Source organism: Stakelama flava (genome assembly GCF_019351405.1).
Lineage (GTDB): Bacteria > Pseudomonadota > Alphaproteobacteria > Sphingomonadales > Sphingomonadaceae > Sphingomonas > Sphingomonas flava_A.
Window position 1 is genome coordinate 1 of record NZ_JAHWZX010000004.1, and the last position, 56,724, is coordinate 56,724.

Annotated in this window: 54 protein-coding genes and 1 tRNA gene (1 of these 55 only partly in view); 32 read left to right on the forward strand and 23 right to left on the reverse strand. The window is 63.7% G+C overall.

The genetic code is table 11. From position 1 onward, the window contains the following. Positions 1-146 precede the first annotated feature (146 nt). Positions 147-1,175 (reverse strand): glycosyltransferase, encoded by a 1,029-nt coding sequence (locus KY084_RS05305; protein WP_219237415.1) that lies wholly within the window; start codon positions 1,173-1,175, stop codon positions 147-149. A 366-nt stretch (positions 1,176-1,541) separates the two neighbouring features. Between KY084_RS05305 and KY084_RS05310 the strand changes: the two genes are divergently transcribed. Continuing rightward, entirely contained in the window at positions 1,542-1,880 is a 339-nt protein-coding gene (locus tag KY084_RS05310; RefSeq protein WP_219237416.1) for a hypothetical protein, read from the forward strand. On the opposite strand, the gene KY084_RS05315 is transcribed toward KY084_RS05310, so the two are convergent. The 4 genes from KY084_RS05315 to KY084_RS05330 form a co-directional block, all read right to left on the reverse strand. Next, a complete protein-coding gene (locus tag KY084_RS05315) occupies positions 1,877-2,239 on the reverse strand; it encodes a hypothetical protein (RefSeq protein ID WP_219237417.1) in 363 nt (120 codons plus the stop codon). The two genes, KY084_RS05310 and KY084_RS05315, sit on opposite strands and share 4 nt — an antisense overlap. Positions 2,240-2,457: 218 nt before the next feature. Then, positions 2,458-3,336 (reverse strand): UTP--glucose-1-phosphate uridylyltransferase GalU, encoded by an 879-nt coding sequence (gene galU / locus KY084_RS05320; RefSeq protein ID WP_343227958.1) that lies wholly within the window; start codon positions 3,334-3,336, stop codon positions 2,458-2,460. Between the two features lie 42 nt (positions 3,337-3,378). After that, positions 3,379-4,734: a UDP-glucose dehydrogenase family protein gene (locus KY084_RS05325; RefSeq protein ID WP_219237418.1), complete on the reverse strand. Its 1,356-nt coding sequence runs from the start codon at positions 4,732-4,734 to the stop codon at positions 3,379-3,381. A gap of 265 nt (positions 4,735-4,999) precedes the next feature. Then, on the reverse strand, positions 5,000-5,740 hold the full coding sequence (locus tag KY084_RS05330; RefSeq protein ID WP_219237419.1) for a FadR/GntR family transcriptional regulator: 741 nt from the start codon (positions 5,738-5,740) through the stop codon (positions 5,000-5,002). Positions 5,741-5,909: 169 nt separating this feature from the next. On the opposite strand from KY084_RS05330, the gene KY084_RS05335 reads away from it, so the two are divergent. Together KY084_RS05335 and KY084_RS05340 are read left to right on the forward strand one after the other, a co-directional pair. Then, positions 5,910-6,788, forward strand: a complete 879-nt coding sequence (locus tag KY084_RS05335; protein WP_219237420.1) for a 2-dehydro-3-deoxygalactonokinase — start codon at positions 5,910-5,912, stop codon at positions 6,786-6,788. Then, positions 6,785-7,429 carry a 2-dehydro-3-deoxy-6-phosphogalactonate aldolase gene (locus KY084_RS05340; RefSeq protein WP_219237421.1) on the forward strand — a complete coding sequence of 215 codons (645 nt, stop codon included), beginning with the start codon at positions 6,785-6,787 and terminating at the stop codon, positions 7,427-7,429. The genes KY084_RS05335 and KY084_RS05340 overlap by 4 nt, the downstream gene beginning before the upstream one ends. A 9-nt stretch (positions 7,430-7,438) precedes the next feature. Here KY084_RS05340 and KY084_RS05345 read toward each other — a convergent pair whose 3' ends face one another. The 6 genes from KY084_RS05345 to KY084_RS05370 are packed head-to-tail and all read right to left on the reverse strand — an operon-like array spanning position 7,439 to position 13,360. Next, entirely contained in the window at positions 7,439-8,305 is an 867-nt protein-coding gene (locus KY084_RS05345; protein WP_219237422.1) for an RDD family protein, read from the reverse strand. Next, positions 8,298-9,302 carry a stage II sporulation protein M gene (locus KY084_RS05350; RefSeq protein ID WP_219237423.1) on the reverse strand — a complete coding sequence of 335 codons (1,005 nt, stop codon included), beginning with the start codon at positions 9,300-9,302 and terminating at the stop codon, positions 8,298-8,300. Before KY084_RS05350 ends, KY084_RS05345 begins: the two co-directional genes overlap by 8 nt. Beyond that, on the reverse strand, positions 9,299-10,546 hold the full coding sequence (locus KY084_RS05355) for a DUF58 domain-containing protein (RefSeq protein WP_219237424.1): 1,248 nt from the start codon (positions 10,544-10,546) through the stop codon (positions 9,299-9,301). The genes KY084_RS05350 and KY084_RS05355 overlap by 4 nt, the downstream gene beginning before the upstream one ends. After that, positions 10,543-11,493 (reverse strand): AAA family ATPase, encoded by a 951-nt coding sequence (locus KY084_RS05360; protein WP_219237425.1) that lies wholly within the window; start codon positions 11,491-11,493, stop codon positions 10,543-10,545. Before KY084_RS05360 ends, KY084_RS05355 begins: the two co-directional genes overlap by 4 nt. Then, positions 11,490-12,698, reverse strand: coding sequence for a hypothetical protein (locus KY084_RS05365; RefSeq protein ID WP_219237426.1), 1,209 nt, complete (start codon positions 12,696-12,698; stop codon positions 11,490-11,492). Before KY084_RS05365 ends, KY084_RS05360 begins: the two co-directional genes overlap by 4 nt. Beyond that, on the reverse strand, positions 12,695-13,360 hold the full coding sequence (locus KY084_RS05370) for a hypothetical protein (RefSeq protein ID WP_219237427.1): 666 nt from the start codon (positions 13,358-13,360) through the stop codon (positions 12,695-12,697). Before KY084_RS05370 ends, KY084_RS05365 begins: the two co-directional genes overlap by 4 nt. Positions 13,361-13,566: 206 nt before the next feature. On the opposite strand from KY084_RS05370, the gene KY084_RS05375 reads away from it, so the two are divergent. From KY084_RS05375 to KY084_RS05395, 5 genes are read left to right on the forward strand one after another with little or no spacing between them, the layout of a single operon-like run. Next, the gene (locus KY084_RS05375; protein WP_219237428.1) at positions 13,567-14,217 is read left to right on the forward strand and encodes a TetR/AcrR family transcriptional regulator; all 651 of its coding nucleotides are present in this window, start codon (positions 13,567-13,569) and stop codon (positions 14,215-14,217) included. A gap of 17 nt (positions 14,218-14,234) precedes the next feature. Then, positions 14,235-14,567 carry a hypothetical protein gene (locus KY084_RS05380; protein ID WP_219237429.1) on the forward strand — a complete coding sequence of 111 codons (333 nt, stop codon included), beginning with the start codon at positions 14,235-14,237 and terminating at the stop codon, positions 14,565-14,567. A gap of 53 nt (positions 14,568-14,620) precedes the next feature. Further along, the gene (locus tag KY084_RS05385) at positions 14,621-15,196 is read left to right on the forward strand and encodes a hypothetical protein (RefSeq protein WP_219237430.1); all 576 of its coding nucleotides are present in this window, start codon (positions 14,621-14,623) and stop codon (positions 15,194-15,196) included. Between the two features lie 2 nt (positions 15,197-15,198). Beyond that, the gene (locus tag KY084_RS05390) at positions 15,199-15,663 is read left to right on the forward strand and encodes a hypothetical protein (RefSeq protein WP_219237431.1); all 465 of its coding nucleotides are present in this window, start codon (positions 15,199-15,201) and stop codon (positions 15,661-15,663) included. Beyond that, entirely contained in the window at positions 15,651-16,100 is a 450-nt protein-coding gene (locus KY084_RS05395; protein ID WP_219237432.1) for a hypothetical protein, read from the forward strand. Before KY084_RS05390 ends, KY084_RS05395 begins: the two co-directional genes overlap by 13 nt. Here the strand turns inward: KY084_RS05395 and gspD are convergent. The 5 genes from gspD to gspG are packed head-to-tail and all read right to left on the reverse strand — an operon-like array spanning position 16,094 to position 20,294. Next, positions 16,094-18,154, reverse strand: coding sequence for a type II secretion system secretin GspD (gene gspD, locus KY084_RS05400; protein WP_343227959.1), 2,061 nt, complete (start codon positions 18,152-18,154; stop codon positions 16,094-16,096). The genes KY084_RS05395 and gspD overlap by 7 nt on opposite strands. A gap of 11 nt (positions 18,155-18,165) precedes the next feature. Further along, complete coding sequence (locus KY084_RS05405) at positions 18,166-18,966, reverse strand: type II secretion system protein N (RefSeq protein WP_219237433.1); 801 nt, start codon at positions 18,964-18,966, stop codon at positions 18,166-18,168. Then, a complete protein-coding gene (gene gspI, locus KY084_RS05410) occupies positions 18,963-19,325 on the reverse strand; it encodes a type II secretion system minor pseudopilin GspI (RefSeq protein ID WP_219237434.1) in 363 nt (120 codons plus the stop codon). Before gspI ends, KY084_RS05405 begins: the two co-directional genes overlap by 4 nt. After that, positions 19,322-19,801, reverse strand: a complete 480-nt coding sequence (locus tag KY084_RS05415; RefSeq protein WP_425516718.1) for a prepilin-type N-terminal cleavage/methylation domain-containing protein — start codon at positions 19,799-19,801, stop codon at positions 19,322-19,324. Before KY084_RS05415 ends, gspI begins: the two co-directional genes overlap by 4 nt. Before the next feature lie 4 nt (positions 19,802-19,805). After that, complete coding sequence (gene gspG / locus KY084_RS05420; RefSeq protein ID WP_219237436.1) at positions 19,806-20,294, reverse strand: type II secretion system major pseudopilin GspG; 489 nt, start codon at positions 20,292-20,294, stop codon at positions 19,806-19,808. Between the two features lie 9 nt (positions 20,295-20,303). On the opposite strand from gspG, the gene gspL reads away from it, so the two are divergent. Genes gspL through KY084_RS05440 form a run of 4 tightly spaced genes read left to right on the forward strand, consistent with a single transcriptional unit; the run spans position 20,304 to position 24,620 of the window. Further along, positions 20,304-21,413, forward strand: a complete 1,110-nt coding sequence (gene gspL, locus KY084_RS05425) for a type II secretion system protein GspL (protein WP_281421886.1) — start codon at positions 20,304-20,306, stop codon at positions 21,411-21,413. Further along, positions 21,410-21,907: a type II secretion system protein GspM gene (gspM, locus tag KY084_RS05430; RefSeq protein WP_219237438.1), complete on the forward strand. Its 498-nt coding sequence runs from the start codon at positions 21,410-21,412 to the stop codon at positions 21,905-21,907. Before gspL ends, gspM begins: the two co-directional genes overlap by 4 nt. A 5-nt stretch (positions 21,908-21,912) precedes the next feature. Continuing rightward, positions 21,913-23,394 carry a GspE/PulE family protein gene (locus tag KY084_RS05435; protein ID WP_246586934.1) on the forward strand — a complete coding sequence of 494 codons (1,482 nt, stop codon included), beginning with the start codon at positions 21,913-21,915 and terminating at the stop codon, positions 23,392-23,394. Next, positions 23,394-24,620 (forward strand): type II secretion system F family protein, encoded by a 1,227-nt coding sequence (locus KY084_RS05440; protein ID WP_219237439.1) that lies wholly within the window; start codon positions 23,394-23,396, stop codon positions 24,618-24,620. Before KY084_RS05435 ends, KY084_RS05440 begins: the two co-directional genes overlap by 1 nt. A 98-nt stretch (positions 24,621-24,718) precedes the next feature. Here KY084_RS05440 and KY084_RS05445 read toward each other — a convergent pair whose 3' ends face one another. Then, positions 24,719-25,330: a type II secretion system protein N gene (locus tag KY084_RS05445; RefSeq protein WP_246586917.1), complete on the reverse strand. Its 612-nt coding sequence runs from the start codon at positions 25,328-25,330 to the stop codon at positions 24,719-24,721. A 98-nt stretch (positions 25,331-25,428) separates the two neighbouring features. On the opposite strand from KY084_RS05445, the gene KY084_RS05450 reads away from it, so the two are divergent. From KY084_RS05450 to KY084_RS05485, 8 genes are all read left to right on the forward strand, one after another. Beyond that, positions 25,429-26,463, forward strand: coding sequence for a penicillin-binding protein activator (locus KY084_RS05450; protein ID WP_219237440.1), 1,035 nt, complete (start codon positions 25,429-25,431; stop codon positions 26,461-26,463). Continuing rightward, entirely contained in the window at positions 26,460-26,996 is a 537-nt protein-coding gene (locus KY084_RS05455; protein ID WP_219237441.1) for a prepilin-type N-terminal cleavage/methylation domain-containing protein, read from the forward strand. Before KY084_RS05450 ends, KY084_RS05455 begins: the two co-directional genes overlap by 4 nt. A gap of 29 nt (positions 26,997-27,025) precedes the next feature. Beyond that, a complete protein-coding gene (locus KY084_RS05460) occupies positions 27,026-27,880 on the forward strand; it encodes a type II secretion system minor pseudopilin (RefSeq protein ID WP_219237442.1) in 855 nt (284 codons plus the stop codon). 47 nt (positions 27,881-27,927) lie between these two features. After that, positions 27,928-28,692 (forward strand): tryptophan 2,3-dioxygenase, encoded by a 765-nt coding sequence (locus KY084_RS05465; RefSeq protein ID WP_219237443.1) that lies wholly within the window; start codon positions 27,928-27,930, stop codon positions 28,690-28,692. Continuing rightward, on the forward strand, positions 28,689-29,834 hold the full coding sequence (locus tag KY084_RS05470) for an aminotransferase class V-fold PLP-dependent enzyme (RefSeq protein ID WP_219237444.1): 1,146 nt from the start codon (positions 28,689-28,691) through the stop codon (positions 29,832-29,834). Before KY084_RS05465 ends, KY084_RS05470 begins: the two co-directional genes overlap by 4 nt. Before the next feature lie 95 nt (positions 29,835-29,929). Next, entirely contained in the window at positions 29,930-32,434 is a 2,505-nt protein-coding gene (locus KY084_RS05475) for a DegT/DnrJ/EryC1/StrS family aminotransferase (protein ID WP_219237445.1), read from the forward strand. Beyond that, the gene (locus KY084_RS05480) at positions 32,431-33,522 is read left to right on the forward strand and encodes a glycosyltransferase family 2 protein (protein WP_219237446.1); all 1,092 of its coding nucleotides are present in this window, start codon (positions 32,431-32,433) and stop codon (positions 33,520-33,522) included. The genes KY084_RS05475 and KY084_RS05480 overlap by 4 nt, the downstream gene beginning before the upstream one ends. 239 nt (positions 33,523-33,761) lie before the next feature. Continuing rightward, the gene (locus KY084_RS05485) at positions 33,762-34,466 is read left to right on the forward strand and encodes a ZIP family metal transporter (RefSeq protein WP_219237447.1); all 705 of its coding nucleotides are present in this window, start codon (positions 33,762-33,764) and stop codon (positions 34,464-34,466) included. A 125-nt stretch (positions 34,467-34,591) separates the two neighbouring features. Here KY084_RS05485 and KY084_RS05490 read toward each other — a convergent pair whose 3' ends face one another. Further along, positions 34,592-36,709, reverse strand: coding sequence for a TonB-dependent receptor (locus KY084_RS05490; RefSeq protein WP_219237667.1), 2,118 nt, complete (start codon positions 36,707-36,709; stop codon positions 34,592-34,594). Between the two features lie 162 nt (positions 36,710-36,871). Between KY084_RS05490 and KY084_RS05495 the strand changes: the two genes are divergently transcribed. The 4 genes from KY084_RS05495 to KY084_RS05510 all read left to right on the forward strand — a co-directional run bounded on the left by KY084_RS05495 (position 36,872) and on the right by KY084_RS05510 (position 41,955). Beyond that, a complete protein-coding gene (locus KY084_RS05495; RefSeq protein WP_219237448.1) occupies positions 36,872-37,885 on the forward strand; it encodes an NAD-dependent epimerase/dehydratase family protein in 1,014 nt (337 codons plus the stop codon). Positions 37,886-37,992: 107 nt separating this feature from the next. After that, on the forward strand, positions 37,993-38,751 hold the full coding sequence (locus KY084_RS05500; RefSeq protein ID WP_219237449.1) for an MBL fold metallo-hydrolase: 759 nt from the start codon (positions 37,993-37,995) through the stop codon (positions 38,749-38,751). A 42-nt stretch (positions 38,752-38,793) separates the two neighbouring features. Continuing rightward, positions 38,794-40,257 (forward strand): dihydrolipoyl dehydrogenase, encoded by a 1,464-nt coding sequence (locus KY084_RS05505; RefSeq protein WP_219237450.1) that lies wholly within the window; start codon positions 38,794-38,796, stop codon positions 40,255-40,257. Between the two features lie 312 nt (positions 40,258-40,569). Continuing rightward, positions 40,570-41,955, forward strand: coding sequence for a methyl-accepting chemotaxis protein (locus KY084_RS05510; protein ID WP_219237451.1), 1,386 nt, complete (start codon positions 40,570-40,572; stop codon positions 41,953-41,955). A 130-nt stretch (positions 41,956-42,085) separates the two neighbouring features. Here the strand turns inward: KY084_RS05510 and KY084_RS05515 are convergent. After that, positions 42,086-42,162: transfer RNA gene (locus KY084_RS05515), tRNA-Pro, on the reverse strand. A gap of 101 nt (positions 42,163-42,263) precedes the next feature. Further along, positions 42,264-43,565 (reverse strand): FAD-dependent oxidoreductase, encoded by a 1,302-nt coding sequence (locus KY084_RS05520; RefSeq protein WP_219237452.1) that lies wholly within the window; start codon positions 43,563-43,565, stop codon positions 42,264-42,266. A gap of 164 nt (positions 43,566-43,729) precedes the next feature. Between KY084_RS05520 and lepA the strand changes: the two genes are divergently transcribed. Then, positions 43,730-45,526, forward strand: a complete 1,797-nt coding sequence (gene lepA, locus KY084_RS05525; protein ID WP_219237453.1) for a translation elongation factor 4 — start codon at positions 43,730-43,732, stop codon at positions 45,524-45,526. A gap of 75 nt (positions 45,527-45,601) precedes the next feature. Here the strand turns inward: lepA and KY084_RS16680 are convergent, their stop codons facing one another. Beyond that, complete coding sequence (locus KY084_RS16680) at positions 45,602-49,108, reverse strand: autotransporter domain-containing protein (RefSeq protein ID WP_219237454.1); 3,507 nt, start codon at positions 49,106-49,108, stop codon at positions 45,602-45,604. A gap of 512 nt (positions 49,109-49,620) precedes the next feature. Between KY084_RS16680 and KY084_RS05535 the strand changes: the two genes are divergently transcribed. Continuing rightward, positions 49,621-49,932 carry a phasin family protein gene (locus tag KY084_RS05535; protein ID WP_219237455.1) on the forward strand — a complete coding sequence of 104 codons (312 nt, stop codon included), beginning with the start codon at positions 49,621-49,623 and terminating at the stop codon, positions 49,930-49,932. Positions 49,933-49,957: 25 nt separating this feature from the next. Here the strand turns inward: KY084_RS05535 and KY084_RS05540 are convergent, their stop codons facing one another. Next, positions 49,958-51,289, reverse strand: coding sequence for an alginate export family protein (locus tag KY084_RS05540; protein ID WP_219237456.1), 1,332 nt, complete (start codon positions 51,287-51,289; stop codon positions 49,958-49,960). 61 nt (positions 51,290-51,350) lie between these two features. Between KY084_RS05540 and modA the strand changes: the two genes are divergently transcribed. The 5 genes from modA (at position 51,351) to KY084_RS05565 (ending at position 55,947) form a co-directional block, all read left to right on the forward strand. Continuing rightward, positions 51,351-52,115: a molybdate ABC transporter substrate-binding protein gene (gene modA, locus KY084_RS05545; RefSeq protein ID WP_219237457.1), complete on the forward strand. Its 765-nt coding sequence runs from the start codon at positions 51,351-51,353 to the stop codon at positions 52,113-52,115. Continuing rightward, positions 52,115-52,804: a molybdate ABC transporter permease subunit gene (gene modB, locus KY084_RS05550; RefSeq protein WP_219237458.1), complete on the forward strand. Its 690-nt coding sequence runs from the start codon at positions 52,115-52,117 to the stop codon at positions 52,802-52,804. Before modA ends, modB begins: the two co-directional genes overlap by 1 nt. Beyond that, entirely contained in the window at positions 52,794-53,402 is a 609-nt protein-coding gene (locus KY084_RS05555) for an ATP-binding cassette domain-containing protein (protein WP_219237459.1), read from the forward strand. The genes modB and KY084_RS05555 overlap by 11 nt, the downstream gene beginning before the upstream one ends. A 95-nt stretch (positions 53,403-53,497) precedes the next feature. Beyond that, positions 53,498-55,717, forward strand: a complete 2,220-nt coding sequence (locus tag KY084_RS05560) for a glycoside hydrolase family 3 N-terminal domain-containing protein (RefSeq protein ID WP_219237460.1) — start codon at positions 53,498-53,500, stop codon at positions 55,715-55,717. A 38-nt stretch (positions 55,718-55,755) separates the two neighbouring features. Then, on the forward strand, positions 55,756-55,947 hold the full coding sequence (locus KY084_RS05565) for a hypothetical protein (RefSeq protein ID WP_219237461.1): 192 nt from the start codon (positions 55,756-55,758) through the stop codon (positions 55,945-55,947). Between the two features lie 10 nt (positions 55,948-55,957). Here KY084_RS05565 and KY084_RS05570 read toward each other — a convergent pair whose 3' ends face one another. Continuing rightward, complete coding sequence (locus KY084_RS05570; protein ID WP_219237462.1) at positions 55,958-56,407, reverse strand: hypothetical protein; 450 nt, start codon at positions 56,405-56,407, stop codon at positions 55,958-55,960. A 198-nt stretch (positions 56,408-56,605) separates the two neighbouring features. Between KY084_RS05570 and KY084_RS05575 the strand changes: the two genes are divergently transcribed. Then, positions 56,606-56,724: the 5' portion of a hypothetical protein gene (locus tag KY084_RS05575; RefSeq protein WP_219237463.1), read on the forward strand. The gene runs 67 nt beyond the window's last position; the window shows 119 of its 186 coding nt (coding positions 1-119); its start codon is at positions 56,606-56,608; its stop codon lies off the right edge, out of view.

The window sequence follows — 56,724 nt, forward strand, 5'->3', positions numbered from 1 at the left end:
TCGCCCACAAGCTCGCTCAGCGCCAGATCGAACCCGCCTACATCATCGCCTGGTCGTGTTGGCGACGATCGCATCAAGCCGCAGCCAGACGGGCCCATCTAAAATCTAAAGTGCAACTGTAATGCTAGCAAGTTTCAACGCGACAATCACCTGTTCTGTACAGGCTGCCACGTTTGATATCGTTTCCCGCGCCAGGCGTCGGTGATGCCCAGCATCGTCGCCAGGATGGCCTTTGCCATTTCCGAGAATTTCGAAAGGCCCGGCACCAGCGAATAGAAAAGTGTCGCCGCGCCCAGAATGATTAGGATGAGCGCGCCGCCGAACCATGCCGCGCCGAACAGATCGCCGATACCGATCAACGCGAATATGGTCGCGATGGTCGCGCTTGCCGCGCCATACCAGCGAAGCCAGCGATGACTGTAATATTTATATTTGTTTTTCCACGACATTCTGGCGAGCTGCGGCGCGACGTGAAGATGACTGGAATAGGCGCGGCATGCGATCCGTCGTTTGCGGCGAAATTCATCGCTGCTGGAGGCGGCGAGTCGTTCATAGGCGCAAACATCCGACGCGCTGATCAGCCGCAGCCCCGAAAATACGGTCGACATCGATACGATGAAATCGTCGAGAAGATGGGCGGGGACTTCCGGATAATAGGCCCGCCGGGTCGCGAAAATCGATCCGTCGGCCCCCATGGTCGACCCTGAACGCGCTTCCTCTTTCTTGATTCGCTCTTCAAGCCGCCAATAGACCGAATTCACCGTTGCAGTGGCGCTGTCCGAAGGGTTTACGTAGATCAGCGTGCCGCAGACCCCGCCGACATCGGGGCAGGCGAAGTGATCGAGCAGCGCGGGAACCGCGTCCGGGTCAAGCAGGACGTTGGCGTCGGTGAAGATCACGATATCGGTCGAAATCATGCCTACCAGCTTTCGCATTCCCATCGCCTTGCCGGTGCGTTTCGTCGCGCCGACAACGTCGATCAGGTCGCCATGTTCGCGCAGCATCTCAAGCGTGCGATCGGTGCTCAGATCGACATAGGCCTTGAACTGAAGTTCGGGCGTTCTGGCCTTCAGTTCGCGCAGATTGGCGATCTTTTCCGCCATGCTGGCTTCTTCGTTATAGGCGCAGAAGACCAGCGTCGCTGACAGGGGCGAACCGGTTCCGGTCTTTCGCAATGGTGCAGTGCGAAACAGCCGAAGCGACAAGGGGTAGGTCAGATAAGGATGTTGGAACAGTAAGACAAACAAGGCCGCAAGACATATCCAGACCATCAAAACCTCGTTCGGAAGAAAGCGTCCGTTCGCATGTGCGAAATCGATTAGCAGCGAAACGGCGGTTGATACCATATGCGATGTGTGGTTCCCCGTGGGACAATATAGATGCAAATGGCAAGCTGTTCGCGACGGGACGGATGCATGCGCCGATGGGGCGGGGAGGCGAATGCCGGATGGATATGAGGTCACCGCGTTCGTCGCCGCCGGTTGCCATGGGACGATTCGGTTGCGGCAACGCTGCTTGTCGTACTCATCTACGCTCAGCTTATGGCGTTTGGCGGGGATTCGCCCCTGCTGGCGTCGATATTCGCATTCGCGCAAATTCTGGGCGCGATCGTCATCATCCTTTTGACCCGACCGATGTCGGGGGTGTGGAAAGGAGTGGCGCCGGGCGCGGCTATCGCTGCGCTGGCGCTATGCTGGACGCTGCTTCCCGCCTGGTTTTCCACTATCAGCGACAGCATGGCCGCCGACGAAGCAGGCCGAGCCGACAAGGGCGAGGACGATCATCATGGTGACCAACCAGCTGCCGCGCGCGTAAAAGGGGCTTGCCGCAACCGAGATGCGCCTTTTCCGGACCAAGTGCCCCGTCGTATCGTCGGCTAGTTACGGAAATAGGCGGCATATCTTTGGCGCTGACGGCGTTTCTTCACCTCGTCCGCGACAATCAGTGCGCCGGCGACGCCCAGTGCGGACACCGCGATGAGAACACATGCCGCCCCGAGGTTGCGGTGGACCAGAATGTTGAACAACGCGGATCCCAACGCGACCAGCGTCTGGATGATGAAAACCGCACGCCGGATTTCCAGTCCCGCCCAGCGTTTCGGCAACGCGGCCGACACAATCAGAAACAACGCGACGATCAGTGCCGGCAGTTCGATCCAATCGACGCCGCGCGCCGCCAGCATATGCGACAGGCCCGCCGTAATGAGGGCCGTGAAGAGCGCGAACAAACGAGACACCATCAATCCATGCTCCGTGTTTGCACGCGCCGCGTGGAGGCGGGGGAGCGGCGCGCTGACCGGTCGATACGAAGGGGCGTCCAGTTTAAAGACAATTCGGGATACCGCTCAATGATCGAACCGCTCATTCCAATCGATGCGGCGAGACGACCGGCAATCCAGCGAGGCGGTTTCAACGGGATGCCGTTTGTCGCGCCTCGCCTGCCGTCCGGTCCTGCCGCTCAGGCTCTGCCCAGCCGTTCGCGAGCGAAGGCGCGCAGGTCTTCGCCGATCGCGTCATTGTCGAGGCCGAGGCTGAAATTCGCCATGATGAAGCCTGTTTTGTCGCCGCAATCGAAGCGTTCGCCGTCAAAGGTGAAGCCATGGAACGGCTGTTTGTCGATCATCTTGGCCATCGCGTCGGTCAACTGGATTTCACCGCCCGCGCCCTTGTCCTGATCGTTCAGGATGGTCATCACTTCGGGCTGAAGGATATAGCGGCCCGGGATCATCAGGTTGGACGGCGCGGTGCCCGGTTCCGGCTTTTCGACCAGCGCCTTCACCTCGGTCACGCGGCCGCGCTGTTCGCCAGGTGTGATGACGCCATATTTGTGCGTATCGGCTTCCGGCACTTCCAGCGCGCCGATCACATTGCCGCCCAGTTCGTAATAGGCGTCGGTCATCTGCTTCAGGAAGCCGGGCGTGCCGACCATCAGTTCGTCGGGCAGCAACACGGCAAAGGGTTCGTCGCCGACGATATGGCGGGCGCACCAGACCGCATGGCCCAGGCCAAGCGGTTCCTGCTGCCGGACATACATCGGTGATCCGGGCGCCATGCGGATATGCTCGATCGGGGCAAGCGATTTGCCGCGCGCGCGCATCGTGGTTTCCAGTTCGAACGAAATATCGAAATGGTCCTCCAGCGCGCCCTTGCCGCGACCGGTCACGAAGATGATCTCCTCGATCCCCGCCTCGATCGCCTCTTCGACTGCATATTGGATCAGCGGCTTGTCGACCACGGTCAGCATTTCCTTCGGAATCGCCTTGGTGGCGGGAAGGAAGCGGGTGCCGAGACCGGCGACCGGCAGGACGGCTTTGCGAAGTGGCTTGATCGTGGTCACGAAAGAGTCCCCTGTTCGATTGTTCGGGCGCGCAATACCGTTTCAGGCGGCCGATGTCGCCACCGCCTCAAGATGCGCGGGCGTATCGATCGCGGGTTTGCCCACGCTGACGATGGTAAACCCCGCATCCTGCGCGAACTGCGCCGGATAGATGTTGCGCAGGTCAACCAATAGCGGCTGATTGAGCGTCCGTGCCATGCGTTTCAGGTCGAGCGCGCGAAATTCGTCCCATTCCGTGACGATTACCAGCGCATCGGCATTTTCCGCCGCTTGATATGGTCCGGTGCAGAATTCGACGTTCGGCATCAGCGGGCGGGCCTGTTCCTCCCCTTCCGGGTCATAGGCGTGCACCTTCGCGCCGGCATCTTCCAGCGCTTGCACGATCGAGATGCTGGGCGCATCGCGCATGTCGTCGGTATTCGGTTTGAATGTCAGCCCGAGCAGCGCGACCTTTTTACCGCGAACATCGCCGCCCATCGCTTTGATGATCTTGCGCCCCATCGCGCGCTTGCGCGCCTCGTTGACCTGCACTGTGGCTTCAACGATCCGCACCGGCGTATCGTTATCGGCCGCGGTCTTGAGCAGCGCGAGCGTGTCCTTGGGGAAGCACGAACCGCCATAGCCGGGACCGGCATGCAGGAATTTCGAACCGATGCGCTTGTCCATGCCGATACCACGCGCAACCTGCTGCACATCGGCGCCCACCTGTTCGCAAAGGTCGGAGATTTCGTTGATGAAGGTGATCTTGACCGCCAGAAACGCATTGGCGGCATATTTGATGAGTTCAGAGGTGCGCCGCCCCACGAACAGCACCGGCGCGGCCTGGTTGAGCGAAAGCGGGCGATAGATTTCGCTCATCACCTGCACCGCCTGCTCATCCTCAGCGCCGACGACCACGCGATCGGGGCGTTTGAAATCCTCGATCGCCGCGCCTTCGCGCAGAAATTCGGGATTCGATACGACCTTGATGCCCTTGTCCGGTGCGACTTCTGCGATGATGCGCTCGACCTCATCGCCGGTTCCCACCGGCACGGTCGACTTCGTGACGATTACGGCAGGCTTTGTCAGTGCACGCGCCACCTCCTCGGCGGCGGCGAATACATAGGAAAGGTCGGCATGGCCATCACCCCGGCGGCTGGGCGTGCCGACCGCGATGAACACGGCGTCGGCATCCTTGACGCCTTCGGCCAGATCGGTGGTGAACGACAGGCGACCTGCCTTCACGTTCGAGGCAACCAGCGCATCGAGGCCGGGTTCATAGATTGGCATGATGTTCTGGTGCAGCCGGTCAATCTTTCCCGAATCCTTGTCGACGCACACTACGGTGTGGCCGAAATCGGCGAAACATGCCCCGGAAACAAGCCCGACATAGCCGGTGCCAATCATTGTAATGCGCATCTTCTGGTCTCCGCCCGGACGTTAGCGCGCCCGACTTGCCCCCAGCGCCGCCCAAGGTCAACTGGCTGTTGGTGCAGTGCAACAGGATGGGACAGAGTGCACCGATGGCAAGGCGAATTGCCGCAAGTGCCCCCGGCAAACGCCTTTCTTAATTTCGAAATGCAAAATCCACGACGGCTTTTATTTGTACGATATATATGCTTTGTGCGAACAAATGTCCGGATTGGAATTTGCGAACCTGATGACAAGGCCAATGGTCCAGCACTCAATCGGCCTCCGCCGACGCGCCAAGCGAAGGATTGTCCGCGATCAGAGTCATAACGTCGCCGATGATCGTGGCCATTGCACGGTGCGCCGCCTGCGAATCATGGGTTTCGATCGCGGTCTTCACTGCCCGGTGCGCTTCCAGGTCGGCGGTGCGCCCCTTTATCCGGTTGGTGAACCGGATCGAGGTTTGCAGGGCGGTCGCCACCACATCGCGAAACTGGGCGAAAAACGGATTGGCCGAAGCGCGCAATATGGCGAGATGGAAAGCGATGTCGGCGGCAAGCGTATCATCCTCCCCGGCTTCGGCGGCAACCATGCGGGCATAGCCGGCGTCGATCGCGGCTATTCCGTCCGCATCGGCCGCCTGCGCAGCAAGCGCAGCCGCAGCGGGTTCGATCGCGCTTCGCAGCTGATTGAACTGCGCCAGAAGTTCGATCGAGAATTTGCGGTCGAGCAACCAGCGCAGCACATCGGCATCGAACAAATTCCACGACGCGGCGGGCTGAACAAGCGTTCCCTGCCGCGGGCGGGCGCTCAAAAGTCCCTTGGCGGTGAGCATCTTCACCGCTTCGCGCGTGACCGACCGGCTGACGCCCAGCTGCTTGGAAAGCTCGGCTTCGGTGGGAAAGGGGGTGTCTTCGAAAGCCCCCGTCACAATCTGCTTCCCCAGATGGTCCAGCATCCCGTACGTCAGGTTGCGGCCCAGCGAACTGCGCATTTCGACGGGGTCGAGAGCCATTTATAACGCTCCAATCAGACATAAATAAATCTTATAAATATACATTTGGCGCCAATTGCAAGCGCCGCTTGAGCGAAGGTAAAGGATTGGCAGTGCATCTTTTTCATCACCGCTGCACTGAAGTGATCGTCCGGCGCAATCCCGAAACAGGCAAACTGATGGTTAATCGATGACAGAAGCAGCGTTTATTGCGGTCGATTGGGGAACCACCAATCGCCGCGCCTATATGATGAGCGGTGAGGGCACCGTGCTGAAAACCGAACGCGATGATCGCGGCCTGACCGCGGTCGAACCGGGGCGTTTCGGCGAAGAGGCCGCCGCGATCCGGCAACGGTTCGGCGATTTGCCGATTCTTTGCGCAGGAATGGTCGGATCGGTGCGCGGCTGGGCGGACGCGGGATATCGTCCATGCCCCGTCACCATCGACGATCTTGCGCGCCAGCTATGCTGGGTCGAGCCGGGGCGCACTGCCATTGTTTCGGGCGCAAGCCATGTCGATGGGCAGCGTGGCGATGTCATGCGTGGTGAGGAGGTGCAACTTCTCGGCGCGGTCGCGGCGGGACTGGCCCCTGCCGATTCGCTGCTATGCCAGCCGGGCACCCATTGCAAATGGGCGTATATGGCGGGCGGACGCCTGGAACGGTTTCGCACCACGGTCACCGGCGAATTGTTTGCGCTGCTGCGTCGGCACAGCCTGCTTGCCGATTATCTTGGCGGCGACGTGCGGCCCGGCGCTGCGTTCGACGCTGGTCTTGCGGCGGCGGACGAAGGTGCGCTGCTCGGCAACCTCTTCGGCGAACGCGCCAGCGCACTGCTCGACCTTCGCGACAAGGCCGATATCGCGGCGCATGCCAGCGGCTTGCTGATCGGCACCGATGTGCGCGAACAGCGCCTGACCCCGGGCCAGAATGTGCAGGTGCTTGCCGATCCGGGGCTGGGCGACCTTTATTGCGCTGCCATCCGCTATTTCGGCGCGAACGCCGAACGTATCGACAGTCACGCCGCCTTTGCGGCCGGAATCGCAAGAATATGGAGCCTCGCCCGATGACAGACCATCCCGAACTCACCGCTGCCATGGCGCGCTGTCCGCTGGTCGCGATCCTGCGCGGCGTCGCACCGCATGAGGTCGAAGATATTGCGGAGGCATTGATCGAAAACGGCTTTTCGATGATCGAGGTGCCGCTCAATTCGCCCGAACCGTTCGACAGCATCGAACGGCTCGCGAAGCGGTTCGGTGACGACGCACTGATCGGCGCGGGCACGGTGCTGAGCGTCGAACACGTGCGCAGCGTCCGTTCCGCCGGTGGGCGGCTTATCGTGTCACCCAATGTCAATGCCAGCGTCATCGCCACCGCCGCCGAAGCGCAAATGGTTGCGCTGCCCGGCTATTTCACGCCAAGCGAAGCCTTTGCGGCGATCGAGGCCGGGGCAAGCGGACTGAAACTCTTCCCCGCCGAAGCCGCCAGTCCGAAGGTGTTGAAGGCGCAGCGCGCGGTATTGCCGTCCGAAATGCCGGTCTTCGTTGTTGGCGGCATCGCGCCCGATACGATGGATCAATGGCATACCGTCGGCGCGCGGGGCTATGGCATCGGCTCGGCGCTCTACAAACCCGGCGTATCGCCATCCGATATTGCGGAGCGGGCCCGGTCGTTCGTAACGGCGTGGAAGGCGCTTCCCGCCGACCAATAGGGCGGTGGGTCAGGCGCTGGTGTCGAACTTGTCGCGCTTGCGCCTGCCCATCAGCAGGCCGCGTTCGAAATGGGCGCGGGTCTGCGCATAATAGGCGTCGAGGAAGGCGCGGTCGCCGATCGGGTCCCAGCGGTTCAGTTTGCCGCGGATAACGTCGGCGACGGTGGTGATCGCTTCCGCATTGCCTTCGCGAAGCACCGCCTCCAGCCGTTGAAGCTCATATTGGCCATAGACTTCCAGTTCCGCCTGGCTGAACCCGGCCGCATCGGCGCTTCGTCCCGTTTGCGCAACCAGATCGATGCCGAGGTCACGCCGGGCATTTTCCACGACCCAGGTGCCGGCGATCAGATCGCCCGCGCGCAGCCGGTCGCGATTGAACACCGGCAGGAACAGGAACAGGCACGCCCAGCCGAACCCGGCAATCATCGTCCAGCGATCGACGAACCCTTCCGCCGCGCCGAACCCCAGGAACATCAGCGGCAGGAAGACCTCCACCTCGCGCATCATGTTGCGCGCGACGACCGCCGCGCCAGTAAGCTGCCCACCATCGCGAGCGATTACGCGAAGCCCCATGCGACGCTTGCCCCATGTCGCCGCGCGGCGACCGCTTTCGAACCAGATGAAATAGAAATTGCGCAGCAGGAAAAAGCCGATCAGCCAGATGACCAGCACAATGCCGGGATATTTGTTGCCGATCAGATAGAATCCGAAAAGCGCGAGGCACGTCAGCGCGATCAGGATCGCCGCGATCAACAGCATGTCGATGATGAAGGCGCTGGCACGTGCCCCCGCGCTCGCCAAATTCAGGTGCAGCGGCACCCCTTCAGGCGTTACAAGGCGGCGGATCAGTGATCGATCGCGCCCCGGCCTAGCCATGACGACGCCGTCCGGCAAAGCTGAAATAGGTGATCCATAACAGCATCATCGCTCCCGCGATCGACAGCCGCGCTGTGTCCGTGCGGATCAATTGCCGCCCAAATCCTTCCAGCAGCCCCGCCACCAGCAGCATCAGCACCACCCCGATCATGACCAGCGCGGCGCGTTTGCCCGCATCTGCGGCGGCGGCGAACCGGCTGCGCCTGCCGGGAAAGGCGACGCCGCGTCCGATATGCAGCCCCGCCGCCGAAGCGAGAATGATCGCGCCAAATTCGGTCGTGCCGTGAATCGAAACCCAGGCGAGGAAACCGATGCCCAGCCCGTGCGGGATATAGGCAGCGAAAAAGGCCCCCAGCATCGCGCCGTTCTGCGCCACCAGAAGGATGGTCGGAATGCCGAGCGCGAAGCCGAGCGCGAAGGCAAGGATCGCGATCTGCGAATTATGCGTGAACAGCGCGGTCGCGAATATTTCCAGCCCGCCACTTTGCGGTGGATCGTACAGCGATGCGCGCATGTTTTGCGTCGACGCCTGCATGTCGCGCCCCGCCGCCATCGGTTCGGAAATCATCGCGTAAAACCAGGACGGATCGTGCGCGACAAGCTGATACCCGGCGAAGATCGAGGCGAGAAGCAACAGCGTGATGACGATGATTTCCGGTGCCAATGCGCGAACGGCGGATGGCAGGCCGATGCGGAAAAAGCCCGTCACCTGCCGCAACCAGGGATCGCGGCAGCCGTACAGGATAAAATAGGCGCGGGTGGAAAGGCTCTCCAGATAGGCAATCATCGCCGCGTCGAGTGAGGTTTCGCGTGCGACCGACAATGCCGACAAGGTCGTGCGGTAAAGCCGCGGCAGCGCGATCAGTTCGTCCTCGCTCAGCTTTTTGGGGGATTTTTTCTCCACCCGGTCGAGCAGCGATTCGAGCTCGGCCCAGTCGGTTTCGCGTTCGAGGCGAAAATGATGTGCGGTGAACAGCGGGGCGGCAGCGTCGGTCATGCTCGCTCCCGCACGTGCAGATAGCGTTCGACCAGCGTGAGCGGCAGCGCGTCGTGCCGCGCCTCGATCACATCGATGCCGTGCCGGCGCAGCCGTTCGATCACGATCCGCCGTTCGCGAAGCAGCGTGGTTGCGACATTCGCGCGCACCACGTCGTCGGCGCTGGCGGGGCGTTGTTGTTGCATTTCAATCAGCTCGACATCCTCGAACAGGACGAACAGCACGCGATGACGCTTCAACATTCGCCGGGCAGCGGCGACCATCAGTTCGGCGGCGGTGGGATCGGTGAATTCAGTGAACAGGATGACGAGCGATCGCCGTTGCAACCGTCCGTCGAGCGTGATGAGCGACAGCGTGTAATTGCTCTCATCCGCGCTGTAATCGATCGCCGCGGCGCTTTGCTGAAGCCGCGCAAAGTTGCGTGCGCCCGAAAGCGTGCCGCTGTCACCCTGCGGCCGGGCGGCGAAGGAGAATAATCGTACGCTGTCGCCCGATTTTAACCCGACAAAGGCGGTCAGCAAGGCCGCTGACACCGCGCGGTCGACACGCGGCACTCCCGCGATCGGATCGGCCATGGCGCGCCCGGCATCGATCGCCAGCACGATGCTGTTGTCGCGTTCGGTTCGATATTCGCGCGCGAGCAGCGAAAAATGCCGTGCCGACGCCTTCCAGTCGATTGCGCGCCGCTCCATGCCCGGCTGAAAATCAGTGAGCGCCTGAAATTCGGTTCCGTCGCCGCTTTCGGGGCGCATTCGCTCGCCGCGCTGGGTGCTGCGCAGATATTGGCGCATCCCCTGTTCGCGAACGGGGGCAAGGTCGGGGGTGATGATTACCGGCTGGTCGATGCGTCGGCTCGCCTGCCGCCAGGCAAAGCCCAGCGGCCCCTGTCGCCGCGCCCAGACGCGCTCAATCATCGCCCGGCCACGGCGCAGCGCGATAAAGCCGGGGCCGGTGCTTTCGGGCGTCAGTGGCGGGGCGACGCGCGCCGCGAACCGGGTGTGCGGCAGCGCCGGCGGTGTCAGCTCGATCCGTTCGCCCACCGCGATCGTACCCGGCGCGTCGATCGTCAGCGCACGATCGGATATGGGGCTGGCAAGCAGCGCATCCGCGACGATCAGAACCGCCACCAAAGCGATCCACACCAGGATGACCGCCCATCCGGCGGGGAAAATCACGCCCAGCGCAAGCGCCGCCGGCGCGGCGGCCGCAACGCAATATACCGCGCGGGACGTGGGATAGATCAACGCGGCGCCTCCACCCGCTCGATCAGTTCGGCGACGATGTCATCGGTGCGCCGCCCGTCGATCTCCGCGGTCGGCGAAAGGATCACTCGGTGGCGAAGCAGCGGGAGCGCGAGCAGCTTTACGTCGTCGGGAATGACATAGTCGCGCCCTTCGAGCGCCGCCGCCGCCCGCGCCGCGCTGGCCAGCGCGGCTGCCGCGCGCGGACTGGCTCCCGTGGCGAGATCGGGGTGGTCGCGCGTTGCCCGGACCAGATCGACGACATAGCCGACGATTTCGTCGACCAGCGTCACCTGCCGCACGGCCGCCACCGCTTCGGCGATTTCGCGCGCATCGGCGACTTGCGCCACGCCGCTGTCTTCAGGGCGCGGCGTGCCGCTGCGCGCGCCATATTGCGCCACGATCGCGCGCTCCGCATCCGCGTCCGGATAATCGATCGCGAGTTTGAACAGGAAGCGGTCGAGCTGGGCCTCGGGCAGCGGATAGACCCCCTGCTGCTCGATCGGATTCTGGGTCGCGAGCACGGTGAACCGGTCGGACAGCGTTTCGGTACGGCCATCGATGGTCACGCGGCGTTCCTGCATCGCTTCGAGCAGCGCGGCCTGCGTCTTGGGCGGTGTGCGGTTGATCTCGTCGGCGAGCAGAAGTTCGCAGAAGACCGGTCCGCGTGTTAGTTCAAAGCTGGACGTCTGGAAATTGAACAGGTTCGATCCGATAATGTCGCCGGGCATCAGGTCGGGGGTGAACTGGATACGACCGAAATCGAGGCCGAGCGTGCGCGCGAAGCTTTGCGCGAGTAGCGTCTTGGCCGTACCCGGCGGTCCTTCCAGCAGGACATGGCCCGCCGAAAACAGCGCGATGGCAAGGAAGCGCACGATCGGCGCTTCTCCGATCACCGCCTTGCCGATTTCGCGCTCCATCGCTTCGCCCAGATCGCGAACATTGGTCATTCGGTCATTTCCCTTCGCCAGCTATCAAGGTCGCGGGCTGCGTCGAGCAGCGCCGCATCGGTTCGCGCGCCCGCCGCGCGTGCCGCAAGATCGGTGAAACGATCGCCATCCGCCTTTCCCTGCCGGTCAAGAAACGCGGCGCGCTCCGCCGGGGGCAGCCCGCCCGGCGCATGTAGCCGCGCCGCCGTCCAGTCACGCACCCAGTCGGCATAGGCTACCCCCGCACGATGCGTTTTTCCGGCAAGCCGGGTGAGCGCGGCGATATTGTCGGCAAGCGCGCGCTTGCCCGGCGCGACCGCCCGGCCTTCGCGCAGCACCGGCCCGAACCGCACCGCAGTGGCCAGCACGGCGAGCAGCGCGGCAAAGAGCATCGCGATGGTTACGGCAAGGAAGGGCGGGGTGAACATCAGCTTGATCAGGTTCCGCTCGCCCGGACGATAGTGCAGCGTGGTGTCGAACCCGACATAGCCCGGATCGTCGGGATTGAGCGCGGCGATGATGTGAAGCGCGGCGCGCGCGCCAGCTTCGCTTTTCAATGCCTGATTGTTCATCAGGTCGGGATCGGCAAGGATGTAGACGGCGCTGCCTGCCACACGCGCCAGAAGCGCACCCCGGTCGCGGGTCAGGATCAGCGGTACCAGCGAATCGCCGCTGATCGTTTGTATGACGACGCGCGGTTCTGGCGGCGACTGGCGCAGGAAACGGGTATCGGCGAACACCGGCTGGGCGGGCGCGCGGCCGACGCGAAGGTTCTTTATCGGCAACATCGCGCCAAGGGCCGACAGACTGACCAGCCCGGTGCGTTCGGCCCTGTTCCGGGTCAGCGGGGGGTGACGCACTTCCCATTTCGGCAGGATGATCAATGTCGGCCGCTGGCCATTGGTGCGCGCCATCAGGACATGTTCGACATCCTCGGCGCGCGTGTCCGCCTCTGGCGTCAGGATCAGCAGCGCGCTTGCACCCAGATCAGCTTCGCGTTCGACGGAGAAGGATTTCCCTTCGGGCATGATGTCGATCAGTCGCCTGATCGCGTAAAAGCCGTCGCCGCTGCGCGCATCGCCGGGCGGCGGCTGGTCGAGGCTGTGCGACAATTCGGTCCTGAAACCGCTCAGCAGCAGAAAGGCAAGGCCCAGCACCACCCCCGCCGATATCAGGACCAGCGTCAGGCGGGGTGCGAAGGGATTGGCGTTTTCGGTTTCGCTCATGCGGGTTTCAGCGCGAAATCGGCATATTCGCTGCGCGCGCGTTCCCAATCGCTACGGCCAAGCGGGTGACGGGCGAACAGGCTTTTCTCGACGCTTGCCGCAATGTCCGCGAATATCGTTGCGGCGCGGCCCGGCAGCGCGGACAGCGCGGCGATGTCGCGGCTGGTGAAGGATGGCCGGAGGAGGTCGCCGCGCCACCGCCCGATATCCTCGATCGACCGGTGAAGGATCAGGCGTACCGCCGCGTCATACGCTCCCTGCGCGGCGAGCCGGTCCGCTTCCTCCAGAAGCGAATGCGCGGTTTCGCTGTCGGGACGCCAGCCTTCGACCGGTGTTTCACCGCCGCGACGACGGGAATGAAGCAGCCCGGCGATCCATCGGCGCGAGGTCGGAAAGATCGCCAGGCACAGCGTGATCAGCAGCGCGGTGCCCACCGCGATCAGTATCCATTTCCATGCCGGTCCCACCCATTGTACGAAATCGCCGATCGAATCGATCAGCCAGCGCAGCCATTGGGGCGTCGGCGGGCGTTTTTCGACATGGGCGGGCAGGTCGAACTGGATCGAATGGTCGTTCAACAAGATGTGATGCGCGCCCGCCAGCGCGCGATCATCGGGAAAGTCGGTGGGCAGATCGGCGGCGCTGTTGCCTGTCGCCGTCAATTGCGTACTCCCCCGTTCATCGCCTGATCAGCCGCGTCCTGATAGTTTTGGAGCAAATCGACCGGAGCCGTGCAACCGTTTTCGACGCGCGTCAAAGGATTGCTTTTGCGACAAAGCCTTCGAAACCGCGGTATCGTGGGCGTATTGTTGGATTGTCGTTTGCATGACCAACGATAAGGGTTCATGCGCCGGCCAGGGAGATACGATTGTCCGATAGCGAAAAACAGTGCTGCGCCCCCAAGCGCTCCCGCGCCGGCCGACCGCCCGATCCCGCCAAGGATCAGGCGATCATGAAGGCCGCGCGCGATCTGTTTCTCGAACGCGGGTTTTCCGGAACCACGATCGAAGAGATAGCCGCCAATGCGTCGGTCTCGAAAGTCACCGTCTACAAGCGGTTTTGCGACAAGGAGACGCTTTTCGAAAAATGCGTCCGCAAGGAAATCGGACGCATGGCGGAAGCCTTCGATGTCGGCGACGGGTCGAGCGAAGGGCTGGAACAGCGGCTGAATGCGTTCGGGCTGAAGCTGACGAAATTTCTGACGCGGCCCAATCATGTCGCGCTCGATCGGGTGATGGGCCAGGAATTCGCTCAGGTACCTTCGCTTGGCAAACGCATGTTCGAAGCTGGGCCGGGGCAATCGCGCGCGCGGCTTGCCGCGGTGTTGCAGGAAGCATGCGATGACGGCATCCTGACATGCGACGATCCGCTGCGTGCGGCGGAGGATTTGCTGGTTCTCTGGCGCGGCTTTATCGAGGTGGAACTGAAATTCGCCGTTCGTCCGGCGATCGATGAAGAAAGCGTGCGCGAGCGCGTCGAACATGGAACGAGAACCTTTTTACGTGCGTATCAACGGTGAACGGATCAGGAGCGACAATGAAGTCCTTGCTTGCCTTCGCTGCCACGGCGCTTTTGCTTGCCGGTTGCAGCAGCGAACCCGCACCCCCGGAAAACAGCCAGGGTACCGAAGCGATCTCGCCTGAAAACAATGTGGCGGCAAAGGTTGCCGCCATGACCGAACAGGAACGCAACGTCGTGATGATCCGGGCGATTCGCGATGCTGGTATGCCCTGCCAGGGTGTGGTCAAATCCGAAGCCTATCCCGATGCGGGACCCGATAGCTGGCGTGCCCAATGTTCGGGCGGGGATTGGCATCTGGTCCAGATAAAGGCGAACGGCACCGCCAACGTGGTCAGCCGTCGCGATTGACCCGATGGCGTTGGTGATGAACCGGCGGTGTCCGGACCTGCTTTAGGATTGGCATGCGCCAACCTGATTCGCCTTCGGACCCCGCGCGCATCAGCGACGACGCACCGACGCAGAGCCTTTCAGGAAAAGTCGTAGCGCGACTGCGCGGCGCGGCGCGCTCGAGGTCTCGTCCGCAATTCTTCGCACTGATTCCCGTGACGCGGCGTGAATGGATGTTTTCGGGGGCGATTGCTTTCCTGATCGCCAGCGTGCCGGTGTCGGTATGCCTGCTCGCCGGAATGGAGGCGCGTTCCGCCATCGGGGCGCGCGAGCGGTTGGCCGCGCAAGCGCAGGGCGCGCTGCGGGAATGGTCCGGATATCGCGGCCGGCGCGATGCATTGCATACCCTGATCGACCGACCGGGCATGGCGGTGACGATTGATCGGATCGCGGTTGCGCTTCCCGACGATGACAGGCTGATTTCCGCCCGGCGTGACGTTTCGGGTGTGCTGACCGTTGAAATTGCCACAGCCGATCCGGATCGATTGCGCGCGGCGCTGCATCGCGAAGGCGCGCTCTCGAACCTGCGCGACACCGATCAGCGGCAAGGCGACGGCGCGATGCTGGTCACGCTGAAGGATGAGGGGTGAGGGTGGGGCATCTGATCGCTGGCGCGCTGATCGGGCTGATCGCAGCAGCGCTGATGACCCCTATGGCGCTGGGGGCGCTCGATACGCGAACACTGGCCGAAACACGGCTGAACGATATGCGGTATCGGGTGACACAGGCGCGCTCGCCCCGGCAGGCCGTCCTTGATGACGATCAGATGGTCCGCGCCGATACGCTGCTCGATGCGCGACGCCGGATCGCGGATTGGCTGAGGCGTGACGCGGCGCGGCAGGGAGTGCTTGTCGAATCGGTTTCGGCCGGATCCGCGCCCGATGGGTTGGTGGCGATGCAATTTAGGATTTCGGGTGGCGAAGATGCCGTGCTCGCAATGGCCGACCGGCTGGAACGGGGAAAGCCGCTCGTTCGCTTCGTCCGCTGGCGAGTGGAGGCGATCGCGCAAGGCAAGATACGCCTTGATGCCGAACTGGTGGTGCCATGGCGCGGTTGACCCGGCCCGAATCAATCGCGTTGGGGCTTGCGTTGCTCGCCGCCATCGGGGTGCCGCTTGCGCTGTCGTTCGGTACTATGTCGGCCCAACGATCCTCAGGGCCGTCTGACCTGACGACAAAGCTATCGCCGCGCGCGCCGCCCGAAATCGGGGCGCTTTATTCCCGTCCGCTTTTCGCGCCCGCCCGTTTCGACAATCAGGATGAAACTCCCGCCGATGCGCCGAAACTTGTCGGTATCGCGGGGAGGATCAATGGCGATGCGGTCGCGCTGGTGCGTGGCGTCGACGGCACGAGCCGCGCGCTTGGCCCCGGCGATTCCATCGACGGATGGCGGCTGGTTTCGCTTGCTGCGGACTCCGCCTATTTCGAGCGCGGTCGCGAGCAGGTCAGGGTTGCGGTTCCGGCACCGTCCGATGACGCCGAAGCCGATCAGTAAATGCCGTCGATTTCAACCGTCAGCCGCGGCCCCGGTGGATTGATCAACAGGCTGCCCTTCTTATTCAGATCGCGCTCTTCCTGCCGAAGCCGGGCATATTTCTCCGCCGCCAGCGCGCCCGCATCCTCCCCGTTGCGAAGAATGGTCGGTTTCAGAAACACGAACAGCACCCGCTTGGTCTGTTCCTCGCTGTGCGATTTAAACAATTCGCCCAGCACCGGGATATCGCCGAGCAGCGGCACGCGTTGTTCGGTATGCTGCCGATCGTCGGAAATCAGGCCGCCCAGCACGATCGTCTGGCCGTTATCGGCGAGCACGCTGGTCGTGATCTGACGCGTGTTGGTGATGATATCCGATGCGTTGGAAAGCTGGGTCGGGGAAATTGACGAAACCTCCTGCGCAACGTCAAGGCGAACCACCTCGCCCGCATTGATGCGCGGAACGACTTTCAGCGTGATGCCGACATCCTTGCGCTCGATCGTGGTATAGGGGGTTACCGACGAACTGTCGGTCAGGATCGAACCGGTGACGAACGGCACATTCTGCCCGACGACGATCTGCGCACTTTCATTGTCGAGCACGGTAACCTGCGGCGTCGAAAGCAGATTGGCGTTGGTCGATGTGCCGAGCGCATTGACCAGCACCGAAAAATCGTCGCCGATGGCGACATTGGCGGTAAGTCCGGTGCTGAGCGCGGACCCGGCGGTAACACCCAGCGCCTGCAGGATCGTGCCGAGCGAATAGCCGGCTGTGTCGAACGACGTACCCCCGCCTTCGACATTGGTCAGTGCGCCGGCGGTCAGGCCAAGCTGAACGCCCAGCTTCTCAGCCTCGTCACCGGTGATTTCCGCGATCGCCGCCTCGATATGCACCTGCGGACGGCGGACATCTAGATCATGGATCAACGGCTCGATCGATCCCACCGCCTTGGGTGTGCCGCGCACCACCACCGCGTTCAGTTCGGGGGCGGGCTGAACGGTCATGTCAGGTGTCGAAAACCCTTGCGCAACGGGCGTGTTGCCGCTGGCGCTGCTGCCATTGTCGGCAAGGCTGTTGGTGGTGGTCGTGCCTGTCGTGCCGGTGCCCGCAAGCGAAGCGGCGTTGTTGGCATTGGTGAGCGAGGAGAGCGCGGAACTGCTCGTCGCGCCCGACAGGCCGATACGCGGCCCCGTCAGGCTGCGCGCTACAGGATTCGTGGCGCTGCTCGTGCTTTCGCCGCCCAATATGCCGCGAAGCACTTCGGTAACCGATTCGGCATCGGCATAGTTCAGGCGGAACATCCGTGTGATCGGCGTCGCCCCGCCGGGCTTGTCCATCCCCGCCACCATCCGCCGCGCATCGGCGACAGCGGCGGGCGTCCCGCGCACAATGACACTGTTGCTTCGCGCATCGCCCGCGACCTGTGCGCCGTCATCGCCCATCACGCTTTTCAGCGCGGCGGCAACTTCCGACGCGTTTCCGTTTTCCAGCGGAATCACCGCAAAGCTCGATCCGCCGCCGACATCCAGCGATCGGACCAGCGCCTCTATCCGGCGAACATTGTCCGAATAGTCGGTGACCACGATGGCATTGGGGCTTTTGAGCGGTTCCACGCTGCCGAATGTGGCGACCAGCGGCCGGGCGATCCGTGCGGCATCGTCGGCCGGAACATTGGCAAGGCGAATCATCCGCGTCACCAGTTCCTGCCCGCCCGCGCCCCTTCGCGGAACGCCGCCGTCGCGCACCGCCGCCGCCTGCGGAACGATGCGCCACGCCCGACCTGACTGGACCGCGGCGAAGCCGTTGGCGCGAAGAACCGACTGGAACAATTCCCACACGCCGGAGGGGGACAGCGGCTCGGCAGAGGTGACGGTCACGGTGCCCTTCACGCTGGGATCGAGGATCAGCGTGCGGCCGGTCAGCCGCGAAATCTGTTCGGCTACCTGCGCGATGTCCACGCCGCGCATATTGACCACGATATCGGCGGGCGCGCCGTCGACCTGCGCGGTGGCGACGGAAGGAAGCATCCCGGCAAGGGTAATCGCAGCGGAAAAGTGGCGGAGGGGTTTCAGCACGAATACTGCCTTTAACGGATGGGAACGGTGACGGTAACCGTCTTTCCGTTTCTCAGGATCTGAACCTGGGCGCTGCCGCTGGCGGCGGCCGCGGCCAGCGCGGACTGGGCCGAAGCGGGATCGGAAACGCTTTGCCCGTTGACCGATGTGATGACGTCACCGGCGTTCAGGCCGGGCGGTGCATCGGTGCCGATCGCATAGCCCTGCGGCGTCGGCCGGGCATCGAAGCGCGACAGCAGCGCGCCGGGATCGGCCGCCGGAGACGGGGCGGGTACAGGCTGAGCGATCGGCGCGGCGGTCACCGCCGAGGCTCCGGCACTGTTGCCGCCCGGCCGTGCGGTTTCGTCGCCGGGCGCGCGGAACGGATCGGGAAAGGCGAGATATTCCATTCGCCCGCCATGGTTCAGTATCACCCGGTCGCGCCGAATCGCGGCGATGGTCGCGCCTGCCACCTGGTCACCGACAGCGAAGGTCTTCGGATCATCATTTCCCACTTTGATAAAGGCGGTGGACAGCGACGTGGGCACGGCGAAGACCACGCCTTTCAACTCCGCGCCGATACTGGTCGGCACGCTTGCATCGGTGATCGTCGCCTTGCCGAAAGGTGACAGCGCCAATGCGGAATCCGTTCCCGTACCGACGCGCACCGGCTTGCCTGCCGACGGGACGGTGATCGCACCGGTTCCGGCATGCCCCGCCAGCCGCCAGGTCAGCCCGGCCAGCGCAAAGGCGACCGAAACGACCATCGCGCCAGCGATCAGGTCGATCGCGGTGCGCAACTGGCGCGGTGTGGGGCGATAGTCTGCGATCATCGAGTCTTTCCGGTATCAAGAAAGCCGTCAAGCGTCGCGAGACTTCCCGCATCGCCCGCACGACCCACCGAAATGGCGACACGAGCGATCTGGGGATCGGACGTCGGCACCTGATGCATCGAAACCTGCCATTGTTGTCCCAGCATTTCCACGCGCGGGCTGCCCGCTTCGGGCGCGCCTGCCTGAAGCTCGGCAAGCCGGTTCTGCGCGATCAGCATCGCGGTGGCGCGCCGCTGAACCCCCAATGTCGAATCGATGTGGCTTTCCACCGCGCCCATCAGCCCGACCGTCGCGATGGCGAGCACCGCCAGCGCGACCAGCGCTTCGATCAGCGAAAATCCTGCTTCGTTTCCACTCATGCGGCGGGTGCCGGAGCGGCGGTGGCGGTAAGGCCGTCATAACGCACGATCCAGCGTTCGTCGCCCGCGATGATGGTGGCGCTCAGCGGCTCGCCCGATCCATCGACGCCAAGCACCACCGGCGGATTGACGCTGAGTTTGACCAGCATGCCACCGGGCAGCGTGTGAAAGGCGAGTGCATCGTCGGTGCGCGGCACCCAAGCGCCATTCGACAAGGTGGCAAAGCCATAGCCGTCATCCCTGACGGTGAAGGCGATCAGCCGATCGCCCAGCATCGCGTCGTCCGCCGCCGCCTGCAGCCGGGTGGCGAGGCGATGCGCCTCCGCCTCGGCGCTCGGCGCGCGGGTCGCCGCGCCGATGCCTAGCGATACCGCGCCCGCGGCGACACCGATAATGGCAAGCACGATCAGCATTTCGATCAGCGTCATTCCCCGCTCGCCGTCGCTGACCCGCCTGCTTATGTCCCCCCCGGACATCCGGCTATTCCCGCTTGCCGTCGATATCCGCGTCCAGGCCTTCGCCGCCCGGTTTCCCGTCCTTGCCAAGCGACAGGATCGTGAAGCCGCCGGGACCGGTCCTGTAGACATAGGGATTGCCCCAGGGGTCCTGCGGCATATCGCCCAGATACCCCTCGGCGCTCCAGTTGCGCGGTACGGGCGGGGTGGTCGGTTTTTCGACCAGCGCCTTCAGCCCCTGCTGCTCGGTCGGGTAATCGCCATTGTCGAGCCGGTACATTTTCAGCGCCGAAGAGATCGTCTTGATATCGGTATTGGCCACTGTGACCCGCGCCTCGTCCGGGCGGCTGATGACGTTGGTGACGATCAGCGCGCCGACGATCGCGATGATCGCCAGCACCACAATCATCTCCACCAGCGTGAGGCCGGTTTCGCCGTGCGGAACATCACGGCCCTTGCCGTGGGCGCGCCGCCCTGCCACGGTGTAACAATTCTGTTTTGAAACTATGCGCATTGCTGTCCCATGCGTCCTGTCCGTGAAAGCAATATTACACACACTCCGCCCAATGGCGACGTTAGAGAGCATGTGCGTGGAATCTGGACGTTCTCCGATGCCGAGCCAAGCATAATCGATCCGCAAGGCCCGGCAACCATTCTCGTGCCGTGTGAAGCCGTCCGCCTGTTGACTGTAGACCTGCCGCTTTCCAGCCGGGCGAAACGGCGCGAGGCATTGCCTTTCGCGATCGAGGACAGGATCGCCGAAGCGCCGGAGACGGTGCATCTCGCGCTGGGTGAGGAAATCGCGCCGAAGCGCTATCTGGTCGGCGTGGTCCGCCATGAAGCGATGGAGAAATGGATCGCACAGGCGCAAGCCGCCGGACTGTCGCATGCCACGATGGTGCCCGACGCGCTGGCGCTGCCGGTGCCGCCCGAGGGGCATTGGGCGGTCGAACTGACGGGTGAGCGGGCGCTGGTTCGCACGGCGGATGGCGGCGGCTTCGCCCTGCCTGCCGCGATGCTGGAAGCGGCATGGCGGCGCGAAGGCGAACCGGCCACGATCAGCTATGGCGCGCCGCTGCCCGATGCGATGCGCGGGGAGGAAGCGCCTGGCGACATGGCGCGCCTGCTGGAACGTCCCGCGCTCGACCTGCGGCAGGGACCATATGCGCGCCGCAGCCTTCCGGGCGGCAACCGCTTCGGGCGGCGGCTCGCCTGGATTCTTGGCATCGGTATTGCCGCGCACGCTACCATCGCGACCGCCGACACGATTCTGCTGCGCTCGATTGCCGACCGCCGCGCGGCCGAGGTTCGCGCGCTGGCAGGGCAAATGGCGCCGGGCGCGGCGCTTGGCGACGATCTGACGGGGCAGGTGGCGGACATGATCCCCACCCCCGTCGGCGATGACCGGTTCGTGTTGATGCTCAATCGTGTGTCGGCGGCGCTCGCACCGCTATCGGGTGCAATCGCGATGCATTCGATTCGCTATCGCGCCGATGCTATGACGCTGGAAATGGGAATGCTGGAACCAGACGCGCTACCCCGGATACGCGCTGCGCTCTCCGACGCGTCGATCGACGCGCGGGTAACGGGTGGCGACGACGGAACGGTGCGCGTGGTGGCGATGTTGCCATGACGCGGGTGCGGATCATCGAACGGTCGGGTCTGGAAGCATCGCTGATGCGCCTCGAAAGCTGGTGGAGCGGCCTGTCGCGGCGTGAACGGATCATGGTGGGCACGCTCGGCACGCTGATCGCGGCGCTTATACTGATCTATGGCGTGATAAAGCCGCTTCAGGCGGCGCGTGCCGATGCGCGCAGCGATATCCGCGCCTATGAAACCCTGCTTGCCCGGATGCGCGCGGCCGGAACGCTGGTCGTCAACCCGCCCGCCGCGCCCGCCGGAACGCCGCGCCAGATTATTGCCCGTGCGGCGGCGCGGGCGGGAGTTGCCATATCCGTCGCAAGCGACGGCGCGCCGCTCACCGCCAGCGCGAGCGGCGTTCCGTATGACGGGGTGGTCAACTGGCTTGCCGGGGCGGCGCAGGGCGGGCTTGCCGTGACGGACGCGCAGATCGTGAAGGCGAACGCGCCAGGCCGGGTCGATGTGCGGGTGACGTTCGCGTCGTGAATAAGATGACGCTTCCTTCCCCCGGCATGGCGAGCGTGCGGCTTCCCTACGGCTTTGCCCGGCGCAACGGGGTGCTGCTGCACGATGGCGATGCCGCCGCCGAATGTCTTTACCGCTCCGACGCAACGCTCGACGCGCTGCTGGAGGTGCAGCGGATCGCACCGGACGCTGCGCAGCGCGAGGTTGCGCCGGAAGCGTTCGACGAGGCGCTGGCCGCCGCATATGCCGATCGGACGGGAATGGCAGCCGATTTCGACATGGACGAAACCGATCTCGCCGCGCTTGCCGACAGCGCAGCGCAGGTTGACGACCTGCTCGACAGCCGCGACGATTCGCCGGTCATCCGCCTGATCAACGCGCTGTTGATGGAGGCGATCAAGGAAGGCGCCTCGGACGTTCATGTCGAGACGCAGGAAAAGCGGCTGGTGGTCCGCTTTCGCATCGACGGCGTGCTTCGCGACGTGCTTGAACCGCAGCGTGCGCTCGCCCCGTTGCTGGTCAGCCGTATCAAGGTGATGGCCAAGCTCGACATCGCCGAAAAGCGCATTCCGCAGGATGGCCGCGTAACGCTTCGTATCGGCGGACATGACGTCGATGCGCGCGTTTCGACCATCCCCACCCAGCATGGCGAGCGGGTGGTGCTTCGCCTGCTCGAACGCGGCGGCATGACGCTCGACATGGCGGCGCTGGGGATGAGCGAGCGCGACCGCACCGTGTTCGCGCGATTGCTGGACCGGCCGCACGGCATGTTGCTGGTCACCGGCCCGACCGGATCGGGCAAGACGACGACGCTTTATACTGCGCTCACTCGCCTGAACGATCGCAAGCGCAATGTGATGACGGTTGAGGACCCCATCGAGTACGAACTTGCCGGCATTGCGCAGACCCAGGTCAATCCGAAAACTGACATGACCTTCGCCCGCGGCCTTCGCGCGATCCTGCGACAGGACCCCGATGTCATTATGGTGGGGGAGATTCGCGATCACGAAACGGCGGAGGTCGCGGTGCGATCGTCGATGACCGGGCATTTCGTCCTGTCGACACTGCATACCAACAGCGCGGTGGGATCGATCACGCGGCTGATCGATATGGGGGTCGAACGCTATCTGCTCGCGCCGATGGTCGTCGGGCTGTGCGCGCAGCGGCTGGTGCGCAAATTGTGCCCCGATTGCGCGCGCAAGGATGTCGCGAGCGAGGCCGATTCGGTCCTGCTCGGCCGCGCCATCGCATCGGGCGAACCGGTCTGGCGCGCGGTCGGGTGCGACGCCTGTCACGGCGAAGGCTATCGCGGCCGCGCCGGCCTGTATGAAGTGGTGGCGGTGGACGAGACGTTGCAGGGCATGATCCATGATGGTGCGTCGGAGGCCGACCTGGAGCGCGAGGCGCGAAAAGCCAATCCCAGCCTGCTTTCGGATGGCGTCGCCAAGGTGCGCGTCGGGCTGACCAGCGTCGAGGAAGTCGCGCGCGTCACCCGGGACGAGGGCTGATGCCCGCCTTTACCTACAGGGCCGCCGACAGAACGGGTGCCAGCCGCAAGGGCATGATCGAGGCGGCGAGTCCGGCCGCGGCGCGGGCGATGCTTCGCGATCAGTCGCTGCTGCCGCTGTCGGTCGTGCCCGCCGCGCAACGCGGTGGCGGGGCCGGTGCGATCCGACTGCCGCGCTTTCGCAAAGGGCGTATTTCAGCGCGCCAGCTCGCCACGGTAACGCGGCAGATCGCGACACTGGTCGGGTCCGAAATCCCGATCGAGGAATCGCTTCGCCTTGTCGCCGCGCAATCCGAAGCACCCGCCGTCGCCGCGCTGATTACCGAAGTGCGCGGCGCGATCCTTGACGGGCGCAGCTTCGCCAGCGCGCTTTCGCAGCATCCCAAAGCCTTTCCCGAATTCTATCGCGCCTCGGTCGCGGCGGGTGAACAATCGGGGCGGTTGCCGCACGTCCTCAACCACCTCGCCAATTTCGTCGAGACGCGGCAGGGAAACAGCCAGAAACTCGCCCTCGCGCTGCTCTATCCCGGACTGCTTGCCATCGTGTCGTTCGGCATGATGGTGCTGCTGATGATCTATGTCGTTCCCGACATCGTGAAAGTGTTCGTCAGCCGTGGCGCCGATCTGCCCTTCCTTACCAAGGCGCTGATCGCGATCAGCGCCTTTATCCGCGATTTCGGACTATATGCCGCGCTTGTCTTCCTTGCCGGCTTCCTGATTTTCAATCGCTGGGCGGCGCGGCCGGGAAACCGGCTTCGCATCCACCGGGCGTTCAGCCATTCGCGCGTGACCCGGCGATTTTCGAAACAGTTCAACGCGGCGCGATTCGCCGGCAGTCTGGCGACGCTGGTCGAAAGTTCGGTTCCACTGGTCGAGGCGCTGCATGCGGCGGCGGCGGTGACGCCCAACCTGTATGTCCGCGACAAGGCACTGAATGTCGCGGCGCGGGTGCGTGAAGGCTTGACCCTGCGTGCCGCGATGCAGGAGGCCCAGGTGTTTCCGTCGATGCTGGTCGCGATCGTTGCGGCGGGCGAATCTTCGGGGCGGCTTGGTCCTGCGCTGGGGCGCGCATCGAACGAGCTGGAGCGCGAACTGGATGCACTTGTCGCGGCGTTGGTCGCGCTGGCCGAGCCGCTTGTTCTGCTGGTAATGGGCGGGCTGGTGCTGCTGATGGTGCTTGCCATCCTGCTGCCGATCATCAACCTCAACAATCTGGTCGCGGCGTGATGCGTGCCATATCCGAGGGCGAGGGGCGCAGGGCCGGTTCTTTCGGGCAAAGAAAGATGGCACTTCGACAGGCGCAATGCCAGCGCATGTCGGGCGGTTCAGAAGCTGGCGTCGATCGTCGTCCCGGCCGGCAATCCGGCAAAGGGAAGGGCAACCGCGCCGTCGCGCGTCATGGTGATCGACAGCGCGCCGTTTTGGCTCAGCGTGGCGGTCATCAGTTCGCGTCGCCGCTGCGCCATCGGGGTCAGGCGGATGCGGGTTTCGTTGCCCAGCGGCTCGGCGGTCAGGATCAGCGGCGGAACCGGCGTGGCGCTGCCGCCAGGACGGGCGCAGGTGCCCGAATCGCTCGCGACCTGCCCCTCAATCTCCGCATCGCCGCCGCCAAGGGCGATACGCGGCATTTCGACATGCATGGTCAGCGCGCAGTCGAAAGGCAGCGGCTGGATCGCCTTGATCAGCGTGGCGTCGGCCGATCCGCTGACATGATCGAGGACGGTTCTTCCCGGCCGAACCAGCATTCGCCCGCCGATATCAGTATCCGCGCCCACCGCATGCCAGTCGGCCGCGAAGCCCAGACTGGTAAGCGAACGCAGCGGTGCGAAGTGCCAGCTGAGCACGCTGCCGCCGGCAAGGCCAACCTCGCCGTTCCACACCGTGCCCGAAACACCTGTCCGCCAGGCGCGGTTCTTCACCAGTACGCTGGCAGGCATGGTCGCCACGATGGCGACAAGATATGCAACTATGCCGACCACCGCGAAGATGATCGTGCGTCGCCGAGCGCGTCGCCGATCGATATCGGGGAGAATTGATGAATCGACGCCAGCTTCTGACGCAAATCCGATCCGGCCTGGCACTGTCCACGACGGCATGGGTCGCTTCCCCCCTGATTGCGGCTGCCCGTGACAGGGACGAGCGGCCGGTGGCGTTGCTGGTGCCGCTCACCGGTGCGCGAGCGGGGCTTGGCCTTACCATGCAACGTGCCGCCATGCTCGCCGAAAATGGCAATATCGCCGCTTTCGATACCGCCGGCAGCCCGGAGGGCGCCGCGATCGCCGCGCAACAGGCAGTGAAGCGCGACGCGGCGCTGATCCTCGGCCCGCTATTGTCGGGCGATGTCGCGGCGGTGACGCGCAATGTCGGGGATATTCCCGTCATCGCCTTCACCAACGATCCCGCAGCGCGCGATTCCGGCGCGTATGTGTTCGGGATCACGCCGGGACAGGTCACCGGCGCGATCCTGACCTATGCCCGCTCTCGCGGGGTGCGGTCGGTGGCGGTGATTTCGGACGGATCGGCCTGGGCCAGCGCATCGGCGAAGGCGGCGGTGGCGATGCAGGGCGAATTGTCGATGGAGGCGCGCGTGCTGAACGTCGTGCCCGGTCAGCCGCTTCCCGTCGCCGGGGAAGCGCCCGACGGCGTGTTGGTTCCCGGTAGCAGCGATACGGCGCTTGCCGTTGCGCGCAACCTGACGGGCACGGGTATTCAGCTTCTCGGCACGCTGGAGGCGCTCGATCACCGGCCGCAGGCGCTCGATACGCTGGAGGGCGCGTGGATTGCCAGCCCTGACCCGGACAGTTTCAGCGACTTCGCGCAGCGCTATCAGGCGCGCAATGGCGGCGATCCGGGGACGATCGCGGCGCTTGCCTATGACGCGGCGACCATCGCCGGAGAGCTTCGCACCGCAAAGATGCTCGGCCGTGCAGGCGTGCTTCGCGACGAAGGGTTCGATGGCGCGACGGGCAGGGTGCGCTTTCGTACCGACGGGTCGGTGTCGCGCGAATTCGCCATTCTGGTGGCCGAAGCGGGCGGCTATCGCAAGGTGGCGACCAGTCGCGGGGCATGACCATGGTCTCCGCCTCTGGTGAGCGCGGCTTCACGCTGATCGAGGTGATGGTCAGCCTTGGCCTGTTCGCGCTGATCGCGGCGGCGGGGCTTGGGTTGGTAGACGGTGTAATGGGGGTGCAGGAACGTACCGAAGGGCGGCTCGACCGCACGGCATCCGTTCAGCGCGCGATGTTCGTCATCGCCAGCGATTTCGATCAGATAAGCGCCGGGCCGATCGCGGGCGGCGGGGATGCGGTCAGCCTGACCCGCGCCGCCCCCGGCCTGGGCGGACCGCCGGTGCCGGTGCAATACGCCATCGCGAACGGCACCTTGCTGCGTATCGCGGGGGAGCATCCGCAGGTGGCGCTGAACGACGTGTCGTCGGGCGCGTGGCAATTTCTGAAGGATGGCGTGTGGCGCGATCGCTGGCCGATCGACCCGCTCGATCCCGAAGCGCGGCCCGACGCGGTGGCGGTGACGTTGCAGACGAAGGACGGCGTGCTTCGCCGGGTGGTGACGCTTCCCGCCGACGCCTCGCGAGTCGCGCAGTGAACCGCGCGGTTTGCGACGAAGAGCGGGGAATGATCCTTGTCAACGTGTTGCTGTTCGTGGCGATCGCATCGGGACTGGTGCTGTTGATGATCAATCGCGAGGAACTGGCGCTCGACCATGCGCTCCGTTCCAGCGAGGCGGCACGCGCGCTGGCCGTCGCGCGCGGAGGGGAGATGTCGGCGGTGGTGGCGCTTCGCCGCGATCTGATCGACGCGCCCGGCATTGATTATGCCGGTGAGCCATGGGGTGCGTTGCAGGAACGCGACGCAAGGATCGACGGCGGCACGTTCGATCTTTCCATCGCCGACGCGCAGGGGCGGTTCAACATCAACAATGTTCGTGAACATGACGCATCCGACCTGGTGCTGTTCCGCAGGATTGCGCTGGCTGCGGGGCTGAACGAGACGCAGGCGCTGGCGGCGGCGCAGCTGGTGCGCGAATACGGCCCCGTATCCGATCTTCGCCCGATCCGCCTGACGGGCATCGACCCGGCGGTTGCCGACCGGCTGGAAACCATGGTCACCGCGCTGCCGGGAAAGCACGACATCAACCTGAATACCGCGACCCCCGAACTGATGGCGCTGCTGTTCCACGATCCAGCGACGGTCGACCGGTTGCTGAGCATACGGCGGCAGCGCGGATATCTGACAAAGGAGGATTTCTCCGACGCGGGCCTGCCTCCGCAGCCCGGAACCGGCTTCACCTCCGACGTTTTCTGGGTGCATAGCGGGGTGACGCTGGGCGGCACGCGGCAGGAGGAGGCGGCGCTGATCGTGCGCGACACCGATGCGAAGGGCGTGCCGCACGCCGCCGCCGTCGAACGCTGGCGCAACGCCGCGATTCCGCCCGAAGTGCCCGATTTCCCGGCGCCGGCAGGGCAATGAGCGGTGCCCCTTCAGCTTTGCCGCCGCAACGCCTACACGATGCGGATATGAACGATGACATGACCTATGGGCGCTATCTGGCGCTCGATCAGCTGTTGGCTGCGCAGCATCCGGTATCGGACAAGCATGACGAACTGCTGTTCGTCATCATCCACCAGACCAAGGAATTGTGGCTGAAGCAGACGATATCCGAAATCGGACTCGCCAAATCGCTCATCGCCGACGACCAGTTGGTCGAAGCGTACAAGGCGCTTGCCCGGGTGTCGCGCATTCAGGCGGTGATGACGCTGTCCTGGGACGTGCTCACCACCATGACGCCCAGCGACTATACCAGCTTTCGCGATGTGCTCGGCACCAGTTCCGGGTTCCAGTCGGACCAGTTCCGCACCGTGGAGGTGATGCTGGGGGTGCGCGACGGCCCGCGCTATGGCGAGATGACGCAGGCGGCGGCGCTTGAACCAAGCCTGTGGGACGATGCCAACGCAGCGCTTGCGCGCGCCGGGTTCTCCGTGCCGCGGTCGGCGCTGGAACGCGAATGGAGCGAACCCTATGAACCCGATCCCGGCGTCACCGAGGCCTGGCTTCAGGTCTATTGCGACACGACGCGATACTGGGCGCTCTATCAGCTTGCCGAAAAACTGATGGATATCGACGATGCCTTTGCGACGTGGCGGCACAAGCATGTGTTGACCGTGTCGCGGATCATCGGCGGGAAAAAGGGGACGGGCGGCACGGCGGGAGTGGCCTATCTGCAATCCACTTTGTCCAAGCGCGCCTTTCCCGAACTCTGGCAGTTGCGGACGATGCTGTGACCGACAGTTACAAGCATCTGTTTGCCCGATCGCTCGCGGCTGCGCCGGAGCGCGTTCATTTCGCTGCGCACAGCCATCATCTTTGGCCCGACGCCAGCTATGTCGGACAGCTTGCCGCGTGGCAGGATGCGGCGCGCCTCGCCGACCGCAAATGGGGGCGGGTGATGGAGGAGATATGGCCGCTTGCGCAGCATTATGTCGCCGAGGAGATCGGCGTCGCCGATCCTTCCACCATCGTCTTTGCCGGCAACACGCATGATTTCCTCATCCGCATCGCCTCGGCTATATCGCATCGCCCGCTGCGCATTCTGACCAGCGAGGGCGAATTTCACAGCTTCCGCCGTCAGGCGCAGCGCTGGGAAGCGGCGGGTGAAGCGGTGATCGACCGGCTTGCCGTCACAGACGACCTTGCCGAGCGGATGGTCGAACAGGCGGGCCGGGCTGAGTATGATCTGATTTTCATCAGCCAGGTTATGTTCGGCACAGGCGCGGTGATGCAGGGGCTGGAGAAGGTCGCCGCGCTGTCGCGCCCCGACAGGCCGTGGGTTGTGATTGACGGGTATCACGGCTTCATGGCGGTGGAGACCGATATATCCGCCTTTGCCGATCGCGCTTTCTATCTGTCGGGCGGCTATAAGTACGCGATGTCGGGGGAGGGCGTCGGGATATTGCATGCGCCGCCCGGCTTTGGCGAACGTCCCGTGCTGACCGGCTGGTATGCCGAGTTCGATGATCTGGCTGCGCCGCCGGGGCATGTCGGCTACGCCCCCGATGCGCGCCGGTTCCTTGGTGCGACGTTCGATCCCTCCGGCCTGTATCGATTTGTCGCGGTGCGGGAGATGCTGCGCGACGAGGGGTTGACCACCGCCGGAATCAGCGACCATGCGCTCGGCCTGAAACGCGCCGTGCTGGACGGCATCGGCGGTACGAAGCTGGCCGGGGCAGAATTGCTTCAACCCGCCGAGACGGGGCAGGCGCGTTTCCTTGCTTTCAGGTCGCGCGATGCGCAACGCTGGCAGAACACGCTGCTTGAGCGCGATATCGTTACCGACGCGCGTGGTGATGTGCTGCGCATCGGTTTCGGCCTGTATCAGGACGAACGCGATGTGGGGAAATTACTGGACGCGTTTGCCACGCTCTGACGACAAGCGGGCGCGTTCATCATTTATAATCCATCTTCTGGCATCCGCCATTGCCGAAGGAATGCGCATGCAGCGCGTTTCGCAGGGGAAGGGTTATGGCGCCAAAGGCTATTCCACTGATTTCGCCGCATCCGCCGCGGCTGAGCATGATGGGCGACGCGCTTCGGGAAGTGGAAGAATCGGGCCAGTTCAGCAATGCCGGGCCGCAGGTCAGCGCGTTCGAGGCCGAAGCGCTGGAGCAACTCTTTCAGGACGAAGGCGAATGCCATGCGGTGGCGAATGCGACGCTAGGCCTGATGCTTGCAGCGCGCGAGGCGGCCGGTCGCGACTGGCGCGGCGAACGCTATGCGATGATGCCCGCCTTTACCTTCGCCGCCACCGCGCACGCCGCGCAATGGGCGGGTCTGACCCCGCTGTTCATCGACAGCGATCCTGCGGACTGGAGCGCGTGCGAACAAGCGGAGGAAGCGGCGCTTGCCCGCTATGGCGACAGGATCGCGCTCGTCATGCCCTATGCCACCTTCGGCACTTGTATCGACCTTGATCGCTATCGCGACATGGCCGATCGTCACGGTGTCGGCGTGGTGATCGATGCCGCCGCTTCGCTCGGCGCGCTGGACGAACGTGGCCGCGGCTTCGGCGCGGGATATCCGTTCGCGACCGTTTTTTCGATGCATGCGACCAAATCCTTCGCCACGGCGGAGGGCGGGCTCGTCTATTCGGGGGATGCGCGCCGCATCGCCGCGATCCGCGAAATGGGCAATTTCGGCTTCGGCGCCCCCAGGCTGGCGACGCGAAGCGGCCTGAACGCCAAACTGCCCGAAATACTGGGTGTGATGGCGCGGGCGAAGCTGGCGCAGATCGATGCGGTCGGCAAGCATCGCAGCCAGTTGCTTGCCGCCTATCACACGGCGTTGCGCGGGTTCGAATTTCAGCAGCTTTCGGGCGAACGGCCGCTGGCGCAGTTTCTGTCGCTGCTTCTGCCGCGCGACCTTTCCGAACGACGTGAAGACATCATTGCGCTGCTGGCCGAAAACGGCATTGGGGCGGGCAGCTATTTTTCACCGCATCTGGGAAAACACCCGCATTTCGCCGCGACCGCGCAGTGCGAAGCGGTGCCGGTTGCCGACGACATCGCGCAAAGAGTGCTCAGCCTGCCGCTGCATGAGGGGATGAACACGGCGGATGTGCCGCGTATCGCCAGCGCGCTGCTCGATGCGCTCGCGCGAACTGCCGCTCCCTCGCGCGTCATGGCGCAGGCTGGCATGGTGCCGGACGGGGCGGGGACGGGAACGGTGATCGTTGGCGGTGGGCCCGGCGGCATGGCGGTGCTGGTCGCCGCCGCGCGGGCCGGGCGCATTGAGGAACTGGTCAGCAGTGGTCTGACGATCGTCGAACGCGGCGAAACGCTGGGCACCGGACTGCTCGGCGAATACGCCATCACCTCGGACAGTACCGCCGAAACCTTCCTCACCGCCATCGCGCAAAGTCCCTATCCCGAAATCGCCGCTATGGCGGACATGCCCGGCACGCGGATCATCGAACGGTATAAGGGTGCGCTCGGCGTTCCGCTGGCATTAACGCCTCCCTTTCTTCGCGAACTGGGCGAACGGTTGGGCGCGATCGCCGAGCGCGCAGGCGCAACCATCCTGCGACGGACCGAGGTTCGATCGGCGCGGCAATTGCGCGGTGGCGGCTGGTCGGTCACGCTGCGCGACCCAAACGACATGGTCCGGGACGTGACCGCCGAACAAATCCTGATCGCGACCGGTGGACATCAATCCATGGCAAGCGCCCGTGCAGAAAGGGTGGCGGGCGATACGCTGGCGCATCTGGCGGGCGAGCGGCTGATCTTGAGCGAAAGCGTGATCCGTACCGGCGGCGTCGTCGCGTTGCGCGATTCGCTGGCAAGCGTGCCCGCGCCGCGTATCGCGGTGGTGGGCGGTTCGACCAGCGCGCTCAGCACGGTTGCTTTGCTGCTGAAGGCGCAACCGGCGTTGCCGCTGGGTGCAGGCGCGATTCGGCTGATCCACCGCCGGCCGCTGCGCCCCTTTTATCCGTCTGCGCAGGCGGCTCGCGCGGATGGGTTCGACGATTTCGACGACGCCGATATCTGCCCGGTCAGCGGCTTCGTCTATCGGCTGGCGGGGTTCCGGCTGGAGGCGCGCGAACTGATCCTGCGCATGCTGGCAATCGGTGGGCGCGAACCCGATCCGCGTGTCGCGATGATCGACACGACCCAATCCGAGATCGCCGCGCGAGAGGCGATCGAAAGCGCCGACATCGTCATCGCCGCGCTCGGCTATCGCCCCAACGGGCTCGCGCTTCACGATATCGAGGGAGAGCGCATTGCGCTGGCGGCCGATGCGGTGGGCAGGCCGCGCTTAGTCAATCAGGCATGCGAGGTTATCGACGCCGGCGGCGATGCCGTTCGCGGCGTCTATGGCATCGGACTCGCCGCGGGATTCGTTCCTGAAGGGCGGCTGGGCGGCGAACCGAGTTTTCAGGGCAAAGCGAACGGCCTGTGGCTGTGGCAGAACGATGTCGGTGCGATGATCGTCGATCGCTTGCTGGAGGACCGCACGCGGGCGGCGGCATGACGATCCCGGCCCCTGCGGTAAGCGTGATTATCCCCGCCTATAATGGCGCGGAGCTGATCGCCCAAACGCTCGATAGCCTGATCGCGCAGACCATGCGCGATTTTGAGGTGATCGTGGTGGATGATTGTTCGACCGACGGCACTGCGGCAGTGGTGCGCGCCTATGGCGATCCGCGCCTTCGGGTGGTTCGCGCGCCGCGAAACGCGGGCTGCGTCCATGCCCGTAATCAGGCGTTCGCGCTTGCCCGCGGACGCTATATCGCGGGACTGGACCATGATGACCTGTGTCTGCCCGAACGGTTCGAAAAGCAGGTTGCGTTTCTGGATGGCACCCCGGATGTCGTGCTGGTCGGCACCGGGTCGCTATTGTATGAAAACGGCGTGACGCGCCCGCATCCCCGGCCGATGGGGATGGGAAGCGACCTGATCGACTGGATGATGCTGACCCGCAATCCGCTTGTCTGGTCCTCGACCATGTTCCGCGCCGACGCCGCGCGCAGGCTTGACCCCTTCGAACGGCCCGATCGTCATTATGTCGAGGATTTCGATCTGTATCACCGCCTTCGCGCGTTCGGGCGGATCGCTGAAATCGCCGAGCCGCTGACGCTGTACCGTATCGTCGCAGACAGCATGTCGCACCGGGGTGAAGCGCGGATGCTCGCCGGCGCCACGCGATTGCTCGCCGAACAGCACGCCAAATTGCTGGGCGTTGCCGATACGCGGGAAACGGCGATGGTGGTACGGCATGTCATGGCGCGTCATCCAGTGCCGGATGTGGCGGTGTTGCGCCGTGTTTTCGCGCTGGTCGAGCGGCTTCGCGCGGCATTTGTTGCCCATCATTCGCTGTCGCACGCGGCGTGCGAGGCGGTGGATCGGGATGTATCGACACTGTGGTGGCGGATGTGTCGTGCCGCGATCCGATCGGGCGCTATCCATCCGCGGTACGTTTCTGTCCCGGACTGCCGGACGCTGCCGCAGGGGGGCGGACGCGATATGATCGTTTCGGGCATGATCGGGCGAATGCGCGCCCTGCGGCGAAAGCGTGCGGGGGCGCTTCCCCAGGCGCCTGATTTGCGGCACGCTGAATAAAAAGATCGGCGAAGCGCCGGCGCGATATGTCCACCATCGTATCTTTCGGGCAAGGATAGCGTTGACGTCCGGCGGCCCCGATTGGTATGATACACTATATCATCAGGAAGGATTTTGCGCATGACCCGTTTCCCGGCCCGATCGGCCGCCGCGATCATCGGAGCGCCCTGGCGGCGGCTCGACCGGTTGTCGGCAGCTGATGCGAAAGGCCGGGTGGCGCGCGCCCCGGCGGCCCGGTGATGCATTTCCTGTTGCCCGTCGGTTTCGGCATCCTGTCGGGGCTTTCGATCCTTGCCGGAGGCGTCATCGCTCGCGCTATGCTCGACCGCCGGACGCTGCTGCTGTCGCTGTCGTCCGGGGCAATCCTGGCCATCGCGCTGATCGCGTTGCTGCCCGAAGCGGTAGAACTTAGCGCCGGGGTATGGGCCGGTCCCACCGCCTTCATCATCGCCGCGCTGGGCTATGCCGGATATCTGATGCTGGATCGGGCGACGGCCGCGAACAGCGACATTCTGGGGCGGCATCTCGGCCCGGCAAGCTTTTTCCTGCACGCCCTGATCGACGGGTTGATGGCGGGGATCGGCTTTTCACTGTCGTTCGATACCGGCTTGCTGATGGCGTGTGCGGCGATCGTTCACGGGCTTGCCCACGGCATCAACACCGTTTCCCTGGTCACCAGGCGGGCGGGCACGGCCGCGCTGGCGCGGCGCTGGCTCGGCGCGAATGCGATAGCGCCGGTGATCGGTGCGACCCTGGCCAGCTTCATCGTGCTTTCGCAACCCGCGCTGGCGGCGCTGGTCGCGATCTTCGCGGGCATTTTCCTGTTTATCGCGACATCCGAACTGATGCCCAGCCCGCGCGAACAGAGCCCGGCGGGAAGCGCGCTGCTGGTCAGCGCGATCCTGGCAATCGCGCTTGTCCGCACGACATTTGGCGGACATTGATTCGCTTCGCTATAAAATCAAGCGGCGGGACCGTCGTCTGGACGATTCCGCCGCTTTCCGCTTCCTGAAAGTGACGGCAGGCCGGGCGGATTGTTCGCCAACCGCCCGGCCGCCCGGCATATCTTTTAGAAATCTATGCGGGCAGTGACCCGGATATCGCGACCGGCGAGCGGCGCGTAATCCTTCAGGAAGGATGCGTGCCGACGCGCATTCACGTCGAAGATATTGTTTGCCGACAGCGAGAAGCTGAGCGGACGGTCGCTGCCCCAAGGGCGATAGTTCACCTGCGCATTGACCAGCGTGAAATCGTCGGTCGACGTTTCGAAGGCCGAAATGCGCGTCTGTTCGAAGACATGCTCGACTTCGCCGCGCACATCGAACTTCTCCATGTTCACGCCCAGCCCGCCGAGCAGGCGAAGCGGGGGAATGCGCGGAGCCGGGCCGACATCCTCGATCGTCGCATGGACATAATCGGCCGTGCCGTCGGCAACGATCGCCGCGTCGCCGATCTTCGCCAGCGTGGCCGAACCCTGGACTTCGAACCCGTAATAGCGGGCGTCCGCCTGCTGGAACTGATAGACGGGCAGGCCGTCCTCGATCGCACCGGTCTGGTCTTCGTAGATGAAGTTGGAAAACCAAGTGTGATAGGCCGATGCTTCGAACGTGTAGCCGGGGCCGCTGCCATGCAGTATCGCCTCGACTCCCCACGATTTTTCAAGATTGAAATCCGGGTTGCCCACCTCGAACGCTTCGGTGCCGGCATGCGGACCGTTCGCGAACAGCTCTTCGGCCGCCGGCGCGCGTTCGGTGCGCGACAGGTTGATGCCGAAGCGCCAATTGTCCGTCAGGCCATAGGAAGCGCCCAGCGAGGCGGAAAACGCGTCGAACGACCGCTCTCCGTCAAAGAATTGCGGCTGTTCGGGCGTCGGCTTGCCTTCCAGAACCGTATTTTCATACCGCGCGCCGGCTTCCAGCTTCAACGGCCCGTAATCAAGCTGCTGCAGGGTGAACAGGCCGACCTGTTCGGTACTGTTCTTCGGAAGGAATGCCTCTTCGCCCTCGACATTGAAGTCGCGGATATAGAATTGCGCGCCGGTGACGCCGCTCCATGCCCCATGCTTCGCCTGGGTCAGGTCCAGACGGCCCTCCATGCCCTTATTGTAGAAGGCGGTGCCGATCTCGCCGTCTTCCTCCAGTTCGTAATGCCGGTAATTGGCATAGCCATAGCGAAGCGCGATCTTATCGAGCACGCCGCCGCCGGTATTGACCTCCACACGCGCATCGACGCGATTCTGCAGCAGGTCGAGCCGCGGCGCTTCCTGTTCTTCACCGGGTTCGGTGGCATATCGGATCGGAACGCCGTACAAGCTGTCATAATGGCTGTAGGACAGGCCGAAGCTGCCGCCATCGCCGATATACGCGATGCCAGCGCCGGCGGTCCATGTCTTCGACTGCGAATTGGGCAGCGTTCCCTTCACATTCGCATTGGCCGCGAAATCGATCGGCTCTTCCTCGTCCGGATCCTGCGGCAGGTCAGCCGATGCCAGTGCTTCACGGCGCAGATCGGGCGTCAGCGCATAGCCGCCAATGTCCAGATCGTCGGTCTTCAGATAGCTGCCGTCGGCATGGGCAACCCAGTGACCGCCGATCGGAACGTCCACCGACCCTGCGAACGACCGCTCTTCCGCCGCCGAGCCATAGCTCGCCAGCGCACCGATATGGACCGGTTCGTTCGGGACGGCGCGCGGGATGCGGCTGTCGATGATATTGACGACGCCGCCGATCGCCGAAGAACCGTACAGCAGCGACTGCGGCCCGCGCAGCACTTCGATACGATCGGCAAGCAGCGGATTGACCACGACCGCGTGATCAACCGAGGTATTCGAAACGTCGATTGAGCCAAGGCCGTCGGTCAATACGCGAACGCGTTCACCCTGAAGCCCGCGCAGAACCGGGCGCGATGCGCTGGGGCCGAACGACGTTGCCGAAACGCCCGGCGTCTTGGCCAGCGTTTCGCCGATCGAGGGACGCAGCGCCTGGGTCAGTTGCTCGCCCTGAAGCACCGCCACCCCGGACAGCATGTCCTGACGCGTGATGGGCAGCACGCCGGTCACGATGATATCGGTGCCTGGCTGGCTGTGATAGCTGTCTTGATCGGTCGCCGTCGTGTCCTGAGCGAACGCGGCGGCCGGCACCAGAAGCGCGGCGAGCGCGCAGCCGGCATGGAGATGAGAACGCAACATCATAACCCCTTTGATTCTTGCTGATCGCGGCATCGCTTAGCGCGGTTTGCGTAATGTGACAACATAACATAACAATTTTCATTGTGCGTTGCGGTGATGCATCGGTAAGGCCTTGCCACGGGTTGGTGCTGGCCAGCGCTTCGATCATGAAGAGGAAAAAGCGTGCCCATTCTTGTTACCGGGGCGGCGGGGTTTATCGGCGCGCATGTCGCCCGCTTTTTGCTGGCGCGTGGCGAGCATGTGCTGGGGATCGACAATCTGAACGATTATTACCCTGTATCGCTGAAAAAGGATCGGCTCGACTGGATCGGCGAAGCGACGGGCGAGGGGCGGTTCGACTTCGTACAATGCGATTTCGCCGATGAAACCGCGCTGGATGAAGCGGTTTCGGGTCATGAGATCGACCGCATCGTCCATCTCGGCGCGCAGGCGGGCGTACGCTATTCGCTCGAAAATCCGCGCGCCTATGTCCGTTCGAATCTTGCAGGGCACGTCAATATTCTCGAACTGGCGCGCACGCGATCTGCAATGCATCTCGTCTATGCCTCATCCTCCTCGGTCTATGGCGCCAATGCTTCGACCCCTTTTCGGGTGGAAGACCGGGTGGATCGCCCGGTATCGCTTTACGCCGCGACCAAAAGGTCGGATGAGTTGATGAGCGAAACCTATTCGTATCTCTATCGCATCGCGCAGACGGGGCTTCGCTTCTTCACCGTTTACGGACCCTGGGGCCGGCCCGACATGGCGCCATGGCTCTTCACCTCGGCGATCAGCGAGGGGCGGCCGATCAAAATCTTCAACGGCGGCGATATGCTGCGCGATTTCACCTATATCGACGATATCGTTGCAGGGGTGGTTGCCGCGCTCGATCATCCGCCCGCTGATGACGGCGCGGAAAAGGCGGGGGGCAGCCATGCGCCGCACCGACTCTACAATATCGGCAACAATCGCCCGGAAAAGCTGGAATATCTGATTTCCACCATCGAAGCGGCCGTCGGGCGCGAGGCAATTCGCGACTATCAGCCGATGCAACCGGGCGATGTGCCAGCCACCTTCGCCGATATCGGCGCGATCGAACGCGATCTGGGGTTTGCGCCGACCACGCCGCTGAATGTCGGTATGCCCCGTTTCGTCGACTGGTATCGCGACTATTCTCAAGGCAAGAATCAGGGTTGATTGGCAAGACACTGAAATAAAGGAACATCGCTGCCGCTCATCCTTTGTCGCATCACTGTCTGACGCCTGAGGCTATCCCCCAGGTCCATTAAAGGATGCGAGCGACGATGCGACGGATTGCCGGGAATTTCTGGAATATTCGCGGCGATTACCGCATTGCGGGCATTCTGAACGTCGGCACGCAAATGTCGCTGGTGCGCCGGGCAAACGGCCGCTTCATACTGATCGACAGCTACGATGTCGGCGAAGAGGATCGCCGCGACCTGCTTTCGCTGACCGATGGCGGACATTCGATCGATGCCGTGCTGAATGTCCATCCGTTTCACACGCTTCATTGCGGCGCGATCCATGCATTGCTGCCGCATGCACGCCTGATCGGTACGCGGCGCCATCGCGATCTGCTTCCCGACCTGCCCTGGGAAAGCGATGATATCGAAGCGGCGGCGGTACAGGACCAGTTTGCCGATCTGTTCGAGTTTTCGATTCCCGCCGGCGTCGATTTCATCAGCGCCGATGAGCGGGTGCATGTCGGCTCGGTTCTGGTTCGGCATCGCGAGAGCGGCGTGGTGCATGTCGACGATACGCTGAACAGTTTCAACGCGCCGGGACCGTTCAAATCCCTGGTATCGCCGCGCCTTCGGTTTCACCCGATGCTGGCAAAGGCACTGGAACCACGTTCGGGCGCGGCGGATGCCTATACCGACTGGGCGCGCGATCTTGTCGATCGCTGGGCTGAAACGCCGATAGTATGCGCCGCGCATTCGGCAGTGCGGATGCTTTCGCCCGGCGGATGGAAAAGCGAGATGCTGAACGCGCTGTCGGACGCATCGAAGACGCTCGACAGGCACCGCGAAACCCATGGCTGAGGGACGCGTTCCGCTTCCTTCTTGCACATAAAGAGAGTTTTGATGACAGATGCGCAGGCCGATACCGCAAATTCGTTGCCGCAGAAGCCGGGCGCTTCGCAACCGCTGACATGCGATGTGGCGGTGATAGGGGCGGGCACAGCGGGTCTTGCCGCCGAACGCGCCGCGCGAGCCAATGGTGCGTCGACGTTACTGATCGATCCAGAATTTATCGGAACGCTGTGCGCAAATTACGGCTGCATGCCGTCGAAATTGCTGATCGCCGCGGCCAGGGCGCGCCATCAGGTCGATCAGGCGGGATTGTTTGGCATTGATGTCGGATCAGTGGCCGTCGATGACGCCGCGCTGCTGAATCGCGTACGAAGCGAGCGCGACCGGTTCGCTGCACTCACCCGCGATTCGATCGAAACGCTGCCCGATGGCATCTGTATTAAGAGCCACGCGCGCTTTACCGGCCCTGATACGCTTGTGTTGGACGACGGAAGGACTGTGAAGGCAGGGGCGATCGTAATCGCGACCGGATCGGGGGCGGCGCTGCCCGCGCCATTCGATATGCTGGGCGACCGGGCGCTCACCAATCGGTCGGTGTTCGAGATCGAGACGCTTCCCGACAGCCTTGGCGTCGTCGGTTCGGGGTCGATCGGTCTGGAGCTTGCCCAGGCATTTGCGCGGCTGGGGGTGAAGGTCACCCTGCTCGACAAGGCGGAGCGTATGGGGAATGTGCGCTGCGCGCGCGTTCATGGCGCGCTGCGCAAAATCATGGAGCGCGACATGGCGGTACATCTTGGCGTGGATGTCGATGCCGAATGCGCGCAGTCGGGTGTGCGCCTGACCTGGAGCGGAAAGGAAACGGGAGAGGCGCTGGTCGATCGGGTATTGGTCGCGGTAGGGCGGCCTCCAACACTGGAGGGTCTCTGGCTCGAAAAAGCGGGCATCGCGTGTGACGATTCGGGCGTGCCCTGTCACGACCGCGCGACGATGCGCTGCGGCGACAGTGCCATTTTTCTTGCCGGTGATGTGGCAGCCGATTTTCCGCTGCTGCACGAAGCCTCTCACGATGGTGCGATTGCCGGGCGCAATGCGGCGGCGCTTCCGGCGGAAATCCGAACCGAACGCTATGTCAGCTTCGCTATCACCTTTACCGATCCGCCACTGGTGAGCATCGGCAAATCGGAAGAGCATGGCGCGGTCACCGGCACGACCAGTTTCGACGATCAGGGACGCGCCCGTGTCGAGGGCCGGGATGAAGGCGCGCTGACGCTGTACGCGGCCGCGCCGCACGGCACGCTCATCGGTGCCGACCTGATCGCGCCTGCGGGCGAGCATCTTGGCCATATCCTCGCCTGGGCGATCCAGCATAAGATGACCGCTACCCAGTTGCTGCAAATGCCATTTTATCATCCGACGATCGAGGAAGGGTTGAAAAAAGCTCTCCGAACGATTTGCGGCGCGACGCCCATCGCGTTGCCCACCGATCAGGACAGCGGCACCCCGTCTGGCGGCTGACGCCATTCCAGTTTTGAAACGGCGTCCGAGCGGCGCGTAAAGGCGCTGTTGCCGACAGGTGGCGATGCAGGGCACGGATTTTTTCGGGCCGAATAAAAAAATTTGCGGCGCCGTAACCGTTCGTTGCGCGGCCCGGAAAAAAAGAGCGTCCTGTTTTCCATCACTTAGGAAATTGCCAATGTCAGATGGCCGGGCGAATTGTCGGCTGACAACATTTTGTAACACTTCAACCCGCAGAAAACTGCGCTTCCTGTCCTATAATGCTGCCCGATGGGTCGCGCCCCGCGATCCACGTTTCAACGGAAGAGGGACATGGACTGGTTCACCACGAAAGCGCCAATCAGGCAGAAGCTTCATATCGTCGTCTGGACGATGGTCGGGCTTGTCGGCGCCGGGGTTCTGGTCGCCGCGTTCCTGCCCTTGTATCTTGGTCTGCCGATCGGCGGTGCGGTGACGATCGCTGCCTGGTATCAGGGGATGCGATTTCGCGAAGCGATCACTGGACCCTATGTTACCACCGTGCAGCGTATGGAAGCGCTGGCCGCAGGCGACCTCGATTCACCTATCGCGTTCACCGATTATGAAGACTGTGTCGGGCGCATGACGAAGGCGATGTTCACCTTTCGCGAAACCGAAGCCAAACAGCGCCGGAGCGTGGAGGAACAGGCGGCGGTGGTGCGCGAATTTTCGGCGCAGCTCGAACGAGTCGCCGATGGCGACCTGACGGCGGAGGTGACCGCCGATCTGACGGGCGATTACGCGGTGCTGAAGGATAATTTCAACCATGCGCTCGTCAATCTGCGCGAGCTGCTTGGCCAGGTTCAGGGGACGGTCAGCGCGATCCGAACCGGTTCGCACGAAATCGCCCAGGCGTCGGAAGATCTGGCCCGCCGCACCGAAGCGAATGCTGCCAGCCTGGAAGAAACGTCCGCGGCGGTGACGGAGATGAACGATCGGTTGCGGATGATTTCGCAGGCCGCCGGGCGGACGGTCGAACGCGCCGACGGGGCGATCGGCACGGTCAATGGCGGCCGTGAAACCGCGGGTGATGCGGTTCAGGCGATGGAACGTGTGTCCGAAAGCGCCAAGGGCATCGACGATGTGATCGAGGGCCTCGACAAGATCGCGTTCCAGACGCGCGTGCTCGCGATGAATGCCGCTGTCGAAGCGGGACGCGCGGGCGAGGCGGGACGCGGTTTTGCGGTCGTCGCCGATCTGGTGTCCGCGCTCGCCATGCGCGCCGAGGAAGAGGCGGGGCGTGCGCGCGAGCAACTGACCGCCACGCAGACCGACATCGTCGCTGCGGTGGACATGGTGCACCGGGTCGACGGCGCGCTGAACAATATTTCGTCCGATGTGAGCGAGGTTCATACGCTGCTGGAAGGAATGGCAAAGGACAATCAGGCGCAAGCCGGCGCGATCAACGAGATCACAACTGCGGTAAACGCGATGGACCAGTCGACTCAGCAGAATGCGGCCATGGTGGAGGAAACTTCCGCCGCCGCCCGCAATCTGGCCAATGAGGTGTCGCAGCTTGGCAATCAGGCGCAGCGGTTCCGTATCGATGCCAACACTCGTTCGGCGCAGGGATTTGCTCAGGCAAAGCCCGGCCGCGCGCCGGTTGCGACAATGCCCCCATCCGGCAGCGCCGCAGCATCGCGCGGAAAAGTCACGAGCGGGGAATGGGCCTCATTCTGACGATAACGATATGGCGCGGGCGGCCAGACGCCGCCCCGCATCACATGGTGCAGAAGCATGGCCAAAGCGGGCAAAGACGAATCGCAGCGCAATCCCGCATCAGCATCGCCAAAGGCCACCAAAGGGAAATTGGTCGGGGAGAGAGGATTCGAACCTCCGGCCCCTGCCTCCCGAAGGCAGTGCTCTACCAGGCTGAGCTACTCCCCGACGGAGTCCGGTTCGCAAATCGTCTCGGGAACGAACCGGCGTGAGCTTGGAGGCGCGCCTATACAAAGGGCGGGCGGGGTGTGCAAGCATTGTTGCGAACTTTATGGCTGGCGCGCTCCCAGAAGGTCGTCAAGGGTCGTGAACTTCTCCCGCGGGCTGCCGTCACGGGCATTGGCGACCTCTGCCGCGTCGATTTTCTGCCAGTCGCGAAACGTCACCACATCGATACCGCGCGACGCCAGCAGGGCATCGAGCGCGGGGCGGCCCTTGCGGTCCGCGCCAGTGCCGATGTCGGCGGCGACCGCGTCGATAATGGCATATCCGTCGGGGCGGTTTGTGCCGATCGTGCCACTTGGGCCTCGCCTTGCCCAACCAACCGCGTACAGGCCGGGCGCGATGCGGCCTTCGTCATTGGCGAACCGGCCCGCTTGTTCGTCATAGGGCACGCCGGGTAGCGGCGGCGTGCGATAGCCGATGCAACTGACAACCAGTCCGGCGGGCAGGGTATAGGTCTCTCCCGTTCCCTCCAGCCGACCATCGGGCGAAAGCCGGGTGCGTTCAACGACCACCCGTTCGACGCGCACATCGCCTTCGATTGCCACTGGCCGGGCGAAGAAATCGAAAACGATCCGCATCGGGCGCGATCTGTCGTCCGCTGTGGCGAATGCGCGCAGATGCTCGACCGATTTGCGCTGCCCCGGATCAAGCGTGGCATCTGCCGCAACCGGCGGCAGGTCGGCGGCATCGACGATGGGGCGGGCGCGTTCGAGCATGCCGAGTTCGCCCAGTTCCTTGGGCGTCATCGCGATCTGGTGCGGGCCGCGCCTGCCGAGCAGGGTGACGGTGGTGATACGCGCGTCGTGCAGCGCCTCCAGCGCATGGTTGACGATGTCGGAGCCGACGAACTCGCTGCGCGCCTTGGCAAGGACGCGCGCGACGTCCAGCGCGACATTGCCGTTGCCGATGACGACCGCGTCCGGCCCGTGCAGCGGCGGTGCGAGATCGGCGAAATCGGGGTGACCGTTATACCAGCCGACGAACGCCGCCGATCCAACCACGCCGGGCAGGTCAGCGCCGGGAATGTCGAGCGCGCGGTCGGCCGACGCGCCGGTCGCCAGGATCACCGCGTCGTAAAGGTCGCGAAGCTCGTCGATCGCGATATCCGTGCCCACCGTGACATTTCCGACGAAGCGGACATTTTCGGTCAGCGCCGTCTTTTCATACCTGCGCGATACGCCCTTGATCGATTGATGATCGGGCGCGACCCCCGACCGGATCAGGCCGAACGGGACGGGCAGCCGGTCGATGACATCGACACGCACCGCCTCGCCGAACTGCTTCTGCGCTGCTTCGGCGGTGTAATAGCCGGCGGGGCCGGACCCGATGACTGCGATATGGCGCATCGTTTCGCTCTCCATGTTCTATCGCGCGATCCTACTGCATGGCGCAGCGCTGCGCCAATGCCGCGTCGTTCACGCACCGTCAGGCTCCAGACCGAATTTTTTGTGAAGCGGTGCAGTGCGAGACCAGCTTCCAACCGTGCGAAACGCCTGCTAGGCCCGCGCGCATGTCCATCGACATTACGAAGATCCGAAATTTCGCCATCATCGCGCATATCGATCATGGCAAATCCACGCTTGCCGACCGGCTGATCCAGCGCACCGGCGGCCTCACCGAACGCGAAATGTCGCAACAGGTGCTCGACAACATGGATATCGAGCGCGAACGCGGCATTACCATCAAGTCGCAGACGGTGCGGCTCGACTGGAAGGGGCATGTCCTGAACCTGATGGACACGCCCGGCCATGTCGACTTCGCCTATGAAGTGTCGCGCAGCCTGGCCGCGTGCGAGGGCGCGCTGCTGGTCGTTGATGCCGCGCAGGGCGTCGAGGCGCAAACGCTTGCGAACGTGTATCAGTCGATCGAGCACGACCATGAAATCGTTCCCGTCATCAACAAGATCGACTTGCCGGCGGCCGAACCCGAAAAGGTGCGTACCGAGATCGAAGATATCATCGGTATCGACGCGTCCGAAGCGGTGCTGGCCAGCGCCAAGGCAGGGATCGGGATCGACGAAATCCTCGACGCGATCGTCGCACGCGTACCGCCGCCCAGCGGCGATGGCGATGCGCCGCTCAAAGCGATGTTGGTCGACAGTTGGTACGATCCGTATCTGGGCGTCGTCATTCTGGTGCGCGTGATGGACGGGCGGCTGAAAAAGGGCCAGCTCATCAAGTTCATGCAGAATGAGACGACGCATACCGTCGATCGCGTCGGCTGTTTCCGCCCCAAACTGACCCAGCTTGACGAGCTTGGTCCGGGCGAAGTTGGCTTTATTACCGCGCAGATCAAGGAAGTGGCGCAGACTGCGGTCGGCGACACGATCACCGATGCGAAGAAGCCCGCTGCGAAAGCGCTGCCGGGGTTCAAGGAAGTGCAGTCGGTGGTGTTCTGCGGCCTGTTCCCGGTCGATGCCAATGATTTCGAAAAACTGCGGGAGAGCATCGGCAAGCTGCGGCTGAACGATGCGAGCTTCACCTATGAGATGGAAAGTTCAGCGGCATTGGGCTTCGGCTTTCGCTGCGGCTTTCTGGGGCTGCTGCATCTGGAGATCATTCAGGAGCGGCTGACGCGTGAATATGATCTGGACCTCATCACCACCGCTCCCAGCGTGGTCTACAAGATACAGCTGACTCACGGCGGCGGCGAGGTTGAGTTGCACAATCCCGCCGACATGCCCGATCCGACCACGATCGACGAGATATGGGAGCCGTGGATCAAGGCCGATATCTTCGTACCCGACGACTATCTCGGCCCGATCCTGAAACTGTGTCAGGACCGGCGCGGCATCCAGACCAACCTCACCTATGTCAGCGGGCGCGCACAGGTCAGCTACGAACTGCCGCTCAACGAAGTGGTGTTCGATTTCTACGATCGCCTCAAATCGATCAGCCGGGGCTATGCCAGCTTCGACTATGAACAGATCGGCTATCGCGAGGGCGACCTTGTGAAGATGAACGTGCTGGTCAATGGCGAGCCGGTCGATGCGCTGAGCATGATCGTCCACCGCAGCCAAGCCGAATCGCGCGGGCGGCACATGTGCGAACGTTTGAAGGACCTGATCCCGCGCCATTTGTTCAAGATTCCGATTCAGGCGGCGATCGGCGGCAAGGTGATTGCGCGTGAGACGATCGCGGCGCTGCGCAAGGACGTTACGTCGAAATGCTATGGCGGTGACATTACGCGTAAGCGCAAACTTCTGGAAAAGCAGAAGGAAGGCAAGAAGCGGATGCGCGAATATGGGTCGGTCAGCATCCCGCAGGAGGCGTTCATCGCCGCGCTGAAAATGGGTGACGAAAACTGATAAAAAAGGGCGAACGGCTCGCAAAAGCCGCCCGCCCGGGCTGACGGTCTGTGCCCGTCAGAAGCGGATCGCCCGTTAGAAGCGGATCGATAGTCCCGCGCGGCCACCGCCGCCCGAATAGTCGCCGCTCACCTCCGCATGACCTTCGATAAAGCCGCTGACGCGGTTGTTCACATTGGCCGAGAAACCAGCCTTGAACTCGCCATAGGTGCCCAGCCGGTCGGTGCGCAGCGCAATCGACTGGCCGTTGTTGGAGAAGGTGACATCGTCGCGCCCCTTCCATTCCTTCACCGCTGCGCCGCCGGCATAGACCCGCATGACGGTTGCCGTCCGGTTGATGACGGTGCCAACGCGAAGCCCCGCCTTGCCGCGGAAACCATCGCTGCTGTCATAATCGAACGTCGATCCCAACGCGGTCAGCGAATCGAGGTCGGTTTTGACATATTCCATGCTGATCGCCGGTTCGGCAAAGAACCCGTCGCTGCCCAGCCGCGCGCCCGCGCGCAGTTTTCCGCCATAGCCATTGCCGTTGAAATCGACATCATAGGCGATCGTGCGGTTGTACGACGTGATCCAGTAGCGTTCATATTTGGCGATACCGCTGGCGAACAGCATCCCTGAATTGACCCGGAAATACGCGCCCGCATTGGCTGCATCGAAGTGCATCCTGTCCGCGCTGCCGGTAAAGCTGAGCGTGCTGTTCGAATAGCCGGCCGTCACGCCGAACACCATGCCGTCCTGAAGACCAACGCCGCCAAAGTCATAGCCGATCTGCGCGCCGAACATATCCTGGCGATAGCCGAGGTCGAACGAGACCGGGACGTTGTACAGCGTGGTCGCAACATCGCGGTCGCGGTGATCGGTGCGACCGTACAAGATGCCCCACAGCGCCCGCGAACGTTGCGTCCCGTCGGCCGACGTCGCCCCGTCCTGCGCCAGATCACCGAGTTGATCCAGATGCGACCCGATGATCGAGGTGCCGTGGAAGAACAGCTCGCGCGCGCCCTCCACCGCGCTGGTCTGCGCATAGGCGCTGCCATTGGGTGTGCCGTACAGGCGGAAATCATTGCCCGTGGCGTCATAGGCGAGGCTGTAATCGATCAACCCGACAGAGGTGGCGGGCAGGGTAAACGCATCCGCGCTGGTTCCCGCACCCGCATCGACCACCAACGCTCCATTGATCAGGCTGCCCGGCGCGGCCGAGAGTGCGTCGGCGACGATCGTAGTGCTACCCGTGGCAGCGCCCGCGACGACCAGCCGGTCGCTGGTGCCGCCATCGGTCGTCGGTTCGACATCGATACCCAGCGTGCTGTTGCCGCTGCCGGCGAAATCGCCGCTCAGCGTCAGCACATCGCCGGTATGGCCGTTGCGCATATCGATAAGGCCGGTGTTCGTGGTGCCTTCAAGCCCGGTGAAACTTACCGACCCGGCGGTTGTCGCATCGGGTAGAACGGCCAAAACGCCGGTATTCACGAACATGTCGTTGCCGCCGCCGAAGCTGCTGTCCTGCGTCGCGTCGAAACGGCCGTTATTGGTCAGCATATCGTCGGCATCGGTCAGATCGATATAGCCCGATAGCGTGCCCGTCGTGCCGATCGTGACATTCGCCGCCGCGCCGTCGGCGTTGATCGCAGGGCCGTCGCTGGAGGAGACTTCGTCGCCGATGGTGATGGTGGCGCCGGTGCCCGATGTGACATCGATGCCCGCGTCGGAACCGGTGACGGGCGCGCCTTCCAGCGTGGTCACGCTTACCGTGCAGCCCGAACTTGCCAGGATGCCGGTGCCGTCAGCCGCGCTGATCGGCCCGTTGGCGGTGATGTCGATATCGGCGCACCCGGTTGCGACCGCGTCGATGCCGTTCGATCCGGCACCGGTCACCGCGATCGGACCGGCGTCGATGACCTGATCGCCCGTTGTCGTGGTGACATCGATCCCGTCGGAATCGGGGCCGCTGGTCGTGATCGTGCCGGTATCGACGGTGACGGTGTCGTCGTCACCGGTGATGACCACGCCGGGGGAGTTTGCTCCGCCGGTATCGATATCCCCCGTCGAAACATCGATCGTGCCGGTGCCATCGACATCCACGCCCGGCGAATTGTCGCCATCGGTGTCGATATCGCCGGTATCGACGTCGATCGCTCCTTCGCCGCCATCGACCTCTACACCGGGCGAGTCATCGCCGTCGGTGTCAATGTCGCCGGTATCGACATCGACCGGGCCGGGGCTGGTCACATCTACGCCGGGCGAATCATCGCCATCGGTGTCGATATCTCCGCCGGTCGCCTGAACGCTGCAGGTGCCGGGGCCGATCGTCGCGCACAGCACCGGATCGGTTACGATGGCGAGCGCTGTCGAATCGTCGCCGCTGGTCGAGATCAGCCCGAAATTGGCGAGGATATTGCCCGGCGCGTTCAGCAGCACGCCGATCGATCCATCGCCGTTGGTAGTCACCGATCCCATATCCAGCCCGACATCGCATGCTCCTGCGCCGATCAGCGCGCATGCCGTCGGGTCGGCGGCGATGTCGATCCCCGGCGCGTCGTCGCCAAAGGTTTCGAGCACATCCACGCTGCCAGTGGTGGTTCCCGCAACGCGGGCGAGGACACCGGTTGCTCCGTCACCATTGGTCGTCAGTTGCCCGACCGAAAACGACGTGTCGCATGCCCCCGCGCCCAGCACGGCGCAGGCGGTGGGATCGGATGCAAGATCCAGTCCGATCGCATCCTCGCCATCGGTGCGCAGCACGTCCACATTAGCGTCGATATCGCCAACCGCGCGAACCAGCGCGGCGGGCGAACGTGCGCCGCTGGTCGTAAGCTCGCCCACGGTAAATGCCGTATCGCACGCGCCGACGCCAAGTGCGACGCACGCAGTCGGATCGGCCGAAAGGTCAAGGCCAGCCGCTTCGTCGCCATTGGTCTGAAGCGCGTCGATCGAAATATCGGTGTTGCCGACTGCGGAAACGAGCGCGCCGATGCTGCCGAACCCGTTGGTGGTGATCGAATCGGCAGTCAGCGTATTGTCGCATCCGTTCTGCCCCAGCAGGACGCAGGCACCGATATCGTTGGAAATATTGACGCCCAGCGCCTGTGCGCCGTTGGTGCGCAGGACGCCGACATCGGTATCGGTGCTTCCTGCGGAATTGAGGATTACGGCGTCGGACAGGCCGCCCTCGGTCTCGATCAGGTCGGCGGTGAGATTGATCGGTCCGTCCAGCGAAACCAGTTCGACGCCGTCCGAATCCTCCCCGCCGGTCCGCACGGTATCGACGTTCACGGTTACGCTGTCGCCTTCGATATTGATGCCGTCGGCAAGGTCGCCCACGGTCTCGACCGTGTCGTCGAGGGTGAAGATGACCGCGTCCGCGGCGCGAAGCAGCGCGCCGGTAGCACCGTCGCCCTGGGTAAGTATGGAGGTGACCCGCGCGTCGAGATTGCCGCCCGAATTGACCAGCAGGCCGGGCGCGCCGACGGTTTCGATGGTTGAGGTGCCAAGCGATTCAAGCGTGATATCGGCGTCGGCGAGCGAGGAAAGCGTTACCGTGGTGAGTGTTTCAAAGCCGTCCTGCAACGTCACCGTCACCGGATCCGGCGCATCCGTTACAATTGCGACAATATCGGGATCGCCGCCGGGGCACACAAGCTGGTCGACTACAGGAGCCGAGCATAACGTCTGGCCTAAGGCAGGAACGGCAACTGTCGTTCCCACCACGGTTAGAAATGTCGTCCGCAGTAATCTGGATAAAGCTGGACCACGATCTCGCCCGTGGGATGAAACATTATTGTCCGTAATCATAAAAACCCTCTTTCGATTTTTTATCGTAATGTGATGAAAACTCTGTCCTATTTTCATAGTTCACAACAATAATGGATAAGATTCAGTTAAGTCGTGAGATGTGGTAAAAAATTGACTCCATTACGAAGCAAAAATAGACATGCAGACTTTGTTAAATTTAGAGTCATCTTTGAATCGATTATACGATTTCGGGGATTCGGAAGAACGGAACCCAATCGGGTTTCACGCGTCCATCAGGCGCGGGCGAAGCGCCGCCGAAACGGCGCGATTTTCCGTGATCGCGAGAGGAGATTGAAACGATGGCGAATAACAGCGCGAAACAAGCCGGAGAGGAAGCAGCAGATCGGATGCAGGCCGCAGGATCGACCATGATGGAAACCGGGTCGCAACTTGGCGTCAAAATGCTCGATCAGGCCGAGACCAACACGCAGGAAGCGTTCAAGGCGATGCGCGCGGCTGCGCAGGCGAAGGACATCAGCGAAGTGATGCGCATCCAGTCGGATTTCATGCGCGAACAGGGCGGCCGTTCGGTCAGTCAGGCGCGCGAGATTGGCGAAATGATCGCGAATATGGGCCGCAGCACAATCGGACAGATGACCGGAAAGAAATAAGGGCCCCTGGTCGGCTTCCCGCTTCTTAAAAGCTGATAGTCATTTCCGCATAGCCGTAATGCGTGTCGCCGGTAGCGGGCGCATTCGGCGCGGAGGTGAGGAAACTTCCCTTCGAAAGCCATGCCGCGCCAAACGCAAGTCGTGCGCGTTTCGGAACCACCCAATAGCGTATCCGGGCATCGAACTGCGCGCCGGCATTTCTGCCCGAAGCACCACTGGTGTCGCGAACGCCTGTGCTGGCGAAACTGTCGGTAGCACTGGCCAGCCGTAAAAATCGCGCCGTGGCATTCGCGTCCCAGCGCTGATTTGGGGCAACCTCCACGCGCACGGCAGGGCTGATGATGTTCGATCGGCTGACCGGCCCGTAAAAACTTGTCGGGCCGAAATCCTTCACGCGTGCACCGAACAGGCTGTCGAAACGTCCATAGCGGCCGCCGGCCTTGTCCCCGCTGCCATAATCGAACAACACCGCCACCCTGGGCCGCCAGGCGCCGGTGAAGGTCCAGCCTGCTTCGGCATGGAGCAGCCATGCTGTAACCCCGATATCGTCGGTATCGGTCGCCGATGTTGATACGCGCGTCGTGCCGGTCTGCCACGCCGCCTCGATCTCGGTATCGGCGTTGCCCGGTGCGGGCGTGCGTATAAAGCGCGCTCCCGTCGTGACGAGGTGCCGGTTGCGCGTGGCGAAATCAGGCGCGTCCTGTTCGACCAGGCGAAGCGAATAGAGTTCGACCGTATCGCGCTTGTTGAGGGGAAGCGCCAGATACCCGCCGAAAAACTGCTGTGCGCCGCCTTCCTTGTCGAGTTCGACATCGGCGTCGCGGATCCCGTCGTCATCGCTCGGCAGGCGGCGCTGCGGCATGGTCCAGAAAGCGGTTGCGCTGGCGCCGCCGCGTTTCCAGTCGATTCGTGCGCCAGTAAAGGCATTTGTGGTGTTACGAAAATTGTTGCGTGCGATCAGCCGGCCATTGCCAAGCGCCATGGTGAAGCGCCCGGCGGTTGCGCTCAGTGTATCGGTGATATCCGCGCCGATATAGGCCTGAACAGGTTCGATCGCGTTGACCTCGCTCGTACCGATCGACGAATCATGATCTTCGAAATATCCGCGTGAATCGATTACCTCCCCCCCGATACGCAGGCCGGATTTGCGATATTCGGCGGCGATGTCGGTTTGCAAAAGCAGCACAGCGTCGTCATCCGCCGCGCCGGGACGAAACTGTCCGTCCAGCGCCTCGACACGCGCGCGCACCTGCCCCTTTACCGTCAGTCCGTCGCTATCCTGGGCGCAGGCAGCGCCAGTCCAGAACAGGGGCAGTGCTGCGATGCAACCGATGGCGATGCTTGGGCGTATGCTCATGCGCATTGTTGCTATATACGGCGGTATATAGTGCAAGCCCAAATTCGACCGAGGAACGATAATGCGTAAATTTCTTGCCGCCTGTCTGGCAATGCTCGCCTGTGTGATGACGGGGCCTGCCGCCGCGCAGACAAAGGGGCCGCTGGTGCTTGCCGCCGCCAGCCTTCAGGAATCGATGAACGCCGCAGCCGATGCCTGGGCGAAGCTGGGCCATCCGCGTCCCGTCCTGTCCTTTGCGGGTAGCAGCGCGCTGGCGCGACAGGCGGCGACCGGCGCACCCGCCGACTTGTTCGTGTCCGCCGACGAAGCATGGATGGATTACCTTGAACAGCGCGGTAAGCTGATGCCCGGCACGCGCAAGACCTTTTTGGGCAATGCGCTGGTGCTGATCGTGCCGACGGCGACCAGGGGGCACGTCACATTGAAAAAGGGCGTCAATCTGGCTGGGCTGATCGGCACCCGGCGGATCGCCATGGCGGCGTATGATTCGGTGCCGGCGGGCAAGTACGGCAAGGCAGCGCTTCAGTCGCTGGGCATATGGGATTCGGTGCAGCCAAAGGTGGCGCAGGGTGAAAATGTGCGCGCTGCGCTGGCGCTGGTCGAACGCGGCGCGGCGCCGTTCGGTATCGTCTATGCGACCGATGCCGCCGCGTCGGACAAGGTGCGCGTCGCAGGAGTCTTTCCCGAAAGCTCGCACAAGCCTATTCAATATCCCGTGGCGCGCCTAAAATCCTCGACCAACCCGCAGGCCGAAGCATTTCGCCGCTTTTTGGTGTCGGGTCGTGCGGCACCGATCTTCCGCAAATTCGGCTTTACGACGCGTTGATGCTCTCACCGGCCGAATGGGGGGTGGTGGCGCTTTCGCTGAAGGTCGGCGGCGTTGCCATATCGTGCAGCCTGCCGATCGCCTTTGCGCTTGCCTATCTGCTCGCGCGTCAGAATTTCGCGGGGAAGGTCGTTCTTGACGGCCTGATCCATCTGCCGCTGGTGCTGCCGCCGGTGGTGACGGGGTGGCTGTTGCTGCTTGCCTTCGCGCCCGACGGCCCGATCGGCGGCATGTTGATGCGGGCGACGGGCGGCACGGTGCTGTTCCGCTGGACCGGGGCGGCAATATCCGCCGCCGTCATGGCGCTGCCGCTGATGGTGCGCGCGATGCGGCTGTCGATCGAGGCGGTCGACCGGCGACTGGAAAGCGCCGCGCGCACGCTGGGCGCGGGACGCTGGCGGGTGTTTCGGACGATTACCCTGCCGCTCAGCCTTCCCGGACTGATCGCGGGGGGCGTGCTGGGTTTCGCCCGCGCACTGGGCGAATTCGGCGCGACGATTACCTTTGTTTCCAACGTGCCGGGCGAAACGCAAACGCTGCCGCTGGCGATTTATTCGAAACTTCAGGTGCCGGGCAGCGATGCGGCGGTGTTCCGCCTTGCCTGCGTTTCGGTGCTGTTGTCGCTGGGTGCTCTGATCGCGTCCGAAATTCTCACCCGGCGGGCAGGGCGGGGCATCCATGTTCTTTGAGGTCGATGTCGAGCGGCAGGTGGGGGAGGCGTGGGTCGCCTGCCGGTTCAGCGCACCCGATGGGCTTACCGTTCTGTTCGGGCCGTCGGGCGCGGGCAAGACAAGCACGCTCCACATGATAGCCGGCCTGTTGACGCCGTCGCGCGGACGGATCGTGGTGCATGACCGCGTGTTGTTCGACAGTGAGGCGCGAATCGACGTGCCGCCCGAACGGCGCGGCGTCGGCTATGTGTTTCAGGAAGCGCGGCTGTTCCCGCATATGCGCGTTGCCGCCAATCTGCATTATGGTGCCGGAGAGAAGCATGGGGAGGATTTCGAGCGGCTGACCAGGGTGCTGGGTATCGCACACCTGCTCGACCGCTGGCCGCGAACGCTATCGGGCGGGGAAGCACGGCGGGTCGCCATCGCGCGTGCGTTGTTGTCCGACCCGGACTTTCTGTTGCTCGACGAGCCGCTATCGTCACTCGACAAGGCACGGCGCGAGGAAATAATGCGCGTGATCGAACGCGTGCGCGACGATCTTTGCATTCCAATCCTGATGGTCACCCACGATCATGACGAGGCGAAGCGGCTGGCGAGTCAGATCGTGGCGCTTTGACGCATAGCCGTTCACCCCGGCGTGACATTGTCCTTTTGCGGCGAACCGCCTACACGTCCGGCAAAGCCGTGTAACCGGTTACATAAGGGGATGCCATGACCGTCAGCCGCCGCCGTTTCGCCCAGTCGCTCGCCCTGCTCGCCGCCGGGGCGGTCATGCCGGGCGTTGCCCGCGCCCGCGCGAACGCCGCCCGGCATGATACGAGGATCGACGCGATCATCAGCAACATGTCGCTGGAGGAAAAGGCGCTTCAGCTTTGTGTGATCGGCGACGATCATCCCGATCTGGAAACGCTGCTGGGCAAGGGACTTGGCGGTACCAGTGGCGTGGCCCCGCGCCCCGATCTTCAGCAATTCATCCGCCATGCACAGCAATTGGCCATCGCGTCGCCTAGCAAGGTTCCGCTGTGGTTCTGCGGCGATGTCGCGCATGGCTTCACCACCGAATTTCCGGTGCCGCTGGCGCTTGCCGCGACATGGAATCCGGAGCTTGTGCAGCAGGTTCACCGCGCCGCCGCCACAGAATCAGCCGCATTCGGCAACACATGGACGTTCAGCCCGATGGTCGACATCGCGCGTGATCCGCGCTGGGGCCGGATGACGGAGGGTGCCGGGGAGGACCCGTATCTGGGCAGCGTCATGGCGCTGGCGCAGTTAAAGGGGTTTCAGGGCGACGATCTGGCCGCGCCCACGACGATCCTTGCCACGGCAAAGCATTTCGCGGGCTATGGCGCGGTGCAGGCAGGGCGTGACTATAACAGCGTCAACATCCCCGAACGCGAATTTCGCGACGTCTATCTGCCGCCGTTCAAGGCATTGTGCGACGCTGGTATCGCCACAATAATGGCGGCGTTCAACACGATGGACGGGGTGCCCGTAACATCCAGCCGCGAATTGCTTACCGGGCTGTTGCGCGAACAATGGGGATGGGATGGCGTCATCACATCGGATTACGATGCGATTCTGGAACTGGTGACACACGGCGTCGCCGCCGATCCGGCGGATGCGGCTGCGCAGGCGCTTCATGCCGGGGTCGATGTCGATCTGCACAGCGGCACCTATGCCGACGAACTGCCCGGACTGGTTCGCGCAGGGCGCGTCAAGGAGGCTGAGGTCGATGCGGCGGTCCGCCGTGTGCTGCGCGCAAAGGCGAAACTGGGCCTGTTCGATGATCCCTTCCGCTATGGCAATGCAAGGCTCGCGGCCGAACGGCCATGGCGCGCCGACCATCTCGCCAGCGCGCGCGAAGCGGCCCGCCAGTCGATGGTACTTTTGAAAAATGACGGCGTCCTGCCGCTCGCACGCGGTGGATCGATCGCGGTCATCGGCCCGCTGGCGGAAGATCGCGCCAATATGCTCGGCACCATGCCCGCGCTTGGCCGGGAGGAGGATGTCGTGACCGTTGCGGACGGGCTTCGCCGCGCGGCGGGGGACAAGGCGACCATCCGCTACGCAATGGGCGTGCCCGTCCGCGATATGGATGGCGCGGACATCGACGCCGCGATTGCGCTTGCCCGCAAGAGCGACGTGACAGTGCTGGTGCTCGGCGAAAGCGACGACATGATCGGGGAGGGCGACAGTCGCGCCTCGATCCAGCTTCCCGGCCATCAAATCGACCTTGCGAAGGCGATCATCGCGACGGGCAAGCCGGTGGTGGCTGCATTCAGCAGCGGGCGCGCGCTTGACCTGTCATGGCTCGATGCCAACGCCAACGCAATTGTCGATATGTGGGTGCCGGGGGAACAGGGTGGCAATGCGCTTGCCGACCTATTGTTCGGGGACGCCGATTTTACCGGGAAGCTGCCTGTAACCTTTCCCCGCGCGCTGGGGCAGGTCCCGATTTCCTACGACCACCTGCCCACCGGCAGGCCCGGCGCGATCGATAAACCCTATACCAGCCGCTATGTCGATCTGGTCGATGCGCCGCTTTATCCTTTCGGCCATGGCTTGAGCTATACCAGCTTCACTTTTGCCGCGCCGCAATTGTCGGCGGCCACGCTTTCTCCCGGCGATACGATCACGGTGACGACGCGGGTGACCAATAGCGGGCGGCGCGCGGGCGCGACCGTGGCGCAGCTTTATGTGCATGATGTGCTGGCAAGCATCAGCCGGCCTGTGCGGCGGTTGAAGGGATTTGAACGGGTGGAACTGCGCCCCGGTGAAAGCCGGATGGTGCAGTTCCGGCTTCGCGCCGAAGACCTGGCTTTTACCCGACGCGACATGCGCTGGGGGACCGAACCGGGGGCATTCGACGTCTATGTCGGCGATGATTCGACGGCGCGCGATGCCGCTCGCTTCACCCTGTTGGAGACATAAACCGGTGCAGGCGTTTCAGCTTCGAAGGAGTGGTCGCGATGAACAAAAACCGATCCGAGAAACCGATAAAATCGGAAGAGCTGGAAGAAGAGGTGAAGCGCGAGCGGGCGGCGCGTGGGACGCAAGAAATCCCCGATAACAGGAAGTCCGGCAGCGATCCTGGAAGCGACCTGCGTGAAGGCGAGGAACGCGCGGTTTCGCAGGCGCTTACCCGCTTTCCGCCCGGATGATCTGGCCGGGCTAGTCGGTGCGCGTCGGGCGCGGCGCCATCATCGCAACGGCAAGCGCCGTACCTGCGCCGAACAAAAGGTGCAGCGCCAGTTGCTCGGCGACACGGCCGGGTTTGCGGGTTTCGCCTTCGCCCATCAGCGGTGCCGCATCGGCAAGGTCGATGGCATAGACGCCCGCGCCATAGGCAGTGCCGATTCCGGCGGCGGGCAGTCCCGGCACCCAGCGGCGCAGCAGCGCATAGGTAGCGCCGAACCCCGCCGAAGCGACGAAATGTCCCGCCGTATTGGGAGTTTCCGGGCGCTTGCGATCAGTGCGCAGCGCAGGCGAACCGTCGCTGCTTTCCTGCGACCAGATATCGCCTTCTTTATGCGGGCGTTTGGCGTCACGCCGGCTGTTTTCGGCCAACATTACCGCAGTCATTCCGACCCCGGCCAACGCTCCGCCGATAATTCCCGTCATGATGCCGCGCATTTCGTACCTCCCGTCGCTTCGCGCTGACAACGAGCCGAGGGCGCGAAGGGTCCGCTGTAGTGCCCGATTGCCCGCAAGCCCCGAAAAGTTCCGGCCGAAATGCAGGGGACGCCGTCCCATGACGGAACGGCGCTTAACCAAAGGCGGCGCTGGCGCAAATCGTAAACAATTCGTTAACATCGTCGCATGGCGAATCAGAGCATCTGCACCGAGACCGCGGCACGCCATCCGTTTCGCGGCACATTGCATATCCGGGCCAGCCGCAACGCGCTGCGCCGGCGTGTGCGCAACACCGATCAGGACAG

Coding starts and splice junctions, on each gene's coding strand:
- KY084_RS05310 (WP_219237416.1), top strand. CDS start 1,542: ATGGCGTTTGGCGGGGATTCGCCCCTGCTGGCGTCGATATTCGCATTC.
- KY084_RS05315 (WP_219237417.1), bottom strand. CDS start 2,239: ATGGTGTCTCGTTTGTTCGCGCTCTTCACGGCCCTCATTACGGCGGGC.
- KY084_RS05325 (WP_219237418.1), bottom strand. CDS start 4,734: ATGCGCATTACAATGATTGGCACCGGCTATGTCGGGCTTGTTTCCGGG.
- KY084_RS05330 (WP_219237419.1), bottom strand. CDS start 5,740: ATGGCTCTCGACCCCGTCGAAATGCGCAGTTCGCTGGGCCGCAACCTG.
- KY084_RS05335 (WP_219237420.1), top strand. CDS start 5,910: ATGACAGAAGCAGCGTTTATTGCGGTCGATTGGGGAACCACCAATCGC.
- KY084_RS05340 (WP_219237421.1), top strand. CDS start 6,785: ATGACAGACCATCCCGAACTCACCGCTGCCATGGCGCGCTGTCCGCTG.
- KY084_RS05345 (WP_219237422.1), bottom strand. CDS start 8,305: ATGGCTAGGCCGGGGCGCGATCGATCACTGATCCGCCGCCTTGTAACG.
- KY084_RS05350 (WP_219237423.1), bottom strand. CDS start 9,302: ATGACCGACGCTGCCGCCCCGCTGTTCACCGCACATCATTTTCGCCTC.
- KY084_RS05360 (WP_219237425.1), bottom strand. CDS start 11,493: ATGACCAATGTTCGCGATCTGGGCGAAGCGATGGAGCGCGAAATCGGC.
- KY084_RS05365 (WP_219237426.1), bottom strand. CDS start 12,698: ATGAGCGAAACCGAAAACGCCAATCCCTTCGCACCCCGCCTGACGCTG.
- KY084_RS05380 (WP_219237429.1), top strand. CDS start 14,235: ATGAAGTCCTTGCTTGCCTTCGCTGCCACGGCGCTTTTGCTTGCCGGT.
- KY084_RS05385 (WP_219237430.1), top strand. CDS start 14,621: ATGCGCCAACCTGATTCGCCTTCGGACCCCGCGCGCATCAGCGACGAC.
- KY084_RS05395 (WP_219237432.1), top strand. CDS start 15,651: ATGGCGCGGTTGACCCGGCCCGAATCAATCGCGTTGGGGCTTGCGTTG.
- KY084_RS05405 (WP_219237433.1), bottom strand. CDS start 18,966: ATGATCGCAGACTATCGCCCCACACCGCGCCAGTTGCGCACCGCGATC.
- gspI (WP_219237434.1), bottom strand. CDS start 19,325: ATGAGTGGAAACGAAGCAGGATTTTCGCTGATCGAAGCGCTGGTCGCG.
- KY084_RS05415 (WP_425516718.1), bottom strand. CDS start 19,801: ATGTCCGGGGGGGACATAAGCAGGCGGGTCAGCGACGGCGAGCGGGGA.
- gspG (WP_219237436.1), bottom strand. CDS start 20,294: ATGCGCATAGTTTCAAAACAGAATTGTTACACCGTGGCAGGGCGGCGC.
- gspL (WP_281421886.1), top strand. CDS start 20,304: ATGCGTCCTGTCCGTGAAAGCAATATTACACACACTCCGCCCAATGGC.
- gspM (WP_219237438.1), top strand. CDS start 21,410: ATGACGCGGGTGCGGATCATCGAACGGTCGGGTCTGGAAGCATCGCTG.
- KY084_RS05435 (WP_246586934.1), top strand. CDS start 21,913: ATGACGCTTCCTTCCCCCGGCATGGCGAGCGTGCGGCTTCCCTACGGC.
- KY084_RS05440 (WP_219237439.1), top strand. CDS start 23,394: ATGCCCGCCTTTACCTACAGGGCCGCCGACAGAACGGGTGCCAGCCGC.
- KY084_RS05445 (WP_246586917.1), bottom strand. CDS start 25,330: ATGCCTGCCAGCGTACTGGTGAAGAACCGCGCCTGGCGGACAGGTGTT.
- KY084_RS05450 (WP_219237440.1), top strand. CDS start 25,429: ATGAATCGACGCCAGCTTCTGACGCAAATCCGATCCGGCCTGGCACTG.
- KY084_RS05455 (WP_219237441.1), top strand. CDS start 26,460: ATGACCATGGTCTCCGCCTCTGGTGAGCGCGGCTTCACGCTGATCGAG.
- KY084_RS05460 (WP_219237442.1), top strand. CDS start 27,026: ATGATCCTTGTCAACGTGTTGCTGTTCGTGGCGATCGCATCGGGACTG.
- KY084_RS05465 (WP_219237443.1), top strand. CDS start 27,928: ATGAACGATGACATGACCTATGGGCGCTATCTGGCGCTCGATCAGCTG.
- KY084_RS05475 (WP_219237445.1), top strand. CDS start 29,930: ATGGCGCCAAAGGCTATTCCACTGATTTCGCCGCATCCGCCGCGGCTG.
- KY084_RS05480 (WP_219237446.1), top strand. CDS start 32,431: ATGACGATCCCGGCCCCTGCGGTAAGCGTGATTATCCCCGCCTATAAT.
- KY084_RS05485 (WP_219237447.1), top strand. CDS start 33,762: ATGCATTTCCTGTTGCCCGTCGGTTTCGGCATCCTGTCGGGGCTTTCG.
- KY084_RS05490 (WP_219237667.1), bottom strand. CDS start 36,709: ATGTTGCGTTCTCATCTCCATGCCGGCTGCGCGCTCGCCGCGCTTCTG.
- KY084_RS05500 (WP_219237449.1), top strand. CDS start 37,993: ATGCGACGGATTGCCGGGAATTTCTGGAATATTCGCGGCGATTACCGC.
- KY084_RS05505 (WP_219237450.1), top strand. CDS start 38,794: ATGACAGATGCGCAGGCCGATACCGCAAATTCGTTGCCGCAGAAGCCG.
- KY084_RS05510 (WP_219237451.1), top strand. CDS start 40,570: ATGGACTGGTTCACCACGAAAGCGCCAATCAGGCAGAAGCTTCATATC.
- KY084_RS05520 (WP_219237452.1), bottom strand. CDS start 43,565: ATGCGCCATATCGCAGTCATCGGGTCCGGCCCCGCCGGCTATTACACC.
- lepA (WP_219237453.1), top strand. CDS start 43,730: ATGTCCATCGACATTACGAAGATCCGAAATTTCGCCATCATCGCGCAT.
- KY084_RS05535 (WP_219237455.1), top strand. CDS start 49,621: ATGGCGAATAACAGCGCGAAACAAGCCGGAGAGGAAGCAGCAGATCGG.
- KY084_RS05540 (WP_219237456.1), bottom strand. CDS start 51,289: ATGAGCATACGCCCAAGCATCGCCATCGGTTGCATCGCAGCACTGCCC.
- modA (WP_219237457.1), top strand. CDS start 51,351: ATGCGTAAATTTCTTGCCGCCTGTCTGGCAATGCTCGCCTGTGTGATG.
- modB (WP_219237458.1), top strand. CDS start 52,115: ATGCTCTCACCGGCCGAATGGGGGGTGGTGGCGCTTTCGCTGAAGGTC.
- KY084_RS05555 (WP_219237459.1), top strand. CDS start 52,794: ATGTTCTTTGAGGTCGATGTCGAGCGGCAGGTGGGGGAGGCGTGGGTC.
- KY084_RS05560 (WP_219237460.1), top strand. CDS start 53,498: ATGACCGTCAGCCGCCGCCGTTTCGCCCAGTCGCTCGCCCTGCTCGCC.
- KY084_RS05565 (WP_219237461.1), top strand. CDS start 55,756: ATGAACAAAAACCGATCCGAGAAACCGATAAAATCGGAAGAGCTGGAA.
- KY084_RS05570 (WP_219237462.1), bottom strand. CDS start 56,407: ATGACGGGAATTATCGGCGGAGCGTTGGCCGGGGTCGGAATGACTGCG.